The organism is Microvirga flocculans ATCC BAA-817 (assembly GCF_000518665.1).
In the GTDB taxonomy this organism is placed as follows: Bacteria; Pseudomonadota; Alphaproteobacteria; order Rhizobiales; family Beijerinckiaceae; genus Microvirga; species Microvirga flocculans.
Genome location: NZ_JAEA01000003.1, coordinates 1 through 54,674, shown reverse-complemented (window position 1 = coordinate 54,674; position 54,674 = coordinate 1). Strand labels below are relative to the sequence as shown.

The following is a 54,674-nucleotide window of genomic DNA, read 5'->3' as shown; positions in this document are numbered from 1 at the left end:
GCTCGTTGCTCGGCTGCGCAACTTATCAATACGTTTGACAGCGTATTGTACATAAACGGACTTTGCCATCATCCCCAGCATGGCATAGACACTAAGAGTTCCGCTGCCTGAGTTCGTTGGAAGGACAAGCTCTACGGCAATGACCGCGCCGATCAAGCCGACTGCCCAGCCATAGAGCTTGCGGTAGAGAAGCCATGGAATAGTAATCAGGAAAGCCGGCCAGCACCAAGTCAGCGCGAGCTTGCGCAGGGCAGGGTCCTTAGCCCGCATCTTCTCTAGCGTTCGGCCATAAACCTCATGGTTGGGGCCGACGAATGCAGCAAAAAGAGCATCGGTCCTAGATGTCTCCTGTATCTCAGGAGACACCACGGTGCTTTTTGTTTCTGCGACTGTCATCGCACCTCCGTTAACGCAACGTGATTACGTTTGCATGGACAGGGTAGGGTGACAAGACTCAGATTTCTGAAATCCCCATGGTCGGGGATTTACCGTGGGTCTCAGTCAAGTAAGGTGTTCCAGACGGCCAAGCTATTCCGCGACGTCCAGCGGGGCCGTGCCGGAGGCGGCTCCGTCGGGGCCGATGGTGATCTTCTCGATCCGGGCCTCGGCCTTCTTGAGGAGCTGCTCGCAATGCTTCTTGAGGGCCTCGCCGCGCTCATAGATCGCAATCGAGTCCTCCAGGGGCACATCGCCGCGCTCGAGGCGCCGCACGATCTCCTCCAGTTCGGCCAGGGCCTTCTCGAAGGGGAGGGTCTTGATGGAAGTGGTGTCGGTCATGCGGCTGTCCGTCAATTGTCTGTCCTTCTCGCAATGTCACGATGGGATTGCGGCATTGCTGGGTCGATGGGCAAGGAGTCTCTGATAGACGAGACCGATGCCGATGAGAACAAGGCCGAGGCCGATAAATGACAGGGCGCGCATGACGCCCTCCAGATTGGCCAGGTCGACGATGAAGACCTTGAGCACCGCCAGGACGAGATAGGCCGCCGAGGCCGTGCGGGCGAAGCGGTTGTCGCGCAACAGCCCCAGGCCGAGCAGCAGGATCCCGACGGCCAGCAGGGCGACCGAGTAGCTCCACTGCTCTCCCTGCGTGAAGCCCTTCCACGCGGCCAACTGGGGGCCGGTGAAGATCTGCCGGATTTCCAGGCCCACATACGCGCTCAGAAGCAGAAGGCTCAGGATCGCGGAGGACAGGGCATAGGCCCAGGGGCGTGACCGCCGCTCCGCCAGGGCCAGCGCCCCCGCCAGGACGGACGGCAGGAGATAGGCCAGGATCAGGCTGTTGAAGACCGCGCCTCCCGAGACCTCCCGTTCCGAGACGAAGGGGTTCTCGACGAGCAGGAGCCCGATGGCGGCCAGGCCGAAGGAGAGGACCTTGAAGATCAGCGAGCCCCAGCGGTAGACCGGGTCGGCCGCCCTGAAGTCCAGGCGGGTCAGGAGGATCGCGAAGACGAAGGCCTCCGTCGCGATCAGGCCTGCTTCCATGAGGCTGAAATCCTCGGCCAGCGGGTTGCCCTCATGGAGCGCGTGGCGGATCTCGAAGAAGACCAGGAAGGCGGCAAAGGCGAGGCCGAGGCTCTCGATCAACCGGACGATCCGGTCGCGCCCGGACCGCTCCAGCAGGCGGCTCGCGGCGAGAAAGGCCAATGCCGGAATGCCGTAGCCCCAGAGCAGCCAGTTGAACAGGACCGGGCCGGGATTGCCGTCCACGACGGTTGGGTTCCAGATGAGCCGCCCCAGAACGATGAGGCCGATGGCGCCCACGGCGTAGCGCAGGGCCGGAAGGGCGATGCGCTCGGCCACCCAGGCGGTGCCGAGGGCCGTGAGGGCGAAGGCCACGGTCAGCATGCCTTTGTCGAGGGCGAAGGTGAGGCCGAGCGCCAGGGCCGCCAGGGCTGCGGAAGCGGTCGCGCCCGCGCCGAGACCGAGGGCGTGCCCGTTCTCGCCTCTCTGGCGCAGGAGCCATTGGAAGGCGGCCACGAAGGCCAGGGCCAGTGCGCCCGCGACGAGGGCGAAGGAGAGGCTGGGTTCGAATTCCGTCACCCGCCAATAGGCGGCCACGAGGGCGAGAAGCGGGCCGGTCGTGGCCGCTCCCGCGTACCAGGCCGCGGCGGAAAGGCGCAGGTGGGACGTGCGCGCGAGCCTGATGAGGGAAGCGCCGGCGATGGCGGCGGGAGCCAGCAGGGCGAACCCGAGATAAACCTCCAGCGCGTAGGGGCGCAAAGCGAAGGCATCGCCTTCCTGGTAGAAAAGGTTCTCGGGCGCGGTGCCGAGATCGCTCGCGATCGGCCAGACCAGGAGGGCGCCGCAGGCGCTCAGGGCCGCCCAGGCGGCGGCCGGGGATGCAGGCGTGAAGCGGATGCCCGTGGCGACCAGAACGAGCGCCAGGGCGGCGACGAAGACTGGGCGGCCGTCTCCCGCCGCGACCGTGCCCGAGATCGCGATCCCGGCCAGGGCGAAGGCCAGAAGGACGGTGCTGGCCGCGCGGTCGATCTCCAGGTCCGCGTCAGCCAGGGAGCGGTAGGGAAGGACCACGAGGAAGAAGGCGGCGAAGGCCGTCTGGACGACCAGATGAACCATGGAGGGCAGGGCGTCCGTTCCGGCCAGGACGAAGACCAGGGCCGTCCAGGCCAGCACGCCGGTCGCGGCGGCGAGGGCGAGCCAGCGCCAGAGCCGCAGGCGTGCGACGCCGTAGGCGGGCAGCGCCACGAAGGCGAGATAGATCACCATGGCCCAGGGCTGCGGCTTGTCGGAGGAAACGAGGAGCGGGCTTCCCATCGCGCCGAGCAGGCCGAGGGCTGCCAGGATCGGGCCGTGCAGCGTGGAGGCGGTCAGGGTCAGGACGGCAATCGCGCCCAGAAGCACGAAGGTCGCCGCGGGGCCGATCAGGCCGTAGAGCGCATAGGCCGCATAGGCAGAGGCAAAGGCGCTGCAGGTTCCCGCCGCCGTCAGGATCGCGGGCACATTCGCCTGCGGGATGCCGGGCAGGACGAGGCTGCGCTCGCCCCGGCGCAGCCATTCGCCCGCCCCGATCAGGGCGAGGGCGAACAGCCCGCCCAGGATGATGCGGGTCGCCGGGCTCAGCAGGTTCTGTTCGATGGAATAGCGGACGAGGAAGATCCCGCCGAGGGCCAGCGCCACGCCGCCGACCCAGACGGCCCAGCGGGAGCCCAGCGTCGCTTCCATATCCGCCCTTTGCGGCGATGACGGCTGCGCCGCCGGGATGGCGGGAACGGTTCCGTCGATGGAGGGAGCCCTGTCGGGCGTCCCGGGCGAAGCGGCGGCGGGCGCTTCCGCGACGGGGATTCCCGGGGCAGGGGGCTGGGCAGCCTGCTCCGCCGCAGGCTCCTCCGGACCCGCCTGGGTCCGGAGGAGCCTGATCTCGCCTTCGAGAGCCGAGAGGCGGTGCTGCAGGGCCGCGAGCTTGCTGCGAGCCGAAAGGCCGAGGACTAGCCCTGCGATGGCGCAAACAGGAATGCTGAGGGCCAGCACAACGAGCAGGGGTAATTCCAACGGAAGGCCTCGGGGAATGCATCGGGCCGCGGCCGTTCCGGCTGGAATCGGCTAGCGGTGGTTAAGCTGTAACATGAAGGGCGTGCCCTCCATAGCCTCGGCCCCGCGTCCGATGCTCCGGATCGCCTCGACCATGCGGCCCCGGCGGCCCAGGATGTCGTCGGCCAGGGCCACGAACCGGGCGTTGGGAGTGGCGCTGGGGGAAGCCTGCCTGAGCGCCAGGGCGATCTCCTTCTCGTCCCGCTCCGGCGCGAGGGCGCAGGCTGCGATATAGGCTCCTGCGGTCGAACGGCTGATACCGAACCAGCAATGAATGACGAGGGGGCTCTCCCGTTCCCAGGCGCGGACGAAGGCGATCAGCCGCTCCATGTGCTCGGCCCCCGCCAGCACATGGCCCTCCAGGGGCTCCACGATGTCGCTGACGCTGAGGAAAAGGTGGCGCTCCGCCGCGATTCCCGCCGGACGCTCCACGATGGCGCCGGGGCCCATGAGGCTCACCATATGGCTGGCGCGGGTCGCGGCCACGGTCTCGTGCAGGCGGGACAGGGGACAGACGTGCAGAATCGGCATGGTTTCCGGGCCTTTCTACGATGCCGCCACGGCGAGCACCTTCTCCCGGTAGCGGTTCTCGGCCTCCGCCACGGGCCAGGGCTCCAGGAAGGCCAGTACCGAGCGGGGGAGCGGCTCGGGCCGGCCGAAGAACTTTATCGCCTCCTCACGGCCGAAGCCGGCGAGATGGGTCGCCTCCAGGAAAGCCGCCTGCCGGTCCGCCTGCTTGATGAAGCGCTTGAGGGCTGCCGCCGGTTGGGCGGGCAGGCCGAAATGGAGATGGATCGCCCCCAGAAGGCCCGCCTCGATTGCCTTGTAGGCATCGCCGATGACGGCCTTGAAGGGGGAGATGATGTCGCCGATCACGTATTCCGGCGCATCGTGCAGCAGCACCGCGAGGCGCCACTCGCGGGACATGGCGGGATCGTGGTGGTCCGCGATCGCTTCCACGAGGAGGGAATGCTGCGCCACGGAGAAGATGTGGCCGCCCACGGTCTGCCCGTTCCAGCGGGCCACCCGCGCGAGCCCGTGGGCGATGTCGTCGAGCTCGACATCGAGGGGGGAGGGATCGAGCAGGTTGAGGCGGCGGCCGGAAAGCATCCGCTGCCAGACGCGGGGCTCCTTGGCCATCAGAGCTTCTCGGCGATCGCTGCGCATTCCTCGTGGCGGTAACAGCCCACAAGGTGGTCGTTCACCATGCCTACCGCCTGCATGAAGGCATAGACGATGGTGGGGCCGACGAAGTTGAACCCTTCCGCCTTCAGCGCCTTCGAGATGCGCCGCGAGACGTCGGTTTCCGCCTGGACCTGGGAGCGGTTCTTGAGGTTGTTCTGGATCGGCCGCCCGTCGACGAAGTTCCATAGGAACTGCGAGAAGCCGCCGCGCTCCTGGATGTCGAGCCAGGCCCTCGCTCCCGCCATCGTCGCCTCGATCTTGGCGCGGTTGCGCACGATCCCCGCATCGAGCATCAGCTTCTCGACCTTGGGCGGGGTGAACCGGACGATCTTCTCGGGCTCGAACCCGGAGAACGCCTTCCGGAAGTTCTCGCGCTTGCGCAAAATCGTGATCCAGGACAGCCCGGCCTGGAACCCGTCGAGAATGAGCTTTTCGAAAAGGGCGCGGTCGTCGAATTCCGGCACGCCCCATTCCGTATCGTGATAGGTGACGTAAAGCGGGTCGGTGCCGGGCCACCAGCAGCGGGCCTTGCCGTCGGGATGAAAGATGAGTCCGTCAGTCATGCGACCTGTGTAGCGGGACTGCGGGCAAACAGAAAGATCCGCCCCCGACGGAATCCGTCAGGAGGGAAGCGTCTTGCGGTAGTACACGACCCGCTCCGTCTCCTCGAAGCCGAGGGCGTCGTGCATTGTCTGCGAGCCGGTATTGTGGAGTTCGACGTCGGAGGCCAGTTCGCGACAGCCAAGGCCCCGGGCCCATTCCTCCACGGCTAGGCACAGCAGCCGTGCAAGCCCCTGCCTGCGACGATCCGGTCGCACGTAGATCCCTTCCAGGAAGGCCACGGGCGAACTGGCGCAGCCATTCACGTAATCGTGGCGGAGCGACGCTTCCGCAAAGCCTGCCGCCGTGCCGTCGGCCAGGCGCACGAGAAACGCTATGGCTTTCTTCTGCTCCCAGAGCATGGCCTGCGCCTCGGAGCGGTGCTCTTCGGCCGGAGCGCTCGGCCAGAGGGCATGACGCAGGGCAATCCATTCGTCGAGCGCCTTCAGGGTGCAGGCCTCGACCCGTGGCGCGAGTTCGTCAGCCAACGGGCAGGGCTCCTCGCGCATCCACCAGATCCGCCATTCGCTGCGAAGCATCGTCCTGCGAGCTCCGCAGGCCAGCCGCGACGCCCAGCCGGTCCGCCTCCGAACGGTTCTGGCTGACCTTCCACTTGCCCTCGATCCGGTTGATCTCGATCTCCACGCCGACGATGCCCTTGAGCTGCGCCGTCACGAACGGGGCCGGCGCATCGCTCACCGCCCAAGGCTCCGGCTGTGCGCCTTCCTGCGCGTCGGTTATGGCGGTGATCTGCTGCAGGAGCCAGTCCGGATCGTCGATGACCCGCATGCGGCCATAGGCCTGCACGATGGCGTAGTTCCAGGTCGGGACCACCTTGCCGTGCTCGCGCTTGGCCGCATACCAGGAGGGCGTGATGTAGGTTTCAGGCCCCTGGAAGACGACGAGGGCTTCCTGCGACGCATCGAAATCCTGCCATTGGGGATTGGCCCGCGACAGATGAGCCCTGAGCGTGCCGCAAGCCGAGGGGGCGGCATCGAGCACAAAGGGGACGGGGTTGGCTACGAGCCCCGCGCTTCCGAGCGTCACCAGAAGCCCGAGCGGATGGGCCCGCATGAGGGCATGTTGAACCGCGAGGCTGTCCTCGCGAAAATGCGGCGGCTGATACATGGCGTGGCCCGTCTTAGATCGCGCCGGATGCTAGAGACGGGCAATCGGATAGACCAATCAAATTTGCGGATGCGACACATCACGCGGGGCGATGGGCCTTCAGGCTCCCGACCGGAGCACCCGCAGCTTGTCGGCGAGCTCCGTCCAGCGGTAGGGCTTGCTGATGAAGGCAACGCCTGCGCTCAAGCCCTCGGCCGGCAGGGCGGACATGGGATAGCCGGAGGCCAGCAAGATCTTGAGGGTGGGCCGTATCTCATAGGCCTTCCGGGACAGTTGCACGCCGTTCATGCCGTTGGGCATGACCACATCCGTGAACAGCACGTCGATAGTTGCGTCGCTCTCCAGAACGGCAATCGCGCCGTTGGCGTCCGAGGCGGTCAGGACATCATAGCCCAGGCTGTCGAAGATCTCGCTCGCCACTTCCATCACGGCGGGCTCGTCCTCGACGATCAGCACGGTCCCGGCGCTGTCACGGGCCGGGCGTGCCGTATCGCCCTCGTCGTCCACGGTTTCTTCCCCGTCGTTTTGGGCCGGCAGCAGAAGGACAACGCTGGTGCCGCGGCCAGGGGTGCTCTCGATCTTGATGTGTCCGCCCGACTGGGTGACGAACCCGTAGACCTGGCTCAGGCCGAGTCCGGTGCCCTTGCCGACATCCTTCGTGGTGAAGAAGGGTTCGAAGACGCGGCTGAGAACCTCGGGCGTCATGCCGGAGCCCGTATCCTCCACCGTGACGGAAATGTAATGGCCGGGCTCCAGCCCGGACGAGGCTCGATCCGCTTCGCTCAAGGTCACGTTGGCCGTCGCGATCTTCAGCTCGCCGCCTTCCGGCATGGCATCGCGGGCATTGACGATGAGGTTGAGCAGGGCCGCCTCGAATTGCGGCCCGTCGACCGAAACCGGCCGGATGCGCGGCGCAAGGGAAAGCTGCATTCCCACCAGTTCTCCGCAGGCTCGCCGCAGGATCGCCTCGAAGCCTTCGATCAGGGTGTTCGGGTTGTGCAGGGCGGGCTGCAGCGGCTGGCGGCGGGAGAAGGCCAGAAGCTGCTGCGTCAGCTTCGCCCCGCGCTGGGCCGCGTGCTGGGCGCTCTCGATGAGGCGCATGTCGCGGGCATCGCGCGTGTTGCGGCTCAAGAGGTCCAGGCTGTTGACGATAATCGTCAGCAGGTTGTTGAAGTCGTGAGCCACGCCGCCCGTGAGCTGCCCGACGGCTTCCATCTTCTGGGCCTGGAACAGGGCCGCCTGCGCCTGGGCGAGGGCCTCCTGCGCCTCGCGGCGCTCGGTGATGTCACGGGTGACCTTGGCGAAGCCGATCAGTTCCCCCTGCTCGTCGCGGATCGAGTCGATGACGACGCTCGCCCAGAAGCGCGTGCCGTCCTTGCGCACGCGCCAGCCTTCCGCCTCGAACCGGCCTTCACGCGCTGCCGTCTCCAGCGCGCGCCGGGGCAGCTCGGTGGCGCGGTCCTCCTCGGTGTAGAACTTCGAGAAGTGCTGGCCGACGATCTCGTCCTTCGAGTAGCCCTTGATCCGCTGCGCGCCCGCGTTCCAGTTGGTGATGTTGCCCTGCGGGTCGAGCATGTAGATCGCATAGTCGATGACGCCCTGCACGAGCAGGCGGAAGCGCTCCTCGCTCTCCCGAAGCGCCTGCTGCGTTTTCCAACGCTCGGTGATGTCGCGCGTCACCTTGGCGAAGCCGATCAGCTGCCCGCGGGGATCGCGGATCGGGTCGATGATCACATGGGCCCAGAAGCGCGTGCCGTCCTTGCGCACGCGCCAGCCTTCCGCCTCGAACCGGCCTTCGCGGGCCGCCGTCTCCAGCGCGCGCCGGGGCAGGCCGGTGGCGCGGTCCTCCTCGGTGTAGAACTTCGAGAAGTGCTCGCCCAGGATCTCGCTTTCCACATAGCCCTTAAAGCGTTGGGCGCCCGCGTTCCAGCTGGAAACGATACCGGTCGGGTCGAGCATGTAGATGGCGTAGTCGGTCACCGCATCGACGAGAAGCTGAAACCGCCCTTCGGAGGGCATCGATCCGATACTGTGAACCGCGTTCATCCAATTTCCCCAGCCGCCGACACGCACGTGCGCTTGAAGTGCCGTCTTCGGCAGGTCGGTGGACTGTAACGTTTTCGTGAGGTCTTTGTTCCTGCCGAAGCTTGGCTTTATCGCGGGCAGGGGCGGTTTTACGGTTCTCCCGGGAAGGGAAAGCCGATCCAGGACGGCTTTTCCAGCCTGACGGGAATGCCGCCCGCCCTGATGGTCTCGCCCGCCTTGAGCGCGTCCTCCGCCCGGTCGAGGCGGATCATCACGAGCCCGCGCCCTTCGGCTCCCGTTCCCGTCTTGCCCAGGATCTTGTCTCCGGCCATGACCTCGACCCCCGTTTCCGCCGCGAAGCCGCCCTCGTAGCGCGCCGGCACGATCCGGGTGCGGGCGGTGCCCCGGTGCTGCATGCGGGAGACCACCTCCTGGCCCACGTAGCAGCCCTTGTCGAAATCGACCCCGTTGAGCTGATCCATCAGCGCCTCGTGGGGGAAGGCGTCCCCGAAGAGGAAGTCGCGGCCGCCCTCGGGCACCCCGAGGGCGATGCGGTGGGCGTGATAGGCCTCTGCCGGATCCTTTGCGAATTCCGCCGCATCCTGGGTCGCCACGATGGCGCGCCAGCCGAGGGCGGGCAGGCGCGGGTCCGCAACCACGAGCCCGGCCTCGTCCTCCGGCCGGGGCGCATCCCAGCCCGCCACCACGGCGAGGGAACCCGACAGGTCCTCCACCGCAATCTTCGCCCGCAGCTTGTAGAAGCCGAGGCGCTTGGCGAGGTCGGGCGCGAAGACCTTGAGGCAGTCGAGGTAATAGGAGCCGCCGATATCCTCCGGGGCCTGGAGAACGAGAAAGTCGAACAGGATCTTGCCCTGGGGCGTCAGCAGGGCACCGAGCCGGGCGGTCTCCGGCGTGACGCGGTCGAGGTCGCAGGTGATGAGGTTGTCGAGAAAACTCTTGGCGTCCTCGCCTGAAACCCTTACCACGCCACGGTCGGCCAGATGGACTGACGGCATGTGCTGCGCTCCCCTTGCTCAAGATGGATGCGTGACATATGCCCGTTCCGCAGCGGCCTCAAGGGATGAGATTGCCATGCCCCAGACCTTCGACCTGATCCTCAAAGGCGGCGTCGTCGTGAACCACGACGGGCGCGTGGAGCGCGACATCGGCGTGCGCAACGGGCGGATCGCCGCCATCGGCGACCTGTCGCAAGCCTCCGCCGCGCGGGAGATCGATTGCCGGGGCCTGCATATCCTGCCCGGCGTCATCGACACCCAGGTCCATTTCCGCGAGCCCGGCCTCGACCACAAGGAGGATCTGGAGACCGGTTCCCGCTCGGCCGTCATGGGCGGCGTCACGGCCGTGTTCGAGATGCCCAACACCGACCCGCAGACCACGACGCCCGAGGCGCTCGCCGACAAGGTGCGCCGCGGGCATCATCGCATGCATTGCGATTTCGCCTTCTGGGTGGGCGGCACGCATGAGAACGCGAAGGACGTGCCGGAGCTGGAGCGCCTGCCGGGCGCCGCCGGCATCAAGGTGTTCATGGGCTCGTCCACCGGCTCGCTCCTCGTCGAGGACGACGAGGGCATCGCCACCATCCTGCGCCGGACCCGCCGCCGCGCCGCCTTCCATTCCGAGGACGAGGCGATGCTGCGCGCGCGCAAGGATCTGCGCATCGAGGGCGATCCGCGTTCGCATCCCGTCTGGCGTTCGGCGGAAGTGGCGCTTGCCTGCACGCAGCGCCTCGTGCGCATCGCGCGGGATACGGGCGCGCGCATCCATGTGCTGCACGTCACCACCGCCGAGGAAATGGCGCTCCTGAAGGACCACAAGGATCTCGTCACGGTGGAGGTCACGCCCCATCACCTGACGCTCGCCGGCCCCGAGGATTACGAGCGTCTCGGCACCTATATCCAGATGAACCCGCCCGTGCGCGACGAGGCGCATCGCGCGGCGCTGTGGCAGGGGCTGGACGAAGGCATCGCCGACATTCTCGGCTCCGATCACGCGCCGCATACGCGCGAGGAAAAGGACAAGACCTATCCCAACACGCCCTCCGGCATGACCGGCGTGCAGACGCTCGTGCCGATCATGCTCGATCATGTGAACGCGAGCAGGCTGACGCTGGAGCGCTTCGTCGATCTCACGAGCGCGGGTCCCAAGCGCCTCTTCGGCATCGCGAACAAGGGCCGCATCGCCGTCGGGTACGATGCGGACTTCACCGTGGTCGACCTGAAGCGCACCGAGACGATCACGAACGACTGGATCGCATCGAAATGCGGCTGGACCCCTTACGACGGCAAGAAGGTCACTGGCTGGCCCATCGGCACGGTCGTGCGTGGCAACGTGGTGATGTGGGACGGCTCGCTCGAAACGCCATCGCAGGGTGAGGTGGTTCGGTTCGAGGAGACGCAAGGCGGAGAATGATCCATGCCGATCAGGGCCATCATGGTGGACGTCGATGGTGTGCTGGTTCGAGGAAGATCAGATGATGGCCGCCATTGGTCGATGTCGCTTGAGGCTGATCTTGGAATATCTGCCGACGATCTCCATCGAGAATTTTTCGCCGTGTATTGGGATGAGATCGTCATCGGTCGGGCCGCGCTTGCTGATCGACTTCGACCGGTTTTGCGGAAGATTGCTCCACATCTCACTGCCGAGCAGCTGATCGAATACTGGTTCTCAAGGGATGCGCGCTTGGACGAGAGCCTATTGGCCGATCTTATCCAACTCCGGTCCTCCGGAATTCAGATCCATCTTGCGACCAATCAGGAGCACCTAAGGGCAAAATACCTTTTGGATAAACTCGGCTTGGCTAAACACGTCGATAGCATTCAATATTCCGCTCAGATCGGCGCCAAAAAGCCTGAGCCGGAATTTTTCCGCGCTGTGGTTGCACGGACTGGCTTTAATCCAAGCGACATTCTTCTAATCGATGACGCTGCTAGAAATGTGCAGGGCGCTAAGGCGATGGGCTGGAGCGCTGCGCTTTGGACGAACGAAAGGCCATTGCACAAGATTCTGAGTGACATCGGTGGATGAAACTATTTCCCTCGGGCATTAGCGTCGCATCGCGGATGCATCTCCGCTGAAAGCGAGGCGCAGGCCGAGCGCAACCATGATGAGGCCGGCGAAGCGCTCCTGCCAGGCGATGAGGCCCGGTCGGCGCGAGAGCCAGTCTCCGACCGCTCCCGCGCCCAGCGCGACGCCTCCGAGCACGAAGAAGCCGGAGATCTTCTGTACGGCACCGAGAAACAGCAATTGCCCCGTCACGGGCCAGGCGCTCGTCGGATCGACGAATTGCGGCAGGAACGCCAGCATGAACACCATCGCCTTCGGGTTGGTCAGATTGTTGATCATGCCTTGGCGAAGGGCGGCCGCGTCTGAAATCGGCTGCGCCGCTTTCCGTTCCAGCCCATGGGAGCCGCGAAAGGATCCGACGACGAGCTTGCCTCCGAGCCAGACCAGATAAGCCGCTCCCGACCAACGCAGCAGATCGAAGGCCAGGGGCGATGCCTGGATGACGGACGACACCCCCAATGCCAGGAGAGGAAGCTGGATGAGACCGGCCACCAGCGTCATGCCGATCGCGGTGAGAACGGCGGTGCGCCGTCCCTGGCCCACGCCGCGGCTCAACAGGAGAATCATGTCGGGCCCGGGTGCGAGTTGAAGGGCCAGCACGGCCGTGTAGAAGGTCAGGAAGGCCGGGAGATCCAGCATGATCGAGAGTCCTCATGGTCCTCGCTTCAAGCGAAGACCCTTACTTCACCCAAGCCATGCTCTGCAGCACGATACGATAGCCGTCCGGGTCCTCGAAGGTGAGTCCCTGCCGGTCCCAATAGGGATTGTAGGAGGGGACGGGCGAATGGCCATGGGCGCGCATGCGCGCGACGGCGGCCTCCCATTCGGCGCGGTCGGGAAGATAGAAGACGAGCAGGTTGTCCTGGGTCGGGGCGCGGCCGGCCGTGTGGCCGCGATGATGCGTGAACTCCAGATGCCAGGGGGCCTGGGGATGGCCCAGCATCCGCCCGTCGAAGCCGTCGTGGCCGTCGAAGGAGGCGATGACCTCGAAGCCGAGGCCGTCGCGGTAGAAGCGCACGATGTCCTCGAGCCGGTCCGTGGGCCGGGCGACCCGGAGTTTGGCGCCCTTCATGGGATGAGCGCCTGCCTCAATGCTTCAGCGACATCGCCATGGAGAACGCCCCCGTGCGGATCTTGTCCGGCAGGGTCGCGGCATATTCGGCGACGGCGTCCTCGCCATAGGTGGCGACGAGCTCGGTGAAGGCCGCGAAGAGGGCGGCCTGCGCCATGCAGTCGCCGTCGAGCCCATCGAGCTCGGCCTCGGCGAAGGCCTCGGTCACATAGCTCAGGGCCGCCTGCTTGAGGGCGCTGAGTTCGGGCAGCTCGGTGAGAGGGACGTCGTTGTCGTTCATGATCCAGGCCCCTTTTGAGGGGCGGCGCGCGAGTTCGGTTGAATCGGTTCTAGACGCAGCGCCGTCCCGCCGCCAGCATCACCTTGCAAGGAGGTTAACGCGAGAGGATTTTTCATGAAAAATGTGGATAAGAGGCGTTGCTGCAACACCTCCGGATGAAGGGGAGGCGCCCCGTCAGCCGCCGTAGCGCCCGGTGATGTTGCGCGCGAGCTGCTCGCCCTCCGCCAGGAACCGGACCGAGGCCTCCTGCGCCGAGGCGGTGCAGACCCGGTAGGTGAGGGCATAGGCCTGATAGCCCTTGTTGTAGGCTCCGGCGAGGCGTTCCTTGCGGCCGGGAGTCGTGCCCTCCGTGTCGAGCAGGATCCGCATGCGCTGGCTCCACTCCGAGGCGTCGGGCGCGCTGCAGAGAGGACGCAGCATGGCGAGCGACCCCATGATCTCGGCAAGCCGCAGAAGCTCTTTCTCGTAGGGCGCGGGCGGCGGCTCGACGACGGGCGCGGGCTCCGCCTGCTGCAGCGGCGCCGGCCTCTGCGACTGGGGCTGCTGCGGGCGCCGCTGCTGCGGCTGGGGTTGAGGTGCAGGCTGGGGGCGGTATTGCGGCTGAGGCTGCGGCCGGTAGGGCTGCAGGGGCACGTTGGGATCCCGCGGAGGGCCGAACAGGCGCTCGAAGAAGCCCTGGGCCGACGCAGGCTGGGGCGATGCCCAGACGAGCCCGGACAGGGCGAGGATCAGGACTGCGCGGATCATGCTGCGCCATCCTTCCGCGCCATCCGGAAGGCCTGTTCCAGGATCGCAGGAAGCCCCGCCGTCATCGGCAGGCTGGCGATATCGCGTTCCGTGATCCAACGGATTTCCTTTGCTCCGGGCCTGTCTGGGGTTCGCCCGAGACCCAGCGGGCGGCATGGGCGGCGATGACGACATGATGCTTTATATGGCCTTTATCGTCCCTTTCAATGAATTCGACAGGCGCGATCAGGCCGGTGATCCTGGCTTCGACCCCGACCTCTTCGCGCAGCTCCCGGAGAGCGGCCTCGGCCAGGGTTTCCCCGGTCTCGACCATGCCGCCCGGCAGGGAGAAAAGCCCTTCGCTCGGAGGCTTTCCCCGCGCCGCGAGCAGAATGCGCCCCTCGCGGATCACCGCGACAGAGGCGGCGAGAACGGGGCGGGAAGGATAGAAGCGGTCACGGGTCATCGTGCGATTGCCGGGCAGGGGTTCCGTCGGCCGCGACATAGCGGGCCCGCGGCCGGATGAGGGTCGCCTGGCCGCGCTGCTCGATGGCGTGGGCGAGCCAGCCTGCCGTGCGTCCGATGGCGAAGAGCGTAAAGGCAGCGCCCGCCGGCAGTCCATAGGCCCGTTCCAGCATGACGAGGCCCACATCGATGCCGGGCCTCCCGCCCGACGCGTTCGCGATGGCCTGCAGGGTCGTGGCGTCGGAAGCGAGCAGCGGCACGTTTTCCAGAAGGGCCGCCGTCCGGGGGTCGCCCTCCGGGTAGAGGCGGTGCCGGAAGCCGGGGAGCGGCACGGTTCCGGGCGCATCGAGAAAGGCCCTGACCCGCTCGGTCATGCCGCCGTGATAGGGGCCGCTCAGGGCCACGAGGCCCGCGATGACCGCATTCCGCAGGGCCGCGCCCGTCGAGGCCGTGACCCGCACCGCGAAGGCCGAGGAGCTGAGTTCGTGATCCGCGCAGAGAACGAGCGCCCGCCTGATCGCATCGGCGGCCTGCGGCGGGACCTTCCAGGCCGAGGCCAGGTGGCGATGGAGCGGCTCCGTGCCCGGATCGGCGCCGCTGGATGCGGCCGCCATCAGGCGCAGGATCGCAGCCACCTCCGCCGCCCGCGCCTCCTTGGGCGCCGGCTCCGAGAGAAGGCGCACCGCCTGCGCCACGAAAGCATGGGGGCCGAAGGCGGGGCCGGGGAGGGGGCCGGGGATCCGCGAGGGGGATGTGAAGGCTTGTTCGTCCAGTGCGCCGATCAGGAGGCGTGCGGTCTCCTCGAGACTGGCCGTTCTGGCGAGCGCGAGGACGTCCTCCCCGCGATAGAAGAACCGCCCATCCCTGATCTGGGTGATGCTCGTCTCCAGGACCGGCAGGCCCCAGTCGAGGGCGGTCGCGGCCGCGACGGCGGGGCGGCGGAACCGCGCCTTGCGCTCCACGAGGGTCTCCACGTCCTCAAGGGCGTAGAGCCGCTGTCGCGGATCGTGCGGCGAGGAAAAGGAGCGGATCAGGCCGCGACTCACATAGGCGTAGAGGCTCGCCCGGCTGATGCCGAGGCGGGCGGAGGCCTCATCGGCCGATGTGAGATCGAGGGGAACTGCGCTCATATGTTGATATGTTGATTCAAGATTGACGGTTCCGCAAGGCCGGCGTGAAGCTCTTCGCAACATGAGGAGAAATGTTCATGACGATCGGACTTGACGACGTGGTGGCCGCCGAAACCGCCCTGAGCCATGTGGACGGCGAGGCGGGCCGCCTGATCATCGCCGGGCATGACCTGGAGGAGCTGGCCGGGCGGGTTGCCTTCGAGGATGCGGTGGCCATGCTCTGGAGCGGCCTCGTGCCGAATGCGGGCGGCGATCCGCGGGCGCTTCTGGGAAGGGCCAGGGCAAGGGCCTACGCTCACCTCGCGCCGCTCGCCCCGCGGCTCTCCGGCCTGACGGCGGTGGAAGGCATGCGTCTTCTTCTTGCGAGCCTGCCCGATGCGGAGGAAGACCATCCCGCCCTGGCCGTCGGCGCGGCCGGCGTCGCGGCTTCCATGGCGGTGCGTGGCTCCCGGGGCCTTGCGCCGGTCGCGCCGGACCCGGCCGCGCATCATGCGGCCGACATCCTGCGCATGATGCGCGGCGCGCCGGTGGACGCCGGCGAGGCGAAGGGCCTCGACACCTATCTCGTGACGGTGATCGACCATGGGCTCAATGCCTCCACCTTCACGGCGCGCGTGGTCGCCTCGACCCAGGCCGGGATCCTGTCTTCCGTCGTGGCCGGGCTCTGCGCCCTGAAGGGGCCGCTCCATGGGGGCGCGCCCGGTCCGGTGCTCGACATGCTGGATGCCATCGGCACGGTGGAGAACGCGGATGCCTGGCTCGACGATGCGATGGCGCGCGGCGAGCGCCTCATGGGCTTCGGCCACCGCATCTACCGGGTGCGCGATCCGCGGGCAGACGTGCTCAAGGCGGCCGCCGGCCGGCTGAAGGGCAAGGACAACCGCATCGCCTTCGCGGAGGCGGTCGAGGCCGTTGCTCTCAAGGTGCTGGAACGCCGCAAGCCCGGCCGCCGCCTCGACACCAACATGGAGTTCTACACGGCCATCCTGCTCGACGCGCTCGGCGTCCCGCGCGAGGGCTTCACGCCGCTCTTCGCCGCCGGCCGCACGGCGGGCTGGGTGGCCCACGCCATCGAGCAGACCCGCACCGGCCGCATCATCCGGCCCCAGTCACGCTACGTGGGAACCTGGCCCGCCGAGGCGGCGTGATGGATTGAAGCCGAAGGGTCCAAGCCAGACATCGTGTCGCACGCAGAGCTTGCCGCCCCGCCGCCGAGGGGCTGGACGTCATAAGATATGACCGGTTCCGGTGGCAGGCCGCCCGCAGCTTGCCATCGGACCTGATCCTGAGTATCAGCCGCCGGTACTTGGCCGAGGCATGAAGCCTTGCCGGAGCTTCAGGGCGTCATGCATCATCCCCGCCATCACATCATCGAAGAGGTGCAGGGACTTCGGGCGATTGCGGTCCTCTCCGTCCTGATCTATCACATCTGGCCCTCGGCCTTGCCCGGCGGATATGTCGGCGTCGACGTCTTCTTCGTCATCTCGGGGTTCCTGATCACCGGTTCGCTCGTCAAGGAATTCGAGGCCAAGGGCCGCATCGGCATCTTGGGATTTTATGCCCGCCGCATCAGGCGCCTTCTTCCCGCTGCGACCGTGGTGTCGATTGCGGTCGCGCTGAGCATTCCGCTGTTCCCGAAAGGTCAGTGGCCGGACATCGTCAACGGCATCGTCGCCAGTGCGGCCTATGTCCAGAACTGGTTCCTGGCGGCCCAGGCCGTGGATTATCTGGCAGGCGACACGAAGGGGCCGATGAACCATTTCTGGTCCCTGTCGGTCGAAGAGCAGTACTATATCATCTGGCCCCTGATCCTGTTTCCCATTCTAGCCGTCGCGCGCAAGGCCGGATTCGATTCGCGCAAGGCTTTCGGGTGGATCATCGCGGTCGTCGGGTCCGGGTCTCTCGCCTATTCCGTCTTCCTCACACCTCGGGATCCGGGAATCGCCTATTTCGCGACCACGACCCGAGCGTGGGAACTGGCGCTCGGCGGCGCCCTTGCCGTCTCCTTCGTGAAGGATGCTTTGTCGTCGTCCCTGCGTGCGGTGCTGGGCCTGGCCGGTATTCTCGGCATCGCCGTCGCGAGCTTCGCTTATGACGAGAGCACGCAATTTCCGGGCTACGCGGCGCTGCTTCCGACACTCGCCGCTGCGGCCGTCATCGCCTCCAGCGGAGCGCAGACACCCTGGTCCGGCAGTGTTCTCCTGAAATCGAGATTGTTTCAGTACCTCGGCGACATCTCCTATTCTCTCTATCTCTGGCATTGGCCGCTTATCGTCATTTACGGCGAGGTGACGGGCAGAACGCCGGGTCTTTCTGACGGTGCTCTGATCCTGCTCGCCTCTTGCGGCCTTGCGCATCTCAGCACTGTGTTCGTCGAAGATCGATTCAGAGCAGGCTCCCTCCCTATCGGGAAAACGCTTGCCGCCGGTGCGGGCTGCATCGCGGCGACGCTCGTGCTGGGGCTGAGTTATCTGGCCTGGAGCGACCTCGACCAAGGGCCTGTGGCCTTGCAAGGCAGGCCTGGAGCGATGGCGATGGTCGATCCTCGATACGACTGGCGGAAGGAGGACATCCTCAACGTCATTCCCCGGCCCGAGACCGCGAGGGAGGACGTGCCGCTCATCTACAAGACGAAATGCCATCAGGAGCAGCGCAAGAGCGAAGTCCTGACCTGTGTTTACGGCAATCCGGCGGCCAGGATGAAGATCGTCATGATCGGGGATTCCCATGCAGGGCATCTCTACCCTGCATTCGAAGAACTCGCGCGCAACGGGGCCGTCTATTTCCGCGGCGTGTCCAAGTCGGCATGCCTGTTTTCGCTGGAGGCGTTTTACCACCCGCCCTTCAAGCGCCTCTATACCGAGTGCCTCGACTGGTCGAAGAACGTGATTGCATGGCTGGAGCGAGAGCGGCCGGATCTGGTGTTGATCTCGCAATCCCCGGCCTATCCCGAGACGACCCTGAAGGGCATGGCGGAGGCCTGGTCCCGCCTGATCGCCATGGGGCTTGACGTGCGCCCTGTCCGTTCCACGCCCTGGCTCGGCTTCGATGCGGACAAGTGCATCGCAACCAGCAAGGACTGGAGTGTCGATTGCGCTCCGAAGCGCGCGGTGGCCTTCCGTGAGGATCCTGTGGTGAAGGTGTCCAATGCCCTGGAACTGCGCCCATTGGATCTGACGAAGTACCTGTGCGATGCCGAACGGTGCCCGACGGTGATCGGCGGCGTTTTCGTCTACCGGGATCGACACCATCTGACGGCCACCTTCGCCAGGAGCCTGAGCGAGGCGTTCAGGACGGAGCTGTCGCTCGGCACCCGCGCGAACTAGTCCGCACCTGACACAAGATCCTCATGCACGCCTCTCCCGCGCGGCATCGGAAGAAGTTCGCGCGCAGACCCTCGTTCACACGTGCTGGCCGCCGTTGATGTGGAGCTCCGCGCCGTTCACGTAGGAACTCGCATCCGTGCAGAGGAAGTAGATGGCCTTCGCCACTTCGTCCGGCGTGCCGAGGCGGCGCATGGGGATCTGCTGGACGATCTTGTCTGTGCCCGGCGAGAGGATCGAGGTGTCGATCTCGCCCGGCGAGATGGCGTTGACGCGCACGCCGAGCGGCCCGAAATCCGAGGCCATCTCGCGGGTGAGCGATGCGAGCGCCGCCTTCGACGTGGCATAGGCCGCGCCCGCGAAGGGGTGGACGCGGGAGCCCGCGATGGAGGTTACGTTGACCACGGAGCCCTTGGCCTTCGTGAGCTCGTCCTGAAGGCCCCGGGCGAGCATGATCGAGGCGAAGAAGTTCACCTGGAAGACGCGGAGCCAGTCCTCGTAGCGGGTGTCGAGGGTTCCGAGCCGCGATCCGCCCGAGCCTTTCGGCGAGATGCCCGCATTGTTGACCAGGGCGTGCAGGCAGCCGCCCTCGGCCGCGAGGCGCTCCTTCACCTCCGCGATGGCGCGGCGGGTGTCCTGCGCATCCGCCAGATCGACCTGCAGGTGATCCTCCGGACCCATCTCCCAGGGGCAGTTCTCGGGAAAGCCATGCCGCGAGCAGGTGATGACCCGCCACCCGGCCGCCGAGAAGCGCTTGACCGTGGCATGACCGATGCCCCGGCTGGCGCCGGTGAGCAGCATGATGCGGCGGGAATTGGGGGCTGAGGATGACATAGGTGTTTCTCAGAATAAGAGGGGCCAGAGCCTTATCCCGGTTCGGGCGCAGGGTCTATGGCCCAGGATTCGGGTCACGGATAAAGCCGCACCTTCCGCCAGCCGTCGCCCTCGCGGGTGAAGACGACGCGGTCGTGGAGCCGGAAGGGCTTGTCCTGCCAGAACTCGATGGAGACGGGCGCGATGCGGAAGCCCGTCCAGTAGGGCGGGCGCGGCACTTCGCCGACCGCGTATTTCGCGGCGTTGAGGGCCACCGCCTTCTCCAGGGCGAAGCGGCTCTCGAGCGGCCGCGACTGCTGGCTTGCCCAGGCGCCGATGCGGCTGTCGCGGGGACGGCTCTGGAAGTAGGCGTCGGCCTCCGCGTCGCTCACCATCGTCACCGGGCCGCGGGCGCGCACCTGGCGGCGCAGGCTCTTCCAGTGCAGCACGAGGGCTGCCTTCTTCTGCCCCAGAAGCTCCCGGCCCTTGTTGGATTCCGTGTTGGTGTAGAACACGAAGCCGTTTTCGTCGAAGCCCTTCAGCAGGACCATGCGCACGTTCGGAAGTCCCGTCTCGTCGACGGTCGCCAGCGCCATGGCGTTGGGATCGTTCGGCTCCGAGGCTTCCGCCTCCTTCAGCCACTCGCTGAAGAGGCCGAAGGGCTCTTCCGACTCGGTAAAGTCACCGGTTGTTAACGGGTTCACTGTTTTATCTCGTTCTGTGAGTTTGGTTCCGGGGGACCCGACGCGTGACGTGGATCAATGCGCGCCGTTATAGAGCAGATGCCATCGCCGGCGAAGCCATGAAAATCCTGGCCGTCGGACTGGTCGCCCTGTCCGTGAGCGCATGCAGCTTCTCGTTCGGCCTGTCGCCCCTGGACGATGACGAACCGGCATCGACGGGCAGCATCGTCACCAACGCCGTCACGCCTCTCTCCGCGGATCTCAACGAGGAAGACTGGCGCCGCGCCAAGGCGGCTCTCGCGGTGGCCCTCGACCCGCAGGGGCCGGGCACCCAGGTGTCGTGGGACAACCCCGACTCGACCCGCAAGGGCACCTTCACCCCCACCGGCGCTCCCTTCGTGAAGGACGATGAGATCTGCCGGGCTTTCTCGGCCAACCTGAGCGGCCCGTCCGCGGCTGCCCTCCAGGGCATGGCCTGCCGGCCTTCCGGCGGCGACTGGGCGATCAAGGAGATCAAGCCCCTGAAAGGCTCCGCCAAGGCCTAGCTTTCATCGGCAAAGGCGTTGCAAACGGGCAACACTTTGCCCATATGACCGTCGAACCCGTTGAGTTCCCACGCTCCCAATCCGACGGTTTATGGAATCCACGATGCGCAACCCCTACGATGTTCTGGGCGTGTCCCGCTCTGCGACCGAGGCGGAGATCAAGAAGGCGTTCCGCAAGCTCGCGAAGACCTACCATCCGGACAGCAACAAGAGCGATCCGAAGGCCAAGGACAAGTTCGCGGAGGCGAACGCGGCCTATGAGATTCTCGGCGACGCGACCAAGCGTGCCCAGTTCGACCGGGGCGAGATCGACGCCGAGGGCAAGCCGCGGTTCCAGGGCTTCGAGGGATTCGGTGGCGGCCGGGGCGGCGCGCGGCCGGAGGATTTCGCCGGGTTCGGCTTCGGCGGCGGCAGCCCCTTCGGCGGGCGGCGCAGCAGCCGGAGCGGGTTCGGCGCCGATGCGGGCGAGGACTTGTTCTCCCAGATCTTCGAGAACGCCTTCAAGTCCGCGGGCGAGAGCCCCCGGCAGGGGCGCGGCCATTCCCGGCAGGCGAAGGGCGCGGATGTCACGGCCACGCTCACGGTCACCTTGGAGGACGTCGCCGCCGAGGCGAAGAAGCGAATCCGCCTTTCGAGCGGCCGCGACGTGGACGTGGTGATTCCCAAGGGCGTGAGCGACGGCCAGGTCATCCGGCTGCGCGGCCTGGGCCAGGACATCCCCGGCGGGCAGCCAGGCGATGCGCTCCTGACCATCAAGCTGGCGCCCCATGACCGCTTCACGGTCGAGGGCTCGGACCTGCGCGCGCGCCTGCCCATCGAGATCGAGGAGGCCATCCTCGGCGGGGCGGTGCGCGTTCCGACGCTCACCGGGTCGGTGGAGATGAAGATCCCGCCCATGACCAATTCCGGCCGCACCTTCCGCCTGCGGGGCAAGGGCCTGCCGACCAAGACCGGGCATGGGGATCTCTTCGTGATCGCCGAGGTCAGGCTGCCGGAGGTCGTGGACGACGACCTGATGGACTATGCCCGCAGGCGCGCCTCGGCGAAGGCTAAGTAATAGCTTCTAAGTAATAGCTTCTTAGAAAATTAATCCTCATCGGCCCGGATCGGGCCGCCGGATGCCAAGAGGGCTTCCCCGTGGTCTCAGGGTCGGCTAAAGAGGCCGTTCCTCAATTGACCTCTCCAGCGACGATCTAGGTGAACCATGGCGGAGACAAAGGCCACCGGCATTCTGGCCGGCAAGCGCGGCTTGATCATGGGCGTGGCGAATAACCGTTCCATCGCCTGGGGCATTGCACAGGCAGCCCGCCAGCATGGGGCGGAACTCGCCTTCACGTATCAGGGCGACGCCCTCAAGAAGCGCGTCGAACCGCTCGCGAAGGAGCTCGACGCCGCCGTCGTCGGCCATTGCGACGTGACGGACGGGGCCTCCATCGACGCCGTGTTCGAAGAGGTGAAGCGCCTGTGGGGCTCCCTCGACTTCGTGGTTCACTGCATCGCCTTCTCGGACAAGGACGAGCTCACGGGCCGCTATGTGGAGACCTCGGAGGGCAACTTCACCAAGTCGCTCCTCATCTCCTGCTATTCCTTCACGGCCATCGCCCAGCGCGCCGAGAAGCTCATGACCGATGGCGGCTCGCTGCTGACGCTCACCTATTACGGCGCCGAGAAGTGGATGCCGCACTACAACGTCATGGGCGTGGCGAAGGCGGCGCTCGAGGCCTCGGTGCGCTATCTGGCGGCGGATCTGGGCCCCAAGAACATCCGCGTCAACGCCATCTCGGCTGGCCCGATCAAGACGCTCGCCGCTTCCGGCATCGGCGATTTCCGCTACATCCTGAAATGGAACGAGTACAACTCGCCCCTGCGCCGCACGGTCACCATCGAGGAGGTGGGCGACACCGCCGCCTATCTCGTCTCCGACATGTCCCGCGGCATGACCGGCGAGATCCTGCACGTGGATGCGGGCTACCACGTGGTCGGCATGAAGAACCCGGAAGCTCCGGACCTGTCCCTCGACAAAGACTAGCCTGCGCCGACCTGTGCCCCACGCGTAACCGGACCTGAACCGTGACCCCGTCCCGCCCCACGATCTACTTCATTCGCCATGGCGAGACGGACTGGAATCTCGAAGGACGGCTCCAGGGGCAGAAGGACATCCCCCTCAACGATATGGGCCGCGTCCAGGCGGAGGAGGCGGGGAGACGGCTCGCCGCCCTCGCGCCCCGTTACGAAGATCTGGCCTATGTCGCGAGCCCCATGACCCGCACCCGCGAGACCATGGAAATCATGCGCCGGACCATGGGCCTCCACCCCGAGGGCTACAAGCTGGACGAGCGCCTGGTCGAGCTGACCTTCGGCGCTTGGGAAGGCATGACCTGGAAGGAGGTCCGCAAGGCCGAGCCGCAGCTTGCGTCTCTGCGCGAGCAGGACAAATGGCACTACGCCCCGCCCGGCGGCGGCGAGAGCTACGCCATGCTGGTCGAGCGCATCCGCCCCTTCCTCTACGATCTGACCCGCGACACGGCGGTGGTGGCCCATGGCGGCGTCGCCCGGGCCTTCCTGTCCATGGCCTGCGGCGTCTCCACCCGCCAGGCCGCGAGCCTCGATATCTGGCAGGGGCGGGTCCTCGTGATCGAAGGACGCAGCTATCGGTGGGTTTAAGCCCACCCCGGTACGTTTTACTCCCGACGCCCTTCGAAGGTGATCATCCAGTCCTCGCGGTTCGGCGCGCGACCGTGCTCGTGGCTGCCCGAGATGACGATATCGCCGAAGCCGCTCGCCTTCAGGGCCAGTTCGAACTCGCGCATGCCCCACCAACGCAGCGTGAAGAGCTCCAATTGGGTTTCGATCAGGCGCGTGTCACGCCAGCGCTCGTAGCGCAGATGCGAGACCTTTCGCTGGGCGATATGGTCGACCTCGACCTGTTGGGCCTGAAGCGTGATCAGATCGCCGTCGCCGGTCTGCCAGCTGCGAACCCGGAGGCTGTTGCCGAAGAAGTCGCTGACGGGATCGAGATCCACGATCAGGCAGCCGCCGGGTGCGAGATGGTCGTGAAAGCGCCTGAGGACTGCCAGGGCCTCCCCGAAATCGCCGATGAGCTGGAACGAGCCGAAGGGAACGATGATCGCATCGAATGCGTGGTCATAGGCGAAGTCCTGGAAACGCATCCGCTCCAGGCGCGGTGACAGGCCCCGCGTCCGGCAATACGCGCGGCAGCGCTCCAGCATTTCCTCGGACGCATCGAATCCCTCGATGGGCAACCCGGCTTCCAGGAGCGGGACCAGCAGCCGCCCGTTGCCCACGCCCGGCTCCAGAATGCGCCCCCGGCAATCCGCGAGGCGCTCACGGTAGAAATCGATTTCCCTGCCGAAGATGCGGCCGACCGGCTTGTCGAGGTCGTAGACCAGGGCGGCCAAGCTGCCGTAGCGGTTGTTCATATGATCTTGCGTCGTCATGAGGGCCCCATAAAGGACTATATGCCGCTACGCAATCTCGCGCCTTCTCCAACAAGGAGAACGTGCAATGGCAGCCCCGGATAAAGGATGAGGAGCCTCGGCTATTGTAGCCTCAAGGAAAATATGCTCTTCGAGGAAACGATATTACTCAACCAGGAGCATGTTATGAGGCGGGTTTTCATCGTTGCCGCAGGAATTCTTGCCATGATGGGCGCCGCATCCGCCGAGACGCGTGAGCGGACCGTCAAGGCGAATACGGTTTCCGCCATCGGCGGCTTCCTCGGCTATGAGGTCGACACCTGCTACCCGTCGGTCATTCCCGACGTGAAGATCAAGCAGGCCCCCGTCAACGGAACCCTGCGCATCGTTCCCCACGAGCAGGTGCTCGGCAAGGATACTCTGTGCCCCGGCACCAAGGTTCGCGGGCTGGCTTACGTCTACACGCCCAAGAAGGGGTTCAAGGGCACGGACGAGGTTTCCCTCGACGTGCCGTGGAGCTCGACGGATCTCGGGCTGCCGACGATCCGGACCTATACCTACGTGATCCGTGTCGAGTGAACGCTCCGGGGAGGGCTCACAGCAGGCCGGAGGTGACACCGGGGCGCTTTGGTTCTAAGAGGCCGTGAACCTCGAAGAAGCGCCATGTCCTACAACACCTTCGGTCATCTGTTCCGCGTCACCACCTTCGGCGAGAGCCATGGTCCGGCCCTCGGCTGCGTCGTCGATGGCTGTCCTCCCCTGATTCCGCTGGAAGCCGCCGAGATTCAGGCGGAACTCGACCGTCGCCGTCCGGGCCAGTCGCGCTTCACCACGCAGCGGCAGGAGCCGGATCAGGTCAAGATCCTGTCCGGCGTCTTCACGGACGAGCGCACGGGAAAGCAGGTCACCACCGGCACGCCCATCGCGCTTCTCATCGAGAACGTGGACCAGCGGTCCAAGGATTATTCCGAGATCAAGAATTCCTACCGGCCGGGCCACGCGGATTTCACCTACGACGTGAAATACGGCATCCGCGACTATCGCGGCGGCGGACGCTCCTCGGCCCGTGAAACGGCTGCCCGCGTCGCCGCCGGGGCCATCGCCCGCAAGGTTCTGCCCGGCGTCACCATTCGCGGCGCCCTGGTGCAGATGGGGCCGCACGCCATCGAGCGCGGCAACTGGGACTGGAACGAGGTTGCGCGCAATCCGTTCTTCTGTCCGGATGCGAAGGCCGCCGCCTTCTACGAGGAATACCTGGACGGCCTGCGGAAAGACGGCTCCTCCATCGGCGCGGTGATCGAGGTCGTGGCCGAGGGCGTGCCCGCAGGCCTCGGCGCGCCGATCTACGGCAAGCTCGATTCCGACCTCGCGGCAGCCCTCATGTCGATCAATGCGGTCAAGGGCGTCGAGATCGGCGACGGGTTCGCCGCCGCCGCCCTGCGCGGCGAGGAGAACGCGGACGAGATGCGTCCCGGCAACCAGGGCGCGCCGACCTTCCTTTCGAACCATGCCGGCGGCATCTTGGGGGGCATCTCCACCGGCCAGCCGGTCGTCTGCCGGTTCGCCGTGAAGCCCACCTCCTCGATCCTCACGCCCCGTTCGAGCGTCACCCGGTCCGGCGCCGAGGCCGAGGTCATGACCAAGGGCCGCCACGACCCATGCGTCGGCATCCGGGCCGTGCCGGTGGGCGAGGCCATGGTGGCCTGCGTCCTGGCAGACCATTTCCTGCGCCACCGGGGGCAGGTGGGCGAGAGCGCGGCCTGGCCGTTCAAGGCTTGAGGCTGGACGGAGGCTCTTCGCAGCCTCATCTTTGCAAGCCTTGATTTGCAAATTTTAGTTTTACTAAAATCCTGCCATCCGCTAAGCCACCGGCATGAAACTGGCTGAGTGGCTCTCCCGCAATGGTGTCTCGCGCGTGGAATTCGCGCGGCGGATCGGCGTGACGCCCGGCGCCGTCACCCAGTTGTGCAACTCCGAGCAGGCTTGGCTCTCCCGGGACACGGCGGAATTGATCGCCCGTGAAACCCGCGGGGCCGTCACTCCCAACGATTTTCTGCCCGCACCCGCCCAGGAGGCCCTGATGTCCCATTCCGTCACCGATGCCATCGAGGCTTTCGCTCGCGGTGAAATCGTCGTCGTCACGGATGACGACGACCGCGAGAACGAGGGCGACCTCGTCGTCGCCGCCTCCCTCTGCACCCCGGAGAAGATGGCCTTCATCATCCGCAACACCTGCGGCATCGTCTGCGCCCCGCTCACGGCGGCGGAGGCGCGCCGCCTGCGGCTCGATCCGATGGTGGCCTCGAACGATGCCCCGCTGGGCACGGCCTTCACGGTCACCGTGGACGTCAAGCACGGGCTGACCACCGGCATCTCCGCCGAGCAGCGTTCCAACACGGTCCGGGCGCTCGCCAACAACAACATGGGCGCGGCCGATTTCGTGCGGCCCGGCCACGTTTTTCCGCTGATCGCCAAGGATGGCGGCGTTCTCATGCGCTCCGGCCATACGGAGGCCGCCGTCGACCTGTGCAAGCTCGCGGGTCTGCCCCCGGTGGGCGTGATCTGTGAGCTCGCCAATGACGACGGCACGGTGATGAAGGGCGCGCAGATCGACGCCTTCGCCGAGAAGCACGGCCTGAAGCGCATCTCGGTTGCCGATCTCATCGCCTACCGACAGGCACGCGAGAAGCTGGTCGAGCGCATCGCCACCTTCCCGGTCGAGACCCAGTGGGGTTCGTTCACGGGCCATGCCTATTCGACGCCTTTCGACAGCGTGCAGCACATCGCCCTCGTCCATGGCCGTATCGGCGATGGAGCCGACATTCCCGTGCGCCTGCACCGGGCCAATGCGCTTACCGACGTGTTCGAGGGCGGCAAGACGGTCAATGCCGCCCTGCAGCGCTTCGTGAAGGAGGGCAGGGGCGTCCTCGTCTACCTGCGCGACGGCACGGCGGGCGTGCCCACGACCTCGTTCACGGACACCGAGGAGACGGCCTCGGAGGCGACGCGGGCCAGCCAGTGGCGCGAAATCGGCCTCGGGGCGCAGATCCTCAAGGATCTCGGCGTTTCCTCCATCCGTAACCTGGCGACCTCGAGCCGCTCCTATGTGGGCCTCTCCGGCTTCGGCATCGAGCTGCTGGGCCAGGAACCGATCGAGTGCTGATCGAAAAGGGCTGCGCTTCTCAAAGAAAGAAGCATCGGATGGATCCCAAAAGTGCAAGTCCACTTTTGGGTCCGATGCTTGAGCAGCCCTTTTTTACTTGACGATCTCGCGCCCCATGAGCGCATCGAGATGGAAGGCCACGGATTTCGACAGGCCTTCCAGGTCGTAGCCGCCTTCGAGAACCGAGACGATCCGCTGACCACAATGGCGCGCGGCCAGATTCATCAGCTTCTGGGTCGCCCAGGCGAAATCCGTTTCCGTCAGGTTCAGGCTGGCGAGCGGGTCGCGCCAATGGGCGTCGAACCCGGCCGAGATGATGATGAGGTCGGGCGCGAAGTCGTCGATGCGCGGCAGGATCGCGGTTTCCACCGCCTCGCGGAACGCCTCGCTGCCGTCGCCCGCATTCAGCGGCGCATTGACGATGGTGCCGAAATCGCCCGTCTCCGAGAGCGCGCCGGTGCCGGGATACAGGGGGGCCTCGTGGGTCGAGCAATAAAGCACGGTCCGGTCCGACCAGAAGATGTCCTGGGTGCCGTTGCCGTGATGCACGTCCCAGTCGAAGATCGCGACGCGCTCGGCCCCGTGCTTTCTCTGCGCGTGGCGGGCGGCGATGGCCGCGTTGTTGAAGAAGCAGAAGCCCATGGCCTTGCTGCGCTCGGCGTGATGGCCCGGCGGGCGCGTGGCCACGAAGGCGTTCGCCGCCTTGCCCGTCATGACCTCGTCCACCGCCAGCGCCGCGCCGCCTGCGGCCCGCAGCGCCGCCTCGTAGGTGCCGGGGGACATGACCGTGTCCTCATCAATCCGGATTAGCCCTTCCCGGGGGCTGATGTCGCGCAGGCGGACGATGTATTCTTCCGGATGGGCGAGGGCGAGGCACCCCATTTCCGCCATCGGAGCCTGCTCGCGGACGAGCGAGGTGAACCGCTCCTTTTCAAGGGCGCGCTCGATGGCGCGGATGCGGTCGGGACGTTCCGGATGTCCGAGGGGCGTCTGGTGGTCGAGGCAGGCCGGGTGGCTGATGTAGAGCGTTGACATGTGTCTTCTTGGAGGGTGGAGCCGCTGCCAGTGTCGCAGCGTCACGTGTGCCTGTCTATGTTGTTGCGATGCAACACTTTCCGAAGTGGAGCCGTGCCATGGTGTGTTTCGATTCGACTCATGGACCCTGCGGTCTATAAGCCCCCTGAACCCAATTGACGGCTCAGCCTCCGCTGAGTCCCCCCAGAGCTTTGCACGATGCGCCTCTCTCGTCTGCCCCTTCTTTTGGCAATGATGGCCGCCCTGGCCGGATGTAACTTCAAGGGCGTTCCCGATCCGCAGGTTTCCGCGCGCGATGCCGAGTGGATGGCGCAGGTCCCGAAGGCGGAGGAGGATCCGCGCTTCGGGCGCTACCTCATCGACGATCCCACGGGAGAAGCTCCGGGGACCATCGTGGTCGACACCAAGGAGCGCCAGCTCTACCTCGTCCAGCCCAACAAGAAGGCGATCCGCTACGGCGTTGCCGTGGGTGACGAGGCCTATGGATGGACCGGGACGGCCACCGTCGCCCGCAAGGCTGAATGGCCGGACTGGAACCCGCCCGCCGAGATGAAGGCCCGCTGGCCGCATGTGAAATATACGAAGGGCGGTCCGGAGAACCCGCTCGGAGCCCGGGCGCTCTATCTCTACGAGGGCAACAAGGACACCCTCTACCGGATCCACGGCACGAACGAGCCCGAGAAGATCGGCTTCGCCGTGTCCTCCGGCTGCATCCGGATGCGCAACATCGACGTGGTCGACCTCTATAACCGGGTCCCGGTGAACGCTAAGGTCATCGTCCGCTAAGTCCGGACAGATCCGTCGCACGACATGAAAAGAGCGCCCCGAAGGGCGCTCTTTCGTTTTGACCCGTCAACCCAGCATCGCTTCCTTGCGCAGGATGGCCGGAGGCGCGGCGGGTTTCGGCGGGCTCTGCTGCGGCTTGGCGGCCTGAACGGCTGCGGCGAGGGCAGGCAGGGCCACTTCCTTGAAGGCCGGGATGGATGGACCGGCATGCTGCTTGCCCGGTCGAGCATCGCGGCCTGAGGCGTTCTGGGTCATGTTTCCTCTCTGAAATGCAGGCTGTTTCTTCAACCTGCCTTCATGATCCTCCGGGCTGTGACCGCTTTGGGGCAGACCCGTGATCATGTGTTGGCTTGGCTTCAGATGAATGATCCAAGGTGAATCAATGCTTAACGCTGCAACATCCCGGCAGCGGAAGCATCAAGGTTCTGTGCACGGCCCTCCAGGCCGGCCGGCTTCGGGCGCAGGGCCAGGATCGAGACCAGGACCAGCGCTCCGATCATGCCCATGTGCTCGCCCGCCGTGTGGAAGGCCGCAATGGCGCGTTCTCCCTCGAGACGCCAGAAGGCGTGGACGATCGGGATGGTCAGGAAGGTGAAGACGCCGAGCGCCCCGGCGCCGAGCCAGGTCCAGCGCCGCGAAATGATGAGGCCGGAGCCGACGAGCTGAACGAAGAGGGTGAGGCTGTTGTAGAACCATGCGGGCTCGAGCCCGAACTGGCGCATCTCCGCCATGCCGCCGGAAAAGTCCAGCAGCTTGGCAAGCCCGCTTCCCCAGAACGGGAAGGTGAAGAGAATGCGGGCGGCGACCTCCGTTACACGGCTCGACAGAATGGCGTTGATCCAACGGGGTGTCATGAAAGCTCCTTAAGGTTGACGTTACGGGAGGAGCTTCTATGGCCAAGCTTTCCTAAGGGCTGTGCGCGCCCGCACGCCGGGCGAAGGCTTCGCCGTCCCTGAGGCCCATCTCGTAGGCCTTCCGGATCCCGTCGGGATTGGTGATGTCGAACTGCCCGATGGGGACGGGTTCGGAGGGCTGGATGTAGGTGCGCCCCTTCACTGCGGGGAAGGCGCGATAGAGGCGCGAGAGGATCACGAGCGTCCGGCCGCCCTGCGCCTCCACCGGTAGCAGGGGCTCCGTCGGCACGTTGTCGACGAGTCCGCCATCGAGCGCCGCCATGCCGCCGATGCGCCCGACCGGCATGAACGGGGGCACGCTGGCGCTGGCCATGAGCGCCGCCGAAACCTCATCTGGGGAGGAGAGATCCTGCACGCGCACGAATTCGGGCCGGAAGCCCAGGGCGCGTCCGCCCTTCGGGTGCACGGGCGCGCGCCATTTCTTCTCAATCTGATAGGTCGCGATGCCCAGCGGAATGGCGAGCGACAGGGGCAGGCGGCGTGGCTTGCGGGCGAGCCCGATCAGGATGCTCGGCCCCTGCCGGAGGCGCTCCAGGGCCTTCTCGTCGATGATGGCCTCGATCAGGCTGCGATACATGAGCGAGACCGGCCAGGGCGTGCCCTCCCGGCGCCAGGCGCGCCACTCGAAATTGCGGCGCCCGAGGCTGCAGCCTTCCGCCACCATCTCGTTGACCTTCCGTCCGAGGCCGAGAAGGCTGTAGCAGGCGGACCAGGCGCCCGCGCTGACGCCGACCACCATCTCCGGCTCGAGCCCCAGGAGCGGGGCCGCCGCTTCCCAGAACCCGCCCTGCCAGTAGCAGCGGTTTCCGCCACCTGCGAATGCGACCGCGTCGAACATCGGGGCTCCTATCGAGTCTGGGCGGACGGCGAATCCTCCTCGGCGCGCGCGCGCTCGCGCCACGCCAGAACGATGCGTTCCAGATCGGCCAGATCCTGGACCGGAAGCGTGCCGAGCGTCCGCATGACATAGGCGCGCTGCGCCGCTATGCCCTGGTCGGCGAGGTCGCGCCCTTTCTCGGTCAGGTAGAGGGCGTTGGAGCGCCGGTCGCCCGGAATCGAGCGCCGCTCCACGAGACCCGCCTCGACCATACGGTCGAGAAGCCCGGACACGTTGCCCTTGGTCACATAGAGCCGCTCGGCCAGCTCCTGCTGGCTCATGCCCTCACGCTCGGTCAGGGTGGAGAGCAGGTCGAACTGGGGAATCGACAGCCCCAGCACCTTCAGCTCCATGGCGACTGCATTGGTCGCGCGGCGGTTCAGGCGGATGAAGCGGAACCAGATCCGCAGCGGATCGACGGTCTCGATCTGGGCGCGGGCGGGGGAGGTGGACGTCAAGGACTCAAGCTCCTGATACAGGACGAACAGTTTACAGCGGAACCGTTGACGCCGTCACCCCTCCCGGAAGGACAGGAGGGTGTTCCGTTCAAGCAGCGGCGGACGATGGGAACGATTTCAGCGTTCCGGCTTTTCTCTCCACCCACCCCGTCACCGAGCAACGGTTGAAAGCTTTGGAAAAACAGGTGCCGTCCCGCCGGGGCCAACCGCTTCTCGATCAAGAGGAGTGGCGCGCGCTCAAAGAGATTTGTAAGACCTCCTGATGCGCCGTCTCATTATCGAAGAACCGTTCTCGCGTCCGGCGAAGTGGTCTCCCACGCTGGCATGGTTCGCGCTCGTCGTGACGCTCCTGGCGACGCTGCTGATCCGCTTCGGCCGGATCGACTTTCAATCCGGGTTCATCGCGCTGGGTGCCGGAATCGCGATTGCGCTTCTGGCGGTGGGACTGTCCTTCATCGGCTTCGTGCGCATCTGGCAGGAGGGGCGGCGCGGCCTCGGTAGCGCCATCAAGGGATTGCTCGTCGCGGCGCTGGTTCTCGCCTATCCAGGCTACATGGCGCTCAAGGCGGTCACCTTGCCGCCGATCAGCGATGTGAGCACCGATACGGACGATCCGCCGGCCTTTTCGCGCTCCCGCGCCGCGCTCCAGGCGCGCGACGGGCATGTTCCGCCCGAGGCTCCGCCGGAGGCGCGGGAGATGCAGCGGGCATCCTATGTGCAGATCGCACCGCTCACGCTCGATATCGGCCCGGAAGAGGCTTTCGGAATCGTCCGCAAAGCGGCGGAGAATCTCGGCTGGCAGGTGATCGAGGCCGTGCCTCCGGGCGGCCGCTCCGGCCAGGGGCGGCTGGAGGCCATCGACCGCTCCCTCGTTCTGAAGATGCCTTACGACATCACGGTGCGGGTTCGTCCGCGCGCCGACGGCACGCGCATCGACATCCGCTCGGCCTCCCGCTACGGCGGCCATGACTTGGGCGGCAACGCGGACCGCGTCCGCGATTTCCTCGAAGAAGCCTCGACCCTGGCGATCGCCGTGCGCTGACAGGGATCGTCAGGCGGGGCGATACTCGCTGTCGAGGGAGGGCAGACCCTCGACCGCCGCTTCTCCCCTGGCGACCAGATCCTCGAGATGGGCGAAGACCGACAGGCCCGCGGCGCCGACCAGGGCCGGGTTGAGCCCCTGGTAGATCGCGGCGACGATCTCCGGAATCGTCCGGTCGCCTTCCCTCAGGCGGTTGAGGATCGAAGCCTCCCGCTGGCGGCGGTGATGGGCAAGCGCCCGCACGAAGCGCTGCGGCTCCTGCACCGGTCCGCCATGTCCCGGCCAGTAGAGGGTTTCCTCGCGGCCCTTCAGCTTGTCGAGGGAGGCCATGAACGCGCTCATGGATCCGTCCGGCGGCGCGACGACGGTGGTGGACCAGGCCATCACGTGATCGCCGGAGAACAGCGCCTTCTCCTCGCGCAGCGAGAAGGCGAGATGGTTGGCCATGTGGCCGGGCGTCGCCAGGGCCTCCAGCGTCCAACCGGGCCCCTCGACGGCGTCGCCCTCGGTCAGCTCCAGGTCGGGCGCGTAATCCCTGTCGGAACTGGCCTCCAAGGTGTTGATCTCGCCGGAGAAGAGCGGGCGGGCGCTGTGATGCGGCGCGCAGCCGACGATGGTGGCTCCCGTCGCGGACTTGATGGCGGCGGCTGCGGGGGAATGGTCCTTATGCGTGTGGGTGACGAGGATATGGGTCACCGTCTCCCCGCGCACCGCATCGAGAAGAGCCTCGATATGGCCGGGCGCGTCGGGGCCGGGGTCGATGATGGCGACGTTCCCCGAGCCGACGATGTAGCTGCACGTGCCCGTGAACGTGATGGGCCCCGGATTGCTGGCGACGATTCGGCGGACCAGGGGACTCACGCGCAGGCACTCGCCCGATCGGGCCGGGGGGCGGATGTCGAAGCTGAGATCGTCTGCCATGGGGAATCCTTGAAAACGCCGTCCAAGAGATCTGGCTCCTGGCCGCGAACCGCAACCCGCCCGCAGGACTTTTCCTCGGCTTCCGTCTTGAACTAAAGCGTGTCCACAGTCCCTGGGAATGCGCAAGGCCGCGGCTTGAGGCACGGGCCCGACACCCCTATAAGGCTTCAAGAGCCGCCTTGCGAATGGCGGAATGATCTGGAGATCCATTCATGTCGACCAGCGCCCCTTCGCTGTCCACCTCTTCGACCCTCGTCGGCCTCCTCTGGCCCTCCCGGGAGGATGCCCGCTTCGCCGCCCTGCGCGCCATCGTCCTGATGGCTGTCGGCACGGCGCTCCTCACCGTTTCCGCCAAGGTCCAGGTACCGCTGCCTTACGTGCCCATGACGCTTCAGACCCTGGTCGTGCTCATGATCGGTGCATCCTACGGCTGGCGTCTCGGCGGCGCGACCGTGGCTCTCTATCTCGCGGAGGGCGCCATGGGCATGCCCGTCTTCGCAGGCCCGACCGCCGGCCTCGGCTACCTGATGGGCCCCACCGGCGGCTTCCTCTTCGGCTTCGTGGCGGCCGCCCTCGTGATGGGCTTCATGGCCGAGCGCGGCTGGGATCGCTCGCTCCTGCGCGTCATCGTGATGATGAGCATCGGCCATGCGGTGATCTTCGCCTTCGGCCTGGCGCAGCTCTCTCTCGTGATGCCCTTCGCCAAGGCCTGGACCGTCGGCGCCGCTCCGTTCGTGGCAGCGACCATCGTCAAGACCGGTCTGGCCGTCGCCCTGATGCAGGCCGCCTGGTCCGTGACCCGTCGCGGCGGCAAGGCCTGATCGGCCTCTGCCTGATGGACGATCTTCGGAAGCCGCCTTCGGGCGGCTTCTTCTTTTTGGGAAGAGCGGTTTCGAGAGGCTCGGAAAGAGGGCGGTTCAGCCCGCCGAATGCACCAGCCTGAGCTTGGGCCTGGCCTTGACGGTGCCATGAAGGAAGGCGATCTCCACCCATTCCTCGTCGCCGTTGCCTTCCTCGACGCGGTAGCCCATCTGCTTGGCGATGGCCTGCACCTGACTGAGGTTCGAGCGGGCGATCCAGCGGGAGAACTCCGGCGTCCCCTGGTCCATGAGAACGGCAACCATGCCGATCTCGACACCCTGATCGAAATCCTCGCTGCGGCCGGGAAAGCGCAGCCTCAAGCCATCGTCGAGATGGATATGTCGCATGATGGGAAGCCCCCAAATCACCCTTATCCGGGCACCTTTTGTTGCAACCTATCAAGAAGTCCGGTGCTTCGAAAGGCGGCATGGCCGCGCAGGGAACCGCACGCCAGGCCACTCATTAGCCTGAACGAGGGACAATGGGAGAGCTTTATGGCCGAGCGTAGGATCACCGCCTTCTTCGATACCTATGATGAAGCTGCGCGGGCCGTGCAGCGGCTCGAGGCGGCCCATATCCCGAATTTCGAGATCAGCCTCGTCTCCAACAACTTCAACGATGCCTATACGCATCACGCCGCGCACTCCTTCGAGCGGGACGGGACTTCGCATCCCTTCGCGGGCGCCACGGCGGCTGCGGGAACCGTCGCCGGAGCAGGGGCGGGTCTTTTGGCCGGTCTCGGCACGGTGGCCATCCCCGGATTCGGGCCTGTGATCGCGGCGGGATGGATCGTGTCGACGCTCGTCGGCGCCGGTGCGGGCGCCGCCGTCGGCGGTCTTGCGGGCGCATTGGTGGATGCTGGCCTCAGCCATGAGGAGGCGCAGACCTATGCGGAGGGCGTGCGCCGCGGCGGCGCCCTCGTCACCGTGAAGGCCGACGAGACGCAGATGGACAGGGTGGTGGGGATTCTCGACGACGAGGGCGAGGTCGAACCTGGCGAAGAGGCGAGGATGGAGGACGAAGCTCCGGCGCCGCCCATCGGCGCAGCCGCCTCGACCACCACGGGCCTCACGACGGATCTCATGCCGGTTCCCCTCGATGAGGACGAGAAGGATCACACCCTCCACGTGGAGTTGGAGGACGAGCGCCTCCGCAGGCCCTCCGGCACCAGGGAGTAAATGGCATAGGGCGAGCGGGAGACCGGGGATAGCCTCTCGCTCAACCTTCGTCCTGCTTGAGCCGATTTAGGCCGTGCGGCTCTTGTTGAGCAAACGGTCGAGGCTCCATGCGCCGCCGCCTGCCGCCGCAATGAAGAGGAAGACGAAGCAGTAGAGAATTGCTGCGTCGCCGCCGTTCAGCACCGGATAGAAGCTGCGCGGCGCATGGGCGATCCAATAAGCGAACGCCATCAGGCCTGAGAGGACGAAGGCCACGGGCCGGGTGAACAATCCAGGGATCAGCAGCGCCCCGCCGACCAGTTCGAGTACGCCTGCGATCCAGGGCAGACTCAAGGCAGCCGGTCCCGGATTGGGGGATGCCGGGAACCCGAGCAGCTTCTGTGTGCCGTGCGCCATGAAGATGAGGGCGGCCACGATCCGCAGGACGCTGAGCAGGCGGGGTGCCCAGACGGTTTCGAGCTGAGTGGTATTCATCAAAGGCTCCAGCATGGTTGAAAAGAGGGAGGCGGGCGGCAAGGCGCGGCTCGCCGTTGAGAAGAGCCCAGTTACAGGCGCATGAGCATTCTTCCCAGGGCCTGACACGCTCCTTCCGGTCACGAATTGCTTACCTTGCTCTCTGCCTCCGATTTGTCTCACTGCCGCGAGCTTTGGCGAACGCTCATGCCCCATGGCGGGCTTCAAGCCGTTCCATGACCACGTTGCGCCCTCAGCACGCATCGCTGTGCGGACTGGCCGGAACCCTCGGCTCGCACAGGCATTGGCTCGAGGAATGGATTCGATCGGGCGCCGAGACCTGGAATCGATGGGCTTGATGCTTCCATCAGCAGCAACTTCGGCTCTCGGCTTTCGACGATGGTCGGTCGGTTTGAGGAGCGCGCAATGGCTCTGACGGGACGCTTCAATCTTCGCAAGACATGGACCGGACGGATCGTGCTGCAGGTCGAGGAGGAGGTGGCAGGTTTCTGGGGGCGTCTGACGGGCAAGCCCAGGCTGCATCGCCGCTGGCGCGATGCGAAGGTGCTGGATCTGGCCGCTCCGGAATTGCGAAGCCTCGTCGATCTCCGCTTCCGCCCCCGCTACATGCCCCAGGCCAATGAAGTCCCGCTTCAGGACATGTCGAAGTCACCGCCGCCCGATGCGCCCTCGGCTCAGGCATTTCAGTACGGAACCTATCGGGAAGACGGCCGCTTCTCGACCCACTGAATCATAGAGAAGGCGAGGCGGATCGAGGTGATACGCGATGAGGGGCCTCAGCCCATCCGGCTCGTTGCGAGCGCTGTCTAACCATCGCGGTGGTGGAAGAGTGGTCGGAGTGATAGGATTTGAACCTACGACCCCCACGTCCCGAACGTGGTGCGCTACCAGACTGCGCTACACTCCGACGACCTAGGAAATTCCCGGGAGGCCGGTCTTATAGCTGCGGGGTGGGGTTGCGGCAAGGGGAGAATTGAGCCTTTTTGAAGATATCCGTTCCTGAGCAAAACCCTGTTGCCAGCCGCGATCTCGCCAATTATGTAGGCCCACACCATTGGGGCGTCGCCAAGCGGTAAGGCAGCGGTTTTTGGTACCGCCATTCCCAGGTTCGAATCCTGGCGCCCCAGCCATCCATCCTAAACAACTGAAGCCGAAGCTTTTTCCCGATTTGGGCGAAGCGCTCCGTATTGCTGAACATCCCTGTCGCACAGGGCCGATGCGGTCCATCGAGGGGTATGTCCTGCTCGGGAAGTCGAACCGTCCTCGATCTCCGTCCATCGGTATCCGCTGTGCGACGAAGTAGCATGGCTGCGACGGCCGCTTGAAGAAAGCTTCCGTATCCTAGGGATCTTCATGCGGTTTGCAGGAGGCTGCAACCGAGCCGGCTTGCGCCGATACGGCGCCATGTTCCTTCCGATCTTCAGAGTGCAATGCCGTAGCGGCTGGCGGCTTTCCGAATGTGATCTTGCATGGCCGCTTCGGCCTCTTCGGGATTGCGGTTCAGAATGCCGGCCTGGATGACCTCATGCTCCCGCACTGTCTCGCTCAGCCGGTCGAGGTGAGCCATGGGAAGGCGTTGGCTCTCAACCAGGATTTCGCGCACCGGTCGGTACATCGCCGCAAGGATGGGATTGCCGCACAGCTCGAAGATGAGGTCATGAAATTCCGCATCCTTCGCCGCGACTCCGATGATGTCGCCTGTCTCGAAGGCATGGCGCATGGCGCGGGTGCAGCTCGTCAGGCGCAGCTCGGCGCTCTGGTCGATCCTCGCCGCCGCCAGCCGCGCCGCATAGCCTTCGAGACCAAGGCGCGCCTCGTACACATCGGCGGGAGTGCAGCGGTCGGAATAGCGCCACAGAGGGCCGCGCGAATCAGGCTTTGCGACGAAGACGCCGCTCCCTGCCCGAACCGTCACCAGCCCCATGGTTTCGAGCACGGTCAGGGCCTCGCGCAGGGAAGGGCGGCTCACGCCCATTTGCTCCGCCAGCTCTCGTTGGGAGGGCAGGCGGTCGCCGGCCTTGAGCCCACCCTTCAGGATCAGCCGCTGAATATGCTCCACGATGCTGCGCGGGATGGGCGTCCGGTCGGCAAACTCCAACTCCGGCACGCTAACCTGATTGTCCGACATGGTGCCTCCCCACACTTGTCCATCCCCAAAAGCCTCGCCTCTGCAGAGCGAAGGATCCGACCCATCCTGGTCGATCCGTTCCGGTCAAGCCTGCATGATTGACCTTGACCTTAAGTAAGAAAGTCTGCACGATCCAGCGGTCAGATTGGTAAGACCAGTTTGGCCAAATTTAAAGGCCGAGGCAAGCGAGAGGGAGCTGCCGACGGCCATGCAACGGTCACGAATGACGAGAAACCGGCTTGGCCGGCAGGGATATGGAGGAAGAGATGTCAGCTAATGTCACCCGGCGCGGCGCTGTCGCCGCAAGCCTTGCCGCTTTCATGGCGATGTCGGCGGGAGCTGTTGCCCTTGCCGCCGACATGAAGGTAGGAGCCAATGTCGGCAACGTGCCTTGGGAGTTTCAGGACGAGAAGGGCGAGATCGTCGGCTTCGAGATCGACTTGGCCAAGGAGATCGGCAAGCGGCTGAACATGAACGTCTCAATCGTGAACATCCCGTTCAACGGCCTCTTTGCGGCGGTCCAGTCAGGGCAGATCGACGCCGCCGTCTCCTCGATCACGATTACGAAGAAGCGTCTGGAATCGGTCTCCTTCGCCCAGCCCTATTACGACAGCGACCAGTCGCTGGCGGTGCGTGCCAATTCCGGAATCAAGGGGCTTGAGGGGCTGGCAGGGAAGGTGGCGGCGGTCGATACCGGCTCGACCGGCGATATGTGGTCGACGCAGAACCAGCAGAAGTACAAGTTCTCCGACATCCGCCGCTACGAGGGACTTGCGCCCGCCATGCTCGACCTCGCTACAGGCCGCATCGACGGCTACATCAGCGACATCCCCGCGGTGCAGTATTACATCAAAGACAAGCCAGTGTACCAAATCGTCGAGCGCATCCCGACGGGCGAGCAGTATTCCATGATGTTCGCCAAGAACAGTCCGCTCGCGGAGAAGGCGAATGCCGAGATCACGAAGATGAAGCAGGACGGCACACTGGCGAAGCTTCACGAGAAGTGGTTCGGCGCCAAGGCCGATCCGAACTCCACGACCGTCAAGGTGTCGGAGATGCCCAAGCTCTGACCACCAGCGCCGTCCGCGCGCCCGAAGCCGCGGCTTCGGGCGCGTGACATGCCGACGACCGATCGAGAGCGTAATTTCCAATGTCCATTTTCGATACCTTCCTGAACTGGAAGGTCTTTGTCCAAACATTGCCGCTGCTGCTGTCGGGACTGACGACGACCCTTACACTGGGCGTCACGGCCATCATCCTGGGCTTCGTCGGAGGTCTCGCCCTCGCCCTCGTGAGGCTCTACGCCAGCCCGCCGTTCCGGCAGTTGTCCATCGCCTATATCGACGTCTTCCGCTCGATTCCGATCCTGGTCCTGCTCGTCGTCATCTATTACGCGCTCCCCTTCGTCGGCCTGCGGCTATCGCCATTCGGGGCAGCCGCATCGGCGCTGAGCCTCGTCTCCGCCGCCTATTCCGCCGAAATCTTCCGCGCAGGCATCGAGGCTGTGCCAAAAGGTCAATTCGAAGCAGCCTACGCGCTAGGGCTGAGCCCCTGGCGTCTCATGGGCGACGTCGTGCTGCCGCAGGCGCTGAAAATCGTCATTCCGCCCATCACGTCGAACTCCATCAACGTCATGAAGGACACGGCGCTGGCCTCCGTGGTCGCCATGCCGGATCTCCTCAAGCAGGCAACGCAGGCGCAGGCGCTCGCTGCGAATCCGACGCCGCTCATCAGCGCGGCCTTCATATACATCCTGATCCTTTTGCCGCTCGTACGCCTCGTCGGGGTCTTCGAGAAACGCCTCGCAGGGAGGGGACGATGACGCAGCCGATCATACAGATGAAGGGTGTGGTGAAGTCCTTCGGGTGCTTCCAGGCGCTTCATGGGGTCGATCTCAGCGTCACGGAGGGCGAGATCGTGGTGATCATCGGCCCCTCCGGCTCGGGCAAGTCCACGCTGATCCGCTGCATCAATCAGCTGGAGGAGCACAACGGCGGCGACATCGTCGTCGACGGCATCGCCGTCGGCAAGGGACGCAGGCGTGCGGCCCAGGCGGAAGTGGGAATGGTGTTCCAGAGCTTCAATCTGTTTCCGCACATGACAGTGCTACGCAACGTGGCCCTGGGGCCCGTGCGGGTGCGTAACCTCTCCTGGGCCGAGGCCGAGACGCGTGCGAAGCGTCTTCTTGCCCGCGTGGGGCTGGAGGATCACATCGCGAAATATCCGGGCCAGTTGTCCGGCGGTCAGCAGCAGCGCGTCGGCATCGCTCGGGCGCTGGCCATGGAGCCTAAGGTGCTCCTGTTCGACGAGCCGACCTCTGCGCTCGATCCGGAGATGGTGGGAGAAGTTCTCGACGTCATGCAGCAACTGGCCAAAACCGGCGTCACCATGGTGGTGGTGACGCATGAGATGGGCTTTGCGCGAAAGGTCGCCGACCGTGTCGTGTTCATGGATGGAGGCCGCATCGTAGAGGAGGGCCGCCCCGACGAGATCTTCAACGCCCCGCGCGATCCGCGCCTCAGAAGCTTCCTGCAAGCCGTTCTGTCCCATTAGGCTTCCTGCCCGTGCAAGAGCTCAAGCCCAAACGCCTCACGCCTTCCGCCTTCAGCTCCTTTGGACAGGTGCTGTACTTCGATCCCGGCCGCAGCCGGCTCGTCAATGACGGACGAGCCCTGCGCTCGGACACCGATGCCCGATTCGACAGCGCCTCCGATGAAGGCGAGCCGGTACTGGCGGTCTATCGGGCGCGCGGCGAGCTTCTGCCGCTGCGCCTCCGGACCTTCGAGCGGCATCCTCTGTCGTCTCAAGTCTTCGTGTCTCTGTCCGCGGAGCGCTTCCTCATTGTCGTCGCGCCCGACAATGAGGCCTTCCTGCCCGATCTGAGCCGGGCCGAGGCTTTCATCGGCCATCGCGGCGAGGGCATCAACTATGCGCGCAACCTCTGGCATGCACCCATCACGTCCATCGACTCCGATGGCGACTTTCTCATGTTCATGTGGGAAAGCGGGGCGGCCAAAGATTGTATCCTTCATCATCCCGATGAGCCGCTGCTGATCCGCGGCCTCGATCTTCTCTCAGCATAGGTGTCCGATGTCTCTCGATCTCGCCTTCGTCCGCTCCCAGTTTCCCGCCCTGGCGGACGGCTTCGCCTATTTCGACAATGCGGGAGGATCGCTGGTGCTCCGCAGCGTCGCGGACAGGATCTCCGAATACCTGCTCACCACGAGTGTCCAGACGGGAGCCAGCTACGAGCATTCAAGGCGTGCCTCCGAGAGGCTCATGGAAGCGCGCGCCAAGATAGCCCTGCTCGTAGGCGCGAGCCGGCCGGAGGAGATTGTGCTCGGGCCCTCCACCACGGTTCTGGCTCAGTTCCTCGCCCGCGCCATGGAGGGCAGCCTGGAGCCCGGGGACGAAATCGTGGTGACGAATTTCGATCATGAGTCGAATATCGGTCCATGGCGGGCATTGGAGAAGCGCGGCGTCGTGATCAAGGAATGGACGATCGATCGCGACAGCTATGAGATCGACCTCGATACTCTCGACCGGTTGATGAGCGACCGCACGAAGCTCGTGGCCGTGACACATGCCTCGAACATCCTGGGCACCATCAATCCCGTGAAGGAGATTGCTCAGAGGGTGCACGAGCGCGGAGCGCAAATCGTGGTCGATGCGGTCGCCTATGCGCCTCACAGGGCCGTGGATGTGAAGGATCTCGACGTCGACTACTACATCTTCAGCTTTTACAAGACCTATGGGCCTCACTTCGCCGTCATGTACGGCAAATACGATAGGCTCCTGGAACTCGACGGCCTCTATCACTACTTCTACGGTCGCGAGAAGGTGCCCATGAAGCTGGAGCCGGGCAATACCAATTACGAGCTCGCCTGGGGATCGGCCGGGATCGTCGACTACATCGACAAACTGGGTGGCGGGGGCGGCGACCGCGCTTCCATCGACCGCGCCTTCGCCGGCATCGCGGCGCACGAGGCCATGATCGGAGAGAAGCTGCTCGCCTATCTCCGGGATCGGAACGACATCCGCATCGTCGGGCGTCGCGACAGCGGGGCGGACCGGCGCGTTCCCACCATCGCCTTCAATGTCGAGGGCCGCGACTCTGCGGAGATCGTCCGTGCCGTAGACAAGGACCGTATCGGCATCCGCTTCGGCGACTTCCATTCCCGCCGGCTGATCGAGTATCTGGGGCTCGCCGACAACAACGGCGTCGTCCGTGTGTCGATGGTCCATTACAACACGCCCGAAGAGGTCGACCGGCTGATCGGCAGTCTCGACCGGGCCATGTCCTGAGGAGCCACCCATGGAACTCGATCTCGCAATCCGCGGCGGCGTTGTTGTCACGGCATCGGACACCGTCCGCTGCGACGTGGGCATCAAGGACGGGCGGATCGCCGTGTTGGGAGAGAGACTCAAAGCGACGCGCGAGATCGATGCCTCCGGCCTGCTGGTGATGCCCGGCGGCATCGACAGCCATGTGCACATCGCGCAACCTTCGGGCCCAGGCGTGGAGATGGCGGACGATTTCGCTTCCGCGACTGCGTCCGCGGCGGCGGGCGGCAACACCATGGTTCTGCCCTTTGCGTTGCAGGCGCGCGGCACGTCGCTGCGCGCGTGTGTGGAGGACTATCGGCGCAAGGCAGAGAACGAGTGCTACATCGATACCGCCTTCCACCTCATCGTGTCCGATCCCACCCCTGAGGTGCTGGGGCAGGAGCTGCCGGCCCTGCTGAAGGACGGCTACACCTCGTTCAAGGTCTTCATGACCTATGACGATCTCGTGCTCAACGACCGCCAGCTGCTGGACGTCTTCGACGTGGCACGTCGCGAGGGCGCTCTGGTGATGGTGCATGCCGAGGGCTACGACGCCATCCGCTACATGACCGAGCGCCTGGAGCGGGAGGGCAAGACGGCGCCATACTATCACGCCGTCTCCCGTCCGGAGATCGTCGAGCGCGAGGCGACCCATCGGGCGATCAGTCACGCTGAATTGGTGGACGTTCCGATGATGATCGTCCATGTCTCAGGCCGCGAGGCCATGGAGCAGATCCGTTGGGCGCAGTCGCGTGGCCTCAAGGTCTACGCGGAGACCTGTCCGCAATACATCACCCTCACGGCGGAGGACCTGCAGGGCCCCGACATGGATATGAGCGGCGCCAAGTATGTCTGCTCTCCGCCGCCGCGCGATACGGCAAGCCAGGATGCCATCTGGGACGGGCTCCGCACCGGCGTGTTCCAGACGTTCTCGTCCGATCACTGCCCCTTCCGCTATGACAGTCCGGCGGGCAAGTTGAACGAGAAGGGCAGGAGTTCCTTCCGCTGGGTGCCGAACGGCATTCCGGGCGTCGAGACGCGATTGCCGATCCTGTTCTCGGAAGGCGTGGCGAAGGGACGCATTTCCCTCAACCGATTCGTCGAGCTGACCTCCACGAACCATGCGAAGCTCTACGGCCTCTATCCCAGGAAAGGCTCCATAGGCATCGGTTTCGATGCCGACATCGTCTTGTGGGACCCGAACCGGAAAGAGACGATCCGGCAGGAAATCCTGCACCACGGCGCCGATTACACACCATGGGAGGGATTCGAAGTGACGGGATGGCCGGTCATGACGCTGCTGCGCGGAGAGATCGTCGCCGAGAACGGTCGCATCGTCGGCGACAAGGGCCAGGGGCAGATCCTGGCGCGCGGATTCTCGGCCTATGCACCCCATCCACTGATCTGAGGCCCAGAGCATTTTTCGGCGAAGTGGATCCGGTTCGCCGTTCAAGAATGCAGCATGGCAAACACGAGAGACGATTCCAAGTCCGCGAAGCCGGCTCTAGACTATCGGACAGGAATGCGCGTTCACGCCCCTAGTGCTCTTTCAGGTGCGGCAGCACGACCTGCGGCGCGGCGGCCTTCAGGCCGCACCAGGTGCTGAGCATGCTGATCGCGACGATCATGATCGCAGGCCCGACGAAGGGGTTCTGCCCGCCGCGCAGGAGACCGACCGCGAAGGGACAGAGGGAGGCTCCGAGATAGCCGATGCTCTGCGACATGCCCGAGAGCATCGCCGTCACCTCCGCCGTAGGGGAGCGGAGCGTCACGAACAGAAGCGCAAGGCCAAACAACCCTCCCTGGCCGAGGCCGAGGAGCAGGGCCCAGAACAGCCGCATCGCGATGGGGGCGTAGAGAAGCCCCAGGAAGCCCACGCAGGTTGCGGAGAGCACCAGCACGATCAGAACCTGCGGCGAAAGGCGCTTGGCGGCGAGCGAGGGGACGAGGAGCGCAGTCACGGTCTGGGCCATGATGGAGAGGGAGGTCACCGCGCCTGCATCGACCACGTCGAGCCCCCTGTCGCGGAGCAGAGCCGGCAGCCAGCCCAGCACGATGAAGGCGAGGCCGGCCTGCAGGCCCATGAAGGCCGTCACGTACCATGCCAGCCGGTCCGTCAGCAGAAGCGAGAAACGCGGCAGACGCGCGCTGCTCGTCGTTGCGGCATCGGCGGTGGCGAGCAGCATCCAGAGAATGGCCGCCGCCAGGGCCGGCAGGGCCCAGCTGGCAAGCGCCAGGGTCCAGGAGCCCCAGGCGCCTTCGAGAACCGGCGTCAGTCCGGCGGCGCTCGCGCCACCCACGCTCAGCACCATGGTGTAGAGACCGGTCATGGGGCCGATGCGATCCGGGAAGCGGCGGCGGATCACGACCGGAAGGAGGACGCCTGCCATCCCAATCGTTGCTCCGACCAGCAGCGTGCTGACGAAGAGGGTGTACCCTTGTGGGACGAGGCGGAGGCCCAGTCCCGCGCCGAGGCCGATGAAGAGGAGCGCGAGCGTGCGCTCCAGGCCGAGCCGTGCCGAGAGAAGCGGGGCGAGCGGACCGAAAACGCCGAAGCACAACACGGGCATAGTGGTCAGAGCGCCCATCCAGACGCTGCTCATCCCGAGACCATGCTGGATCTCGGCGATCATGGTGGCGACCGAAGTGAGGGCAGGGCGCAGGTTGACGGCGGCCAAAACGACAGAGGCAATGGCGAGGGCCATCAGCGGTCCAGCATGAGTTCCGGAGCGCTCGGCCTGCGCCCGTTTTGTCTCCCGGTCCCGTAACAGCGGCATGATCGATCCCTCCAGCCGCTGCGTTGCGGCCGGCGCGGTTGTCTTCGATGAATTTGAAAGGCCAGGCGATCGAGGCTCAACAGCCTGGCCATGAATGTCAGGACTCGATCTGGTCGGTCGCCCTGACATGGCGCCAGAACATCTTCGGGGTTTCCAGCATATGCCGGAAGCCGGTGCGGTCGAGCATCGCCTCCGTCTCGCGCTGCGCGTCATCGAGGATCTCGTCCTCGTCGACGAAGGTGGCCTTGCGGCCTTGAAGGGCGATGCGCCCATCCACGATGACCGTGTCCACATCGTTGCCGTTGGCGAAGTAGATCAGGCGGAAGACCGGCATGTTGAGCGGATAGAGATGCGGACGGCGCATGTCGAGCAGCACGATATCGGCTTTCTTGCCTGTTTCGAGCGAGCCGATGTCCTTGTCCATGCCGAGCGCCTTGGCGGCATCGATGGTGCACATTTCCAGGACCCGGCCCGGCGGAAGCCAGGTCGGATCCTTGAAGTAAGTGCGGTGGTAATGCATGCATTGCTGCATGTGGCGGAACATGTCGCCGGAGCGGTCCGGGGCGGTTGCATCCGACCCGAGGCACACGTTCGCACCCGCCTCGAGCAGCTCGGGCACTGGGCAGCGGCCGAGGATGGAGGCGATGGCGCTTGGGTTGTGGGCGATGTTCGTGCCGGTATCCGCGACGATGCGGATCTCCTCCTCCGTCAGATTAGTGGAGTGGGAGAGGAGAGCGTTCGGACCAAGAATGCCGAGTTCATGCGCGTATGCTACGCTGCCTTTCGTATGGCCGTCCTGCGTGAAGACGAGCCCTGCCTCGCGCGCCAGATCGGCGGTGAGGCGGGCTTGGCGCCGCGCCTCCTCCAGGTTGTCCCGGCCGAGTTCCTGCAGGTGCTCCTCCCTCAGGGTCGGCGTGATGAGCGCGATATTGAGCCGCGCCCCATGCTTGCCGTGCCACGTGTCGATGAGCGTCTTGCAGGTCTCGAACTGTTCCTCGAACGATACCGGCCGCTCGACCGCGACGCCGTCGACGATGCGCGCATAGGTGCGCGGATGCGGAGGACGTGTCGGGCCGACCGCCACGACGGAGCGGGTGCCCACCTCGCGCACGCCTTCGCAATGGGCGTCGCCATAGACGGGCTCATCGGTGCGCAGGATCGTATCGCCGCCTCCGAGAAGGGAGACGCCCGTTGTCACACCGAAGCGAAGCCGCTCCAACGCCGCGAGGCGGGCCTCGGCGCGCCAGAATTCCGGCGTGGACGCGACCGTGTAGGCCTGATGGCAGGCATCGTACCAGGCCGCGGAATCTCCCCCGCCCATCGTCTTGATGAAGCCGTGTCCGGCATGGGCATGGCCGTCGATGAGACCCGGCATGACGATCTTGCGGCTTGCGTCGATCGTCGTCGGCGCCTGATGGGCTGCCAGAACCTCTTCCGTGGTTCCGACCGCGACGATGCGGTCCTTCTCAATGGCGACGGCGCCGTTCTCGATGACCCGGCGCTGCGGGTCCATCGTCACGACGATGCCGTTGGTGATGATGATGTCGGCCATGGGCTGTAACTCCGGTCCGTCAGGCGGCTCTGGTTTCGCCGCGAATGCGATCGAGGGTTGGGACGAGCGACAGCAGCTCCTGGGTATAGGGATGCTGCGGCCTCTCGAAGAGGGTTTCGGCGTTGGCCTGCTCGAGCAGATTGCCTTGGCGCATCACCGCGACCCGGTCGCACATCTGGCGCACCACGGCGAGGTCATGGCTGATCAGGAGCAGGGTGAGGCCCGTGGCGTCGCGCAGGTCCTTGAGCAGGTTCAGGATCTGCGCCTGAACGGAGACGTCGAGCGACGAGGTCGGCTCGTCGCAGACGATGAGCTTGGGCCGGGCTCCAAGTGCACGGGCGATGGAAAGGCGCTGGCGCTGTCCCCCGGAGAAGGCATGCGGGAAGCGCTGGGCGGCCTCTGCATCGAGACCGACTGCCTCGATGAGGCGGGCGACATCGCTTTCGGCTTCTGCCTTGCTGCCGGCGAGGCGGTAGAACAGGATCGGCTCGCTCAGGATGGAGCCGATGCGCATGCGGCCATTCAGGGAGGAATAGGGATCCTGGAAGATCATCTGGATCGCCTGCCGCAGAGGCCCGATGCGGCGCACCGCGCCTTCGCCCGCGATGCTCCGGCCGCGATACAGGACCTGACCGGAGGTCGGCCGCACGAGGCCGGACACCACGTTGGCGATGGTGGTCTTGCCGCAGCCGGACTCGCCCACGAGGCCGAAGACCTCGCCGCGCCGCACCGAGAACGAGACGCCGTCGACGGCACGGAACCGATGTCCCTTGGACCCTGGAAGCCAGCCGCTGGTGTTGTAGTCGACGCAGAGGTTCTCGACCGAGAGGATCGGCGTGTCGTCCGCCGTCTGCGTGGAGCGTTCGGCCCTGGCGCGCAGCTCGGTCCGTGCCTGCTCGGCCCGACCCTTGCCTTCCTCGCCGAGGACGGGAAAGCGGTCGAGCCGGGCATCGATGCGCGGCACGGCGCCGATCAGGGCTCTGGCATAAACCGCCTTCGGCCGCCGCAGCACCTCCTCCGTCGTTCCCGTCTCCACCACCTGCCCGCGATGCATGATGGTGACGCGATCCGCGATCTGGGCGACCACGCCCATGTTGTGGGTAACGAGAAGAATGCCGATGCCGCGCTGGTCCGCTAGGTCCCGCAGGAGCTTCAGGATCTGCGCCTGCACGGAGACGTCGAGCGCGGTGGTCGGCTCGTCTGCGACGACGAGCTTGGGGCCGCAGGACAGGGCCGCCGCGATCACCACGCGCTGGCGCTGTCCGCCGGAGAGCTGATGCGGATAGGCCTTGAGGCGCCGCTGCGGCTCGGGGATCCCTACCGCTTGCAGGAGCTCGAGGGCGCGCGCGCGCGCCTGCGCATTATCAAGCTTCAGGTGGAAGCGCATCGCTTCGGTCAGCTGGCTTTCGATGGTGAAGAGCGGGTTGAGGCTCGTCATCGGGTCTTGGAAAACGGCACCCACGTCGCGGCCGAGCACGACGCCCTCCGCAGACCCCTTGGCGGGATCGAACTTCCTGCCGTCGATGTGTATGGTTCCGGCCGCAATCCGGCCAGGCTTCTCAAGAAGGCCCATCACCGTATTGCCGATGGTGGTCTTGCCGGCGCCGGATTCGCCCACCAGGGCATGGATCTCACCGGGCCGAATGACGAGGGATGCATTCTCGACGGCAGTGAAGACCGTGCCGTTGGCGAGCGGATACTCGACCCGCAGGCCTTCGATGGCGAGGACGGGGGGCTGCTGCGCGTTCATCGTTTCACCCGCAGTTTGGGGTTGAAGCGGTCGCGCAGCCAGTCGCCGACCACGTTGACGGCGAGCACCAGGATCACGAGCGCGAGGGCAGGGAAAAGGGCGATCCACCAGATTCCGGAGAAAACGAACTCGTTGCCGATGCGGATGAGCGTGCCGAGCGAAGGATAGGTCGGAGGCATTCCGACGCCCAGGAACGAGAGCGTCGCCTCCGTCAGCACGGCAGCGGCGAGGTTGATGGTGGAAATGACGAGGACGGGGCTCATCACGTTCGGCAGGATGTGCCGCAGCATGATCCGCCGGGGCGGCAGGCCGATCACTTTTGCGGCACGGACATAATCCTTTGCCGTTTCCACCATGGTGGCCGCGCGCACGGTGCGTGCATATTGCACCCATTCGTGGATCGCGATGGCGCAGATGAGGATGACCGGAGCCCATTCCGCCGTCGCGGCGCCGGGGAAGACCGCCCGCGCGATGCCGCTCACGAGCAGCGCCAGCAGGATCGTGGGGAAGCTCAGGATCACGTCGCCGATGCGCATGATCAGCGCATCGACACGCCCGCCGAAATAGCCGGCGAGCAGGCCGAGGGTCACGCCGAGCGTCGCCGCCAGAAGAACGGCTCCACCGCCGATGGCGATGGATACTCTGGCGCCATAGAGCATGGCGGAGAGGAGGTCGCGGCCCTGGTTGTCCGTGCCGAGAATAAACCGAGAGTCGCCTTCGGCCGTGAAGGCGGGAGGCAGTTCGGCGTTCATGAGATCGAACGAGGCCAGGTTCGTCGGATCATAGGGCGCGATCCATGAAGCCAGGATCGAGCAGGCGACGATGACGAGAGCCAGCAGCGCCGCGGCAATGACCGAAATCGGGGCGCCGATGCGGGTGAGGAAGCCGGGTGAGGAGGCGAGCGTTTTCATGCGGACCTCGCGCGCAGGCGCGGGTCGACGACCGCGTAGAGGATGTCGACCACGGTGTTGATGAGGACAAACAGCAGGCCCACGAAGAGCAGGTAAGCCGCCATGACGGGGATATCGACGAAGCTGACCGCCTGGATGAACAGCAGCCCCATGCCAGGCCACTGGAACACGGTTTCGGTGACGATGGCGAAGGCGATGAGCGACCCGATCTGCAATCCCGTCACGGTGATCACGGGCATGAGGGCGTTTCGCAGGGCGAGGCGAAAGTGAATGTAGCGCTTGGGCAGGCCCCGTGCTTTGGCAAAGCGGATGTAGTCGCTCGACAGCACGTCGATCATCTCCGCGCGCACCAGGCGCATGATCAGGGTGAGCTGATAGAGGGCCAGGGTGATGCCGGGCAGGAGCAGGGATTTCAGCCCGCTCGCGGTCAGAAGTCCCGTGGACCACCAGCCGAGATCGATCACCTGTCCACGCCCGAAGGAGGGAAGCCACCCCAGGGAGACGGCGAAGACGAGAATGAGCACGATGCCCGTCACGAAGGTGGGGGTCGAGATGCCCACGAGGGATAAGGCCTGTACGAGCCGCGCTGCCGCTCCGTCGGGCTTGAGCGCACAGAGCACGCCGAGCGGAATGCCCAGGGCGAGAGAGAGGATGGTGGCGACGAGGACCAGTTCGAGCGTCGCGGGCAAGCGCTCGGCGATGAGTTCCGTCACGGGGCGCTGATTGCGGTAGCTGATGCCCAGATCGCCGCGGAGCGTCCTGCCCAGGAAGCGTCCGTACTGGACGATCAGGGGCTGGTCGAGGCCAAGCGAGCGGCGCAGTTCCGCCTTCTCCTCGACGCTGGCGTTTTCGCGCGACATGGTCGCAACCGGATCGCCGACATAACGGAACATGACGAACGACACCGCCGACACGACCAGCATCACGAGGGCGGCCTGGCCCAGTCGGGAGAGAAGAACTTTCAGCATGGGCTTCTCCGGCGGCCCGCTCCGGTGGGAGCAGGCCGCTCGTCTCGTCGTTGCGGTCTACTTGACGGTGGCGAACCACAGGCGGACGTATTCGTCCGGGAACTGCGGAACCTCGACGCCGTCGCGGACCGCCCAAGCTACGGGCTGCTGGTGCAGCGGGATGTATGCGACCGTGTCGTGCGCCGCCTTGAGGGCTTCGACCAGCATGGTCCTGCGCTTCGTCTCGTCGAGCTCGACCGCGGCCTTACGCGTCAGCTCCTCGATCTGAGGATTGATGTAGGTGCTGGAGTTCGAGCCGCCGTAACCCTCCTTCTGCTCGGTGAGGAGCGAGGAGAGGACGCTGAACCCGTCCATGGGAGGAAGCGTCGCCCAGCCGACCATCGACACGTCGAACTCGCCGCGATCCTGGCGGGGGAAGTAGGTGGCGCGGGACTCTGTCTGCAATTCCGCCTGGATACCCGCCTTCGCCCACATGGAGGCGATGGCGACGCAGGTCTGCTCGTCGTTGATATACCGGTCGTTCGGGCAGTTGAGCTTCGTCTTGAAACCGTTCGGGTAGCCGGCTTCGGAGAGAAGCTGCTTCGCCTTGTTCGTGTCGTAGGCGAGGGGCTGGTCGTTCTCCTTGGCGTAGCCCGGTACCGGCGGGGCGACGAGGGTACCGGTGATCCGCGACTTGTCGCGCATCACGCGCTTCTTGATGGTCTCAAGATCGATGGCATGCCACATGGCCTGCCGCACCTTGAGGTCGAGAAGCGGGTTCTTCTGTCCCGGCATGGCCTTCAGCTCGGGCCGGAAGTTGAGAGACAGCATGATGAGACGCAGTGACGGCTCCTCGATCACCTTGAACCCTTGCGAGGACGAGATGCGCTGGAGATCCTGGAGCGGCGCGGGCGCGATGAGGTCGAGCTCGCCGGACAGGAGCGCGGCCACGCGGGTCGCATCGGACTTCACGGGCTTGAACTCGATGCGGGTCAGGTTGTGCTGCGGCTTGTCCCACCAGTCCGGGTTCACCACGAAAACGGTGCCCGCATCGGGCTTGTAGGATTCGACCTTGAACGGTCCGGTGCCGATGGCCGTGGTGGAGGCGGCGGTGGTGACGCCCGTTGCGATGTTGCCGGGCTTGAGCGCATTGTTGGCTTCCATCCATTCCTTGTCGAGGATGTAGATGCCCGCCAGGTCGTTCAGGAGAAGCGGGTAGGGGCCCTTCGTGACGATGTCCACCGTGTAGTCGTCAACCTTCTCGGCCTTGACGACGGTCGCGAGATTGCCACGGGCGCGCGCGCCCGGATCGAGGATGCGATTGATGGAGGCGACCACGTCGTCCGCCGTGAATGGATTGCCGTTGTGGAACTTGACGTTCTTGCGCAGCTCGAAGCGCCAGGTGTCCGGCTTCACCGTCTTCCAGCTCACTGCCAGCGCCGGCTCCAGCTCCAGGGTCCGCCCACGGCGCACCAGCGGATCGAACACATGGTGCAGCATGCTCGTGGTGAAGCTTTCCGTATGCGCATACGGATCGAGGGTGGTGATGTCGGTGGGCGAAGCCCATCGCAGGGTCTTCGCCTCCGCAGGCATGCCCAACAGGGCGCCTGCGGCAACGGTCAGACTGGCAGCAAGTCTCAATTTCATGTCGGGGCCTCCACAGAACCATCTGGAATGGATTATTATTGCATACAATTGAACTGAGATTTGCATACAATGATGGAGGCGTCAATTCCGCAACGGCAGCGATTGCGGCGATGGCTGACCGAATTTTGAGCAGAGCCGAAGGCAGCTTTTTCCCGCCGTAGGGCGGATGAGAATTGGGCCGGAGCCCGGATACGGGGAATGGCTACGCGTTCAGGAGGCGTAATGGTCCAGGATGGACCTGATGTCGCGCTGCTTGTCTGTATTCGAGGACAGGAGGGCCCTGTCGGTGACGGCGCGAAGGTGATGGTCCATAGCATCGATGGCCAGCCGGCTGTTGCGCTCACGCAGGGCATCGATGATCTGCTGGTGCTCGTTGATGGAGCAGTCGGAGGAGTGTGGGCGGCCGTAGAGGGCGAGGATCAGCGAGCAGCGCGAGACGACCTCGTCCACATAGCGGGCGAGGACGCCGTTCCCGGCCAGCTGAGCCAGAAGAATGTGAAACTCGCCCGCAAGTCTGATGGCTGCGGGGCCATCCTGGGAGCCGGCCTTCATCTCCTGGGCCACGTGCTGCTCCAGGCGCTGGATATCCCGGTCCGTGACTTTCTCCGCCAGCCGGGCCAGCACCTGCCGCTCCAGGCACATGCGGGCCTCGAAGATGTCGTAGGCTTCGGACAGGCTCGGCTGGGCAATGGTCGCACCCTTGTTGGGCTGCAGGTCGACCAGTCCCTCCGCATGGAGCCTCGCCAGGGCTGCCCTGACGATGGTTCGGCTCACCCCGAAACGGTCGCCGATCACGTCCTCGGTCAGCTTGTCCCCCGGCATCAGGGCCTGCTCGATGATAGCCCGACGCAATCCTGCATAGACGAAGTCGCTACGGGAGCCGGCGGATTTGGTCTTACGGGCGGGAGCGGTCATCGGAACCGAATGCGGCAAGGGGTGGGGCTATCTTCTCCGAAAAGAAGGGCTTCTGGAAAAGTCGGGCGTAATGGCACTTGTATTCGAAAGTGTATACGATAATCTGAAGTGAGCAACGCGTCATCTCAAGCTTCCAGAAGAGCGCATCCGAACTTTTTCCTTCGGCGATGCAGACTTAACAGAAAGTCGTCGCGCCTTCCAGGCGTTTCGGCAACGGCTCCGGCGCCTCTGGAGAAGGAGCGGTATCCGAGGCCGGGTCACGGTGCGTATGGCAATTGTATACATAGCGCAGTTGGGGCGTATTCCTGCTGAGAACGGTAATGAAATGAGGGATAGCAATGGATAGCGTGATCCTCCGGAACGTGCGCCCGATGGGCGAAGGCATGACCTCGGTCGCGATCAGAAATGGGCGGATTGCCGCTTTCGGATACGAGCCGGGGCCGGAAGATACCGTCATCGACGGGGAGGGCGGCATTCTCATTCCCGGTCTCGTCGAGGCCCACACCCATATGGATAAGACCCTGCTGGGGATGGGCTGGTACCGCAACGATGTCGGGCCTCGGCTCATCGACAAGATTGAAAACGAACGGCGGCAGCGCCGGATCCTTGGCATCGATCCCGCCCGCCAGTCAGCCCGTCAGGCTGTGCTCGCGGCTTCCCTCGGCACGACGCATATCCGCACTCATGTGGACGTGGATACGGAGGTCGGGCTCGCCGGCATCGAAGGCGTGCTCGAAACGCGGGAGCGTTACAAGGACGTGGTCGAGATCGAACTCGTCGCCTTCCCGCAGAGCGGAATGCTCATCCGCCCAGGCACGGTCGAACTCATGGAGAAGGCCCTGCAACTGGGGGCTCAGGTGGTCGGCGGTCTCGATCCGGCAGCCATAGATCGGGATCCGAAAGGGCATCTCGACGTGGTGTTCGGCCTCGCCGACCGCTACGGCGTTCCGGTTGACATTCACCTTCACGAGACGGCGGAGCTTGGAGCCTTCTCCATGGAGCTCATCATCGAACGCACGAAAGCGTTGGGCTTGCAGGGCCGGGTGACCGTGAGCCACGCCTTCTGCCTCGGCATGGCGGATCAGGATTACGTGGCGGCTCTGATCGATGCTTTGGCCGAGGCTCGTATTCACATCCTCACCACTGCGCCCGCCTCCAGGCCTGCCCCTGCCGTCAAGCGGCTCGTGGAGGCCGGAATCGTCGTGGCTGCCGGCTCAGACGGAGTTCGCGACACCTGGGGTCCATACAACAACCCGGACATGCTGGAACGGGCGTTCCTTGTCGGTCTGCGCAACAACCTGCGGCGGGACGACGAGGTCGCGCTCGCTCTCGACACCTGCACCCATGGCGGAGCGCGGATGATGGAACTCGACGGCTACGGCCTCGCGCCTGACTGCAAGGCCGATCTCGTCGTCCTTGAAGGCGAAACCCTGGCCGAGGCCGTCGTGAGCCGCCGGCCGCGCAAGCTCGTCATGAAGGGAGGAAAGGTGACCGCCCGCGACGGAGCAGCCTTGGTCGAGGCGCCCTGATCATACGGCGCGGAGCGCCGGTTCGTGACGTCATGACGGAGGCCCCGGTTTGCGTGACCGGGGCCTTGTTGGTTTGGGCGGTCGGGTCAGTGGAGGATCTGGGAGAGGAAGAGCCTGGTGCGCTCGTGCTGCGGGTTCCTGAAGAACTCGTCAGGGGTGTTCATCTCCACGATCTGCCCGTAATCCATGAAGATCACCCGGTCGGCCACCTGCCGCGCAAAGCCCATCTCGTGGGTCACGCACAGCATGGTCATGCCCTCCTCGGCCAAGCCCACCATGGTGTCGAGCACCTCCTTGACCATCTCCGGGTCGAGCGCCGAGGTCGGCTCGTCGAACAGCATGATCTTCGGGCTCATGCACAGCGAGCGGGCAATCGCCACGCGCTGCTGCTGGCCGCCGGAGAGCTGGCCCGGATACTTGTTCGCCTGCTCGGGG

General features: G+C 65.4%; 59 protein-coding genes and 2 tRNA genes (1 of these 61 running past the window's edge). 24 read left to right on the top strand and 37 right to left on the bottom strand.

Annotated features, from left to right (window positions below; all coding sequences use genetic code 11):
• The 10 genes from L879_RS0105320 to ygfZ form a co-directional block, all read right to left on the bottom strand.
• Positions 1-396, bottom strand: partial view of a DUF2628 domain-containing protein gene (locus L879_RS0105320; protein WP_035458782.1) — the 5' portion only. Its footprint begins 129 nt before the window's first position; the window shows 396 of its 525 coding nt (coding positions 1-396); the start codon lies at positions 394-396; the stop codon falls past the left edge of the window.
• A gap of 132 nt (positions 397-528) precedes the next feature.
• Entirely contained in the window at positions 529-777 is a 249-nt protein-coding gene (locus tag L879_RS0105315; RefSeq protein WP_027315191.1) for an exodeoxyribonuclease VII small subunit, read from the bottom strand.
• A gap of 36 nt (positions 778-813) precedes the next feature.
• Positions 814-3,513: a DUF2339 domain-containing protein gene (locus tag L879_RS0105310; protein WP_154664095.1), complete on the bottom strand. Its 2,700-nt coding sequence runs from the start codon at positions 3,511-3,513 to the stop codon at positions 814-816.
• A gap of 51 nt (positions 3,514-3,564) precedes the next feature.
• Complete coding sequence (locus L879_RS0105305) at positions 3,565-4,083, bottom strand: tyrosine phosphatase family protein (RefSeq protein ID WP_027315189.1); 519 nt, start codon at positions 4,081-4,083, stop codon at positions 3,565-3,567.
• A 15-nt stretch (positions 4,084-4,098) separates the two neighbouring features.
• Positions 4,099-4,692 (bottom strand): YfbR-like 5'-deoxynucleotidase, encoded by a 594-nt coding sequence (locus L879_RS0105300; RefSeq protein ID WP_035458780.1) that lies wholly within the window; start codon positions 4,690-4,692, stop codon positions 4,099-4,101.
• On the bottom strand, positions 4,692-5,300 hold the full coding sequence (locus tag L879_RS0105295; RefSeq protein ID WP_027315187.1) for a DNA-3-methyladenine glycosylase I: 609 nt from the start codon (positions 5,298-5,300) through the stop codon (positions 4,692-4,694). The genes L879_RS0105300 and L879_RS0105295 overlap by 1 nt, the downstream gene beginning before the upstream one ends.
• 57 nt (positions 5,301-5,357) lie before the next feature.
• Positions 5,358-5,846, bottom strand: coding sequence for an aminoglycoside 6'-N-acetyltransferase (gene aac(6'), locus L879_RS0105290; protein ID WP_051435067.1), 489 nt, complete (start codon positions 5,844-5,846; stop codon positions 5,358-5,360).
• On the bottom strand, positions 5,818-6,465 hold the full coding sequence (locus tag L879_RS0105285) for an FMN-binding negative transcriptional regulator (protein WP_027315185.1): 648 nt from the start codon (positions 6,463-6,465) through the stop codon (positions 5,818-5,820). The genes aac(6') and L879_RS0105285 overlap by 29 nt, the downstream gene beginning before the upstream one ends.
• 99 nt (positions 6,466-6,564) lie before the next feature.
• On the bottom strand, positions 6,565-8,511 hold the full coding sequence (locus tag L879_RS0105280; protein ID WP_027315184.1) for a hybrid sensor histidine kinase/response regulator: 1,947 nt from the start codon (positions 8,509-8,511) through the stop codon (positions 6,565-6,567).
• A 128-nt stretch (positions 8,512-8,639) separates the two neighbouring features.
• A complete protein-coding gene (gene ygfZ, locus L879_RS0105275) occupies positions 8,640-9,506 on the bottom strand; it encodes a CAF17-like 4Fe-4S cluster assembly/insertion protein YgfZ (protein WP_027315183.1) in 867 nt (288 codons plus the stop codon).
• A gap of 76 nt (positions 9,507-9,582) precedes the next feature.
• Here ygfZ and L879_RS0105270 point away from each other — a divergent pair, with 76 nt between their 5' ends.
• Complete coding sequence (locus L879_RS0105270) at positions 9,583-10,920, top strand: dihydroorotase (protein ID WP_027315182.1); 1,338 nt, start codon at positions 9,583-9,585, stop codon at positions 10,918-10,920.
• A 9-nt stretch (positions 10,921-10,929) separates the two neighbouring features.
• A complete protein-coding gene (locus L879_RS20545) occupies positions 10,930-11,535 on the top strand; it encodes an HAD family hydrolase (RefSeq protein ID WP_051435111.1) in 606 nt (201 codons plus the stop codon).
• 18 nt (positions 11,536-11,553) lie between these two features.
• On the opposite strand, the gene L879_RS0105260 is transcribed toward L879_RS20545, so the two are convergent.
• The 6 genes from L879_RS0105260 to L879_RS20530 form a co-directional block, all read right to left on the bottom strand.
• On the bottom strand, positions 11,554-12,213 hold the full coding sequence (locus L879_RS0105260; protein WP_027315181.1) for a LysE family translocator: 660 nt from the start codon (positions 12,211-12,213) through the stop codon (positions 11,554-11,556).
• Positions 12,214-12,253: 40 nt separating this feature from the next.
• Complete coding sequence (locus L879_RS0105255) at positions 12,254-12,646, bottom strand: VOC family protein (protein ID WP_027315180.1); 393 nt, start codon at positions 12,644-12,646, stop codon at positions 12,254-12,256.
• Between the two features lie 16 nt (positions 12,647-12,662).
• Positions 12,663-12,926 carry a hypothetical protein gene (locus L879_RS0105250; protein WP_051435066.1) on the bottom strand — a complete coding sequence of 88 codons (264 nt, stop codon included), beginning with the start codon at positions 12,924-12,926 and terminating at the stop codon, positions 12,663-12,665.
• A gap of 174 nt (positions 12,927-13,100) precedes the next feature.
• On the bottom strand, positions 13,101-13,673 hold the full coding sequence (locus tag L879_RS20540) for a TIGR02301 family protein (RefSeq protein WP_084020730.1): 573 nt from the start codon (positions 13,671-13,673) through the stop codon (positions 13,101-13,103).
• 61 nt (positions 13,674-13,734) lie between these two features.
• A complete protein-coding gene (locus L879_RS20535; protein ID WP_368086307.1) occupies positions 13,735-14,118 on the bottom strand; it encodes an NUDIX hydrolase in 384 nt (127 codons plus the stop codon).
• The gene (locus L879_RS20530; RefSeq protein WP_051435065.1) at positions 14,108-15,247 is read right to left on the bottom strand and encodes a citrate synthase family protein; all 1,140 of its coding nucleotides are present in this window, start codon (positions 15,245-15,247) and stop codon (positions 14,108-14,110) included. The genes L879_RS20535 and L879_RS20530 overlap by 11 nt, the downstream gene beginning before the upstream one ends.
• A gap of 77 nt (positions 15,248-15,324) precedes the next feature.
• On the opposite strand from L879_RS20530, the gene L879_RS0105230 reads away from it, so the two are divergent.
• Both L879_RS0105230 and L879_RS0105225 read left to right on the top strand, forming a co-directional pair.
• A complete protein-coding gene (locus tag L879_RS0105230; RefSeq protein ID WP_027315177.1) occupies positions 15,325-16,395 on the top strand; it encodes a citrate synthase in 1,071 nt (356 codons plus the stop codon).
• Positions 16,396-16,593: 198 nt separating this feature from the next.
• On the top strand, positions 16,594-18,573 hold the full coding sequence (locus L879_RS0105225; RefSeq protein WP_027315176.1) for an acyltransferase family protein: 1,980 nt from the start codon (positions 16,594-16,596) through the stop codon (positions 18,571-18,573).
• A gap of 75 nt (positions 18,574-18,648) precedes the next feature.
• On the opposite strand, the gene L879_RS0105220 is transcribed toward L879_RS0105225, so the two are convergent.
• A complete protein-coding gene (locus L879_RS0105220) occupies positions 18,649-19,371 on the bottom strand; it encodes an SDR family NAD(P)-dependent oxidoreductase (protein ID WP_154664112.1) in 723 nt (240 codons plus the stop codon).
• Positions 19,372-19,478: 107 nt separating this feature from the next.
• The gene (pdxH, locus tag L879_RS0105215; protein ID WP_027315174.1) at positions 19,479-20,087 is read right to left on the bottom strand and encodes a pyridoxamine 5'-phosphate oxidase; all 609 of its coding nucleotides are present in this window, start codon (positions 20,085-20,087) and stop codon (positions 19,479-19,481) included.
• A gap of 98 nt (positions 20,088-20,185) precedes the next feature.
• On the opposite strand from pdxH, the gene L879_RS0105210 reads away from it, so the two are divergent.
• The 4 genes from L879_RS0105210 (at position 20,186) to L879_RS0105195 (ending at position 23,275) form a co-directional block, all read left to right on the top strand.
• Positions 20,186-20,611, top strand: coding sequence for an RT0821/Lpp0805 family surface protein (locus tag L879_RS0105210; protein WP_027315173.1), 426 nt, complete (start codon positions 20,186-20,188; stop codon positions 20,609-20,611).
• 103 nt (positions 20,612-20,714) lie between these two features.
• A complete protein-coding gene (locus L879_RS0105205) occupies positions 20,715-21,668 on the top strand; it encodes a DnaJ C-terminal domain-containing protein (protein WP_027315172.1) in 954 nt (317 codons plus the stop codon).
• A gap of 147 nt (positions 21,669-21,815) precedes the next feature.
• A complete protein-coding gene (gene fabI / locus L879_RS0105200; protein ID WP_027315171.1) occupies positions 21,816-22,640 on the top strand; it encodes an enoyl-ACP reductase FabI in 825 nt (274 codons plus the stop codon).
• 41 nt (positions 22,641-22,681) lie between these two features.
• Positions 22,682-23,275 carry a histidine phosphatase family protein gene (locus L879_RS0105195; RefSeq protein ID WP_027315170.1) on the top strand — a complete coding sequence of 198 codons (594 nt, stop codon included), beginning with the start codon at positions 22,682-22,684 and terminating at the stop codon, positions 23,273-23,275.
• A gap of 17 nt (positions 23,276-23,292) precedes the next feature.
• Here L879_RS0105195 and L879_RS0105190 read toward each other — a convergent pair whose 3' ends face one another.
• Positions 23,293-24,069 carry a class I SAM-dependent methyltransferase gene (locus tag L879_RS0105190; RefSeq protein ID WP_245265169.1) on the bottom strand — a complete coding sequence of 259 codons (777 nt, stop codon included), beginning with the start codon at positions 24,067-24,069 and terminating at the stop codon, positions 23,293-23,295.
• A 165-nt stretch (positions 24,070-24,234) separates the two neighbouring features.
• On the opposite strand from L879_RS0105190, the gene L879_RS0105185 reads away from it, so the two are divergent.
• The 3 genes from L879_RS0105185 (at position 24,235) to ribB (ending at position 27,211) form a co-directional block, all read left to right on the top strand.
• Positions 24,235-24,627: a hypothetical protein gene (locus tag L879_RS0105185; RefSeq protein ID WP_154664094.1), complete on the top strand. Its 393-nt coding sequence runs from the start codon at positions 24,235-24,237 to the stop codon at positions 24,625-24,627.
• Between the two features lie 84 nt (positions 24,628-24,711).
• Positions 24,712-25,827 carry a chorismate synthase gene (aroC, locus tag L879_RS0105180; protein WP_027315167.1) on the top strand — a complete coding sequence of 372 codons (1,116 nt, stop codon included), beginning with the start codon at positions 24,712-24,714 and terminating at the stop codon, positions 25,825-25,827.
• A gap of 94 nt (positions 25,828-25,921) precedes the next feature.
• Positions 25,922-27,211 carry a 3,4-dihydroxy-2-butanone-4-phosphate synthase gene (gene ribB / locus L879_RS0105175; protein ID WP_027315166.1) on the top strand — a complete coding sequence of 430 codons (1,290 nt, stop codon included), beginning with the start codon at positions 25,922-25,924 and terminating at the stop codon, positions 27,209-27,211.
• Positions 27,212-27,304: 93 nt separating this feature from the next.
• Here ribB and L879_RS0105170 read toward each other — a convergent pair whose 3' ends face one another.
• Entirely contained in the window at positions 27,305-28,246 is a 942-nt protein-coding gene (locus L879_RS0105170) for a histone deacetylase family protein (protein WP_027315165.1), read from the bottom strand.
• A gap of 198 nt (positions 28,247-28,444) precedes the next feature.
• Here L879_RS0105170 and L879_RS0105165 point away from each other — a divergent pair, with 198 nt between their 5' ends.
• Positions 28,445-29,032, top strand: a complete 588-nt coding sequence (locus L879_RS0105165) for a L,D-transpeptidase (protein WP_183501350.1) — start codon at positions 28,445-28,447, stop codon at positions 29,030-29,032.
• Positions 29,033-29,098: 66 nt separating this feature from the next.
• Here L879_RS0105165 and L879_RS0105160 read toward each other — a convergent pair whose 3' ends face one another.
• The 4 genes from L879_RS0105160 to L879_RS0105145 all read right to left on the bottom strand — a co-directional run bounded on the left by L879_RS0105160 (position 29,099) and on the right by L879_RS0105145 (position 31,281).
• Positions 29,099-29,287 (bottom strand): hypothetical protein, encoded by a 189-nt coding sequence (locus L879_RS0105160; RefSeq protein WP_027315163.1) that lies wholly within the window; start codon positions 29,285-29,287, stop codon positions 29,099-29,101.
• A 131-nt stretch (positions 29,288-29,418) separates the two neighbouring features.
• Positions 29,419-29,886 carry a DoxX family protein gene (locus L879_RS20525; protein ID WP_051435063.1) on the bottom strand — a complete coding sequence of 156 codons (468 nt, stop codon included), beginning with the start codon at positions 29,884-29,886 and terminating at the stop codon, positions 29,419-29,421.
• 52 nt (positions 29,887-29,938) lie between these two features.
• Complete coding sequence (locus L879_RS0105150; RefSeq protein WP_027315162.1) at positions 29,939-30,784, bottom strand: patatin-like phospholipase family protein; 846 nt, start codon at positions 30,782-30,784, stop codon at positions 29,939-29,941.
• 8 nt (positions 30,785-30,792) lie between these two features.
• Entirely contained in the window at positions 30,793-31,281 is a 489-nt protein-coding gene (locus L879_RS0105145; RefSeq protein WP_027315161.1) for a MarR family winged helix-turn-helix transcriptional regulator, read from the bottom strand.
• A 262-nt stretch (positions 31,282-31,543) separates the two neighbouring features.
• Here L879_RS0105145 and L879_RS0105140 point away from each other — a divergent pair, with 262 nt between their 5' ends.
• Positions 31,544-32,323 carry a DUF1499 domain-containing protein gene (locus L879_RS0105140; protein WP_027315160.1) on the top strand — a complete coding sequence of 260 codons (780 nt, stop codon included), beginning with the start codon at positions 31,544-31,546 and terminating at the stop codon, positions 32,321-32,323.
• A 9-nt stretch (positions 32,324-32,332) separates the two neighbouring features.
• Here L879_RS0105140 and L879_RS0105135 read toward each other — a convergent pair whose 3' ends face one another.
• On the bottom strand, positions 32,333-33,244 hold the full coding sequence (locus tag L879_RS0105135) for an MBL fold metallo-hydrolase (RefSeq protein WP_027315159.1): 912 nt from the start codon (positions 33,242-33,244) through the stop codon (positions 32,333-32,335).
• 212 nt (positions 33,245-33,456) lie between these two features.
• Here L879_RS0105135 and L879_RS0105130 point away from each other — a divergent pair, with 212 nt between their 5' ends.
• On the top strand, positions 33,457-34,065 hold the full coding sequence (locus L879_RS0105130; protein WP_051435062.1) for a biotin transporter BioY: 609 nt from the start codon (positions 33,457-33,459) through the stop codon (positions 34,063-34,065).
• 96 nt (positions 34,066-34,161) lie between these two features.
• Here the strand turns inward: L879_RS0105130 and L879_RS22605 are convergent, their stop codons facing one another.
• Entirely contained in the window at positions 34,162-34,452 is a 291-nt protein-coding gene (locus L879_RS22605; protein ID WP_084020765.1) for a hypothetical protein, read from the bottom strand.
• Between the two features lie 147 nt (positions 34,453-34,599).
• Here L879_RS22605 and L879_RS0105120 point away from each other — a divergent pair, with 147 nt between their 5' ends.
• Positions 34,600-35,283, top strand: a complete 684-nt coding sequence (locus L879_RS0105120) for a hypothetical protein (protein WP_027315157.1) — start codon at positions 34,600-34,602, stop codon at positions 35,281-35,283.
• A gap of 66 nt (positions 35,284-35,349) precedes the next feature.
• Here L879_RS0105120 and L879_RS0105115 read toward each other — a convergent pair whose 3' ends face one another.
• Positions 35,350-35,757 (bottom strand): DoxX family protein, encoded by a 408-nt coding sequence (locus L879_RS0105115; RefSeq protein WP_027315156.1) that lies wholly within the window; start codon positions 35,755-35,757, stop codon positions 35,350-35,352.
• Between the two features lie 405 nt (positions 35,758-36,162).
• On the opposite strand from L879_RS0105115, the gene L879_RS20515 reads away from it, so the two are divergent.
• Positions 36,163-36,486, top strand: coding sequence for a hypothetical protein (locus tag L879_RS20515; protein WP_051435060.1), 324 nt, complete (start codon positions 36,163-36,165; stop codon positions 36,484-36,486).
• 101 nt (positions 36,487-36,587) lie between these two features.
• Here the strand turns inward: L879_RS20515 and L879_RS0105105 are convergent.
• A tRNA-Pro gene (locus L879_RS0105105) sits at positions 36,588-36,664 on the bottom strand.
• Positions 36,665-36,812: 148 nt separating this feature from the next.
• Between L879_RS0105105 and L879_RS0105100 the strand changes: the two genes are divergently transcribed.
• Positions 36,813-36,887: transfer RNA gene (locus tag L879_RS0105100), tRNA-Gln, on the top strand.
• Positions 36,888-37,177: 290 nt separating this feature from the next.
• On the opposite strand, the gene L879_RS0105095 is transcribed toward L879_RS0105100, so the two are convergent.
• A complete protein-coding gene (locus L879_RS0105095; protein ID WP_051435059.1) occupies positions 37,178-37,885 on the bottom strand; it encodes a FadR/GntR family transcriptional regulator in 708 nt (235 codons plus the stop codon).
• Between the two features lie 266 nt (positions 37,886-38,151).
• Here L879_RS0105095 and L879_RS0105090 point away from each other — a divergent pair, with 266 nt between their 5' ends.
• The 6 genes from L879_RS0105090 to hydA all read left to right on the top strand — a co-directional run bounded on the left by L879_RS0105090 (position 38,152) and on the right by hydA (position 43,619).
• The gene (locus tag L879_RS0105090) at positions 38,152-38,955 is read left to right on the top strand and encodes a transporter substrate-binding domain-containing protein (RefSeq protein ID WP_027315154.1); all 804 of its coding nucleotides are present in this window, start codon (positions 38,152-38,154) and stop codon (positions 38,953-38,955) included.
• An 80-nt stretch (positions 38,956-39,035) separates the two neighbouring features.
• Complete coding sequence (locus L879_RS0105085) at positions 39,036-39,707, top strand: amino acid ABC transporter permease (protein ID WP_027315153.1); 672 nt, start codon at positions 39,036-39,038, stop codon at positions 39,705-39,707.
• Positions 39,704-40,438, top strand: a complete 735-nt coding sequence (locus tag L879_RS0105080) for an amino acid ABC transporter ATP-binding protein (protein WP_027315152.1) — start codon at positions 39,704-39,706, stop codon at positions 40,436-40,438. Before L879_RS0105085 ends, L879_RS0105080 begins: the two co-directional genes overlap by 4 nt.
• 11 nt (positions 40,439-40,449) lie before the next feature.
• Entirely contained in the window at positions 40,450-40,968 is a 519-nt protein-coding gene (locus L879_RS20510; protein ID WP_051435058.1) for an ureidoglycolate lyase, read from the top strand.
• A gap of 7 nt (positions 40,969-40,975) precedes the next feature.
• Entirely contained in the window at positions 40,976-42,190 is a 1,215-nt protein-coding gene (locus L879_RS0105070) for a cysteine desulfurase-like protein (RefSeq protein WP_027315151.1), read from the top strand.
• Positions 42,191-42,200: 10 nt separating this feature from the next.
• Positions 42,201-43,619 carry a dihydropyrimidinase gene (gene hydA / locus L879_RS0105065; RefSeq protein ID WP_027315150.1) on the top strand — a complete coding sequence of 473 codons (1,419 nt, stop codon included), beginning with the start codon at positions 42,201-42,203 and terminating at the stop codon, positions 43,617-43,619.
• A 130-nt stretch (positions 43,620-43,749) separates the two neighbouring features.
• Here the strand turns inward: hydA and L879_RS20505 are convergent, their stop codons facing one another.
• The 7 genes from L879_RS20505 to L879_RS0105030 form a co-directional block, all read right to left on the bottom strand.
• Positions 43,750-44,988, bottom strand: coding sequence for an MFS transporter (locus L879_RS20505; RefSeq protein ID WP_161634634.1), 1,239 nt, complete (start codon positions 44,986-44,988; stop codon positions 43,750-43,752).
• A gap of 97 nt (positions 44,989-45,085) precedes the next feature.
• Positions 45,086-46,540, bottom strand: coding sequence for an amidohydrolase family protein (locus tag L879_RS20500; RefSeq protein WP_035458778.1), 1,455 nt, complete (start codon positions 46,538-46,540; stop codon positions 45,086-45,088).
• Between the two features lie 19 nt (positions 46,541-46,559).
• Positions 46,560-48,290 (bottom strand): dipeptide ABC transporter ATP-binding protein, encoded by a 1,731-nt coding sequence (locus L879_RS0105050; RefSeq protein WP_027315149.1) that lies wholly within the window; start codon positions 48,288-48,290, stop codon positions 46,560-46,562.
• Positions 48,287-49,201, bottom strand: a complete 915-nt coding sequence (locus L879_RS0105045; protein ID WP_051435056.1) for an ABC transporter permease — start codon at positions 49,199-49,201, stop codon at positions 48,287-48,289. The genes L879_RS0105050 and L879_RS0105045 overlap by 4 nt, the downstream gene beginning before the upstream one ends.
• Positions 49,198-50,169 carry an ABC transporter permease gene (locus L879_RS0105040; protein WP_027315147.1) on the bottom strand — a complete coding sequence of 324 codons (972 nt, stop codon included), beginning with the start codon at positions 50,167-50,169 and terminating at the stop codon, positions 49,198-49,200. The genes L879_RS0105045 and L879_RS0105040 overlap by 4 nt, the downstream gene beginning before the upstream one ends.
• A gap of 57 nt (positions 50,170-50,226) precedes the next feature.
• On the bottom strand, positions 50,227-51,795 hold the full coding sequence (locus L879_RS0105035; protein ID WP_027315146.1) for an ABC transporter substrate-binding protein: 1,569 nt from the start codon (positions 51,793-51,795) through the stop codon (positions 50,227-50,229).
• 210 nt (positions 51,796-52,005) lie between these two features.
• A complete protein-coding gene (locus L879_RS0105030; protein WP_027315145.1) occupies positions 52,006-52,710 on the bottom strand; it encodes a GntR family transcriptional regulator in 705 nt (234 codons plus the stop codon).
• A 338-nt stretch (positions 52,711-53,048) separates the two neighbouring features.
• Here L879_RS0105030 and L879_RS0105025 point away from each other — a divergent pair, with 338 nt between their 5' ends.
• The gene (locus L879_RS0105025; RefSeq protein ID WP_027315144.1) at positions 53,049-54,239 is read left to right on the top strand and encodes an amidohydrolase family protein; all 1,191 of its coding nucleotides are present in this window, start codon (positions 53,049-53,051) and stop codon (positions 54,237-54,239) included.
• Positions 54,240-54,325: 86 nt separating this feature from the next.
• Here the strand turns inward: L879_RS0105025 and L879_RS0105020 are convergent.
• On the bottom strand, positions 54,326-54,674 hold a 349-nt coding region (locus L879_RS0105020), incomplete at its 5' end, for an amino acid ABC transporter ATP-binding protein (RefSeq protein WP_027315143.1).

Coding starts and splice junctions, on each gene's coding strand:
- L879_RS0105315 (WP_027315191.1), bottom strand. CDS start 777: ATGACCGACACCACTTCCATCAAGACCCTCCCCTTCGAGAAGGCCCTG.
- L879_RS0105305 (WP_027315189.1), bottom strand. CDS start 4,083: ATGCCGATTCTGCACGTCTGTCCCCTGTCCCGCCTGCACGAGACCGTG.
- L879_RS0105300 (WP_035458780.1), bottom strand. CDS start 4,692: ATGGCCAAGGAGCCCCGCGTCTGGCAGCGGATGCTTTCCGGCCGCCGC.
- L879_RS0105295 (WP_027315187.1), bottom strand. CDS start 5,300: ATGACTGACGGACTCATCTTTCATCCCGACGGCAAGGCCCGCTGCTGG.
- L879_RS0105285 (WP_027315185.1), bottom strand. CDS start 6,465: ATGTATCAGCCGCCGCATTTTCGCGAGGACAGCCTCGCGGTTCAACAT.
- L879_RS0105280 (WP_027315184.1), bottom strand. CDS start 8,511: ATGAACGCGGTTCACAGTATCGGATCGATGCCCTCCGAAGGGCGGTTT.
- ygfZ (WP_027315183.1), bottom strand. CDS start 9,506: ATGCCGTCAGTCCATCTGGCCGACCGTGGCGTGGTAAGGGTTTCAGGC.
- L879_RS0105270 (WP_027315182.1), top strand. CDS start 9,583: ATGCCCCAGACCTTCGACCTGATCCTCAAAGGCGGCGTCGTCGTGAAC.
- L879_RS0105260 (WP_027315181.1), bottom strand. CDS start 12,213: ATGCTGGATCTCCCGGCCTTCCTGACCTTCTACACGGCCGTGCTGGCC.
- L879_RS0105255 (WP_027315180.1), bottom strand. CDS start 12,646: ATGAAGGGCGCCAAACTCCGGGTCGCCCGGCCCACGGACCGGCTCGAG.
- L879_RS0105250 (WP_051435066.1), bottom strand. CDS start 12,926: ATGAACGACAACGACGTCCCTCTCACCGAGCTGCCCGAACTCAGCGCC.
- L879_RS20540 (WP_084020730.1), bottom strand. CDS start 13,673: ATGATCCGCGCAGTCCTGATCCTCGCCCTGTCCGGGCTCGTCTGGGCA.
- L879_RS20535 (WP_368086307.1), bottom strand. CDS start 14,118: ATGACCCGTGACCGCTTCTATCCTTCCCGCCCCGTTCTCGCCGCCTCT.
- L879_RS20530 (WP_051435065.1), bottom strand. CDS start 15,247: ATGAGCGCAGTTCCCCTCGATCTCACATCGGCCGATGAGGCCTCCGCC.
- L879_RS0105230 (WP_027315177.1), top strand. CDS start 15,325: ATGACGATCGGACTTGACGACGTGGTGGCCGCCGAAACCGCCCTGAGC.
- L879_RS0105225 (WP_027315176.1), top strand. CDS start 16,594: ATGCATCATCCCCGCCATCACATCATCGAAGAGGTGCAGGGACTTCGG.
- L879_RS0105220 (WP_154664112.1), bottom strand. CDS start 19,371: ATGCTGCTCACCGGCGCCAGCCGGGGCATCGGTCATGCCACGGTCAAG.
- L879_RS0105210 (WP_027315173.1), top strand. CDS start 20,186: ATGAAAATCCTGGCCGTCGGACTGGTCGCCCTGTCCGTGAGCGCATGC.
- L879_RS0105205 (WP_027315172.1), top strand. CDS start 20,715: ATGCGCAACCCCTACGATGTTCTGGGCGTGTCCCGCTCTGCGACCGAG.
- fabI (WP_027315171.1), top strand. CDS start 21,816: ATGGCGGAGACAAAGGCCACCGGCATTCTGGCCGGCAAGCGCGGCTTG.
- L879_RS0105190 (WP_245265169.1), bottom strand. CDS start 24,069: ATGACGACGCAAGATCATATGAACAACCGCTACGGCAGCTTGGCCGCC.
- L879_RS0105185 (WP_154664094.1), top strand. CDS start 24,235: ATGAGGCGGGTTTTCATCGTTGCCGCAGGAATTCTTGCCATGATGGGC.
- aroC (WP_027315167.1), top strand. CDS start 24,712: ATGTCCTACAACACCTTCGGTCATCTGTTCCGCGTCACCACCTTCGGC.
- ribB (WP_027315166.1), top strand. CDS start 25,922: ATGAAACTGGCTGAGTGGCTCTCCCGCAATGGTGTCTCGCGCGTGGAA.
- L879_RS0105170 (WP_027315165.1), bottom strand. CDS start 28,246: ATGTCAACGCTCTACATCAGCCACCCGGCCTGCCTCGACCACCAGACG.
- L879_RS0105165 (WP_183501350.1), top strand. CDS start 28,445: ATGCGCCTCTCTCGTCTGCCCCTTCTTTTGGCAATGATGGCCGCCCTG.
- L879_RS0105160 (WP_027315163.1), bottom strand. CDS start 29,287: ATGACCCAGAACGCCTCAGGCCGCGATGCTCGACCGGGCAAGCAGCAT.
- L879_RS20525 (WP_051435063.1), bottom strand. CDS start 29,886: ATGACACCCCGTTGGATCAACGCCATTCTGTCGAGCCGTGTAACGGAG.
- L879_RS0105150 (WP_027315162.1), bottom strand. CDS start 30,784: ATGTTCGACGCGGTCGCATTCGCAGGTGGCGGAAACCGCTGCTACTGG.
- L879_RS0105140 (WP_027315160.1), top strand. CDS start 31,544: ATGCGCCGTCTCATTATCGAAGAACCGTTCTCGCGTCCGGCGAAGTGG.
- L879_RS0105135 (WP_027315159.1), bottom strand. CDS start 33,244: ATGGCAGACGATCTCAGCTTCGACATCCGCCCCCCGGCCCGATCGGGC.
- L879_RS0105130 (WP_051435062.1), top strand. CDS start 33,457: ATGTCGACCAGCGCCCCTTCGCTGTCCACCTCTTCGACCCTCGTCGGC.
- L879_RS22605 (WP_084020765.1), bottom strand. CDS start 34,452: ATGCGACATATCCATCTCGACGATGGCTTGAGGCTGCGCTTTCCCGGC.
- L879_RS0105120 (WP_027315157.1), top strand. CDS start 34,600: ATGGCCGAGCGTAGGATCACCGCCTTCTTCGATACCTATGATGAAGCT.
- L879_RS0105115 (WP_027315156.1), bottom strand. CDS start 35,757: ATGAATACCACTCAGCTCGAAACCGTCTGGGCACCCCGCCTGCTCAGC.
- L879_RS20515 (WP_051435060.1), top strand. CDS start 36,163: ATGGCTCTGACGGGACGCTTCAATCTTCGCAAGACATGGACCGGACGG.
- L879_RS0105095 (WP_051435059.1), bottom strand. CDS start 37,885: ATGTCGGACAATCAGGTTAGCGTGCCGGAGTTGGAGTTTGCCGACCGG.
- L879_RS0105090 (WP_027315154.1), top strand. CDS start 38,152: ATGTCAGCTAATGTCACCCGGCGCGGCGCTGTCGCCGCAAGCCTTGCC.
- L879_RS0105085 (WP_027315153.1), top strand. CDS start 39,036: ATGTCCATTTTCGATACCTTCCTGAACTGGAAGGTCTTTGTCCAAACA.
- L879_RS0105080 (WP_027315152.1), top strand. CDS start 39,704: ATGACGCAGCCGATCATACAGATGAAGGGTGTGGTGAAGTCCTTCGGG.
- L879_RS0105070 (WP_027315151.1), top strand. CDS start 40,976: ATGTCTCTCGATCTCGCCTTCGTCCGCTCCCAGTTTCCCGCCCTGGCG.
- hydA (WP_027315150.1), top strand. CDS start 42,201: ATGGAACTCGATCTCGCAATCCGCGGCGGCGTTGTTGTCACGGCATCG.
- L879_RS20505 (WP_161634634.1), bottom strand. CDS start 44,988: ATGCCGCTGTTACGGGACCGGGAGACAAAACGGGCGCAGGCCGAGCGC.
- L879_RS20500 (WP_035458778.1), bottom strand. CDS start 46,540: ATGGCCGACATCATCATCACCAACGGCATCGTCGTGACGATGGACCCG.
- L879_RS0105050 (WP_027315149.1), bottom strand. CDS start 48,290: ATGAACGCGCAGCAGCCCCCCGTCCTCGCCATCGAAGGCCTGCGGGTC.
- L879_RS0105045 (WP_051435056.1), bottom strand. CDS start 49,201: ATGAAAACGCTCGCCTCCTCACCCGGCTTCCTCACCCGCATCGGCGCC.
- L879_RS0105040 (WP_027315147.1), bottom strand. CDS start 50,169: ATGCTGAAAGTTCTTCTCTCCCGACTGGGCCAGGCCGCCCTCGTGATG.
- L879_RS0105035 (WP_027315146.1), bottom strand. CDS start 51,795: ATGAAATTGAGACTTGCTGCCAGTCTGACCGTTGCCGCAGGCGCCCTG.
- L879_RS0105030 (WP_027315145.1), bottom strand. CDS start 52,710: ATGACCGCTCCCGCCCGTAAGACCAAATCCGCCGGCTCCCGTAGCGAC.
- L879_RS0105025 (WP_027315144.1), top strand. CDS start 53,049: ATGGATAGCGTGATCCTCCGGAACGTGCGCCCGATGGGCGAAGGCATG.